Source organism: Parapedobacter brassicae (genome assembly GCF_051400755.1).
GTDB lineage: Bacteria > Bacteroidota > Bacteroidia > Sphingobacteriales > Sphingobacteriaceae > Parapedobacter.
Window position 1 is genome coordinate 1,211,100 of the sequence record NZ_JBLFFL010000001.1, and the last position, 57,671, is coordinate 1,268,770.

Consider the following 57,671-nt stretch of genomic DNA (forward strand, 5'->3'; position numbering starts at 1 on the left):
ATTAAACAGGGAGGCTCTTCGCCCGTTTCTCCCTAAAGCCCTAAGCGCGCCGAGATTTCCAACATGCGCTCAATCGGTCGTTTTGCCCTGGCAATGACGTCTGCGGGAACGACGACTTCCGGAAGATCGAATTTCATGCAGTTATACAGTTTTTCCAAGGTATTGAGTTTCATATACGGACAGTCGTTGCAAGCACACGCATTATTCGGAGGTGCGGGAATAAATGTTTTGCGAGGGCTGGCCTTTTGCATTTGGTGGATGATCCCGCTTTCCGTGGCCACAATAAATGTATCCGCTGGATGCTCTTTCGTATACTTCAGTAAACCGGAAGTGGAGCCGATGTAATCAGCCACCGCTAAGATCTCCTGTTCACACTCGGGGTGTGCGATGAATTTAGCCTGTGGATAATCGTTTCGCAGGCGTTCGATGCGTTCCTGCGAAAAAATCTCATGAACCATGCACGCACCATTCCAAAGCACCAAATCGCGGCCCGTCTTCTTCCGCACATAATCGCCCAGGTTCTTGTCCGGTCCGAAGATGATGGGCTGGTCTGCGGGCAAGCTATTCACGATCTCCACTGCATTGCTAGAGGTACATACGATATCACTCAGCGCTTTGAGTTCCGCCGTGCAATTGACGTAGGTAATCGCGATATGGTCGGGATATTGTTCCTTGAATTTAGCAAAAAGATGGGGCGGACAGCTATCGGATAGCGAGCATCCTGCTTTCAGGTCGGGCAGGAGCACCTTCTTCTCCGGTGAGAGGATCTTAGCCGTCTCCGCCATGAAATGCACGCCTGCAAACACGATAACATCCGCTTCCGTTTTCGCTGCCTGCTGCGACAGTCCCAGACTGTCCCCGACATAATCGGCGATATCCTGAATTTCTGGTTCTTGGTAATAGTGGGCGAGCAAAACAGCATTCTTTTCCTTTTTAAGCCTGTTTATTTCGTCAACCAAATCCAAGGACGGATCTATCGGTTCGTCGATATAACCCTTTGTGTCCAGTTCCGTGAGGTAGTCGTTCATGATTATACAAAGGTAATTAAAACAATTTGATTGATTTCCACGTTTCGGGCGTTGACAATAAGTAATAATACTTTTTATATATAAAATTCTTTATTGTTTATTAGGGTGTTGGTGGTGTTAGCAATAAGCATGATTTTTCCTTTGATTTAAGGCTATTCTTATTTTTTTAACATATTGCTAACAGTTATTTAATCGGTTTCTGCTGATTTACAGTTCATTTGATTTTCGTGGATAATGTTTTCCATATCGGAATGTATAGTATTTATTGGCTGGGATTTGTTAATATTGTGAGGTACTTTTGGGAAATTTAAGTAGTAAGTTGTTTGAAAATAGTCCGGTGGGGTGCGGACGGAGACTTATCAGTTTTATTCAACGTTTTGTTTACATGTTATTAACAGGTTTTGGGCCAATGCGAACTGCTTGTAAGCGGCCGTCGGGTTTATCATTATGCGTCAAGTTGATTTTTTAGTTATCGGGTCGGGCATTGCAGGATTAAGTTTTGCGTTGAAGGCCGCTAGGTACGGGCAGGTGATGATTATTACCAAGTCTAACGAAGATGAATCGAATACGAAGTATGCCCAGGGGGGTGTGGCGGTAGTTGTGGATAAGTCCGATTCGTTTGAGAAGCATATCGCTGATACACTGATCGCTGGTGATGGACTTTGCGATGAACGCATTGTGGAAAACGTGGTCAAAGAAGGCCCGCTTCGGATTCAGGAGATCATCGACTATGGTACCCATTTCGACAAGACGAGCGGAGGTGTTTATGATTTGGCAAAAGAGGGTGGGCATTCCGAGCACCGGGTATTGCATTACAAGGATGTCACCGGGTTCGAGATCGAGCGGGCATTATTAGAGAAAGTACACGAAAACCCGGCTATAGAAGTGCTGACCCATTACTTTGCGGTAGATCTGATTACGCAGCACCACTTAGGTGAGTTTGTGGATAAGAGTACACCGGATATCACCTGCTATGGTGTATACGTGTTGAATACTGTGGATAACCGGGTGGAAAAAGTGCTGAGCAAGGTTACCGTGATGGCTTCTGGAGGTGCCGGGCACATCTATTCGAGCACAACCAATCCGGTGATTGCAACGGGCGATGGAATAGCGATGGTTTATCGGGCAAAGGGCAAAGTGCGGAACATGGAATTTATCCAATTTCATCCGACGGCTCTGTATAATCCGGGTGAATATCCGGCCTTTCTGATTTCAGAGGCGGTGCGCGGTTTTGGGGGAGTACTCCGGCGGAAGAATGGAGAACCCTTCATGGAGGAGTATGATGAGCGGGCCTCCTTGGCGCCGCGGGATATTGTGGCGAGGGCGATGGACGCGGAGATGAAGAAATCGGGCGATGATTTCGTGTTTTTAGATATCACCCATCGAAGCAAAGAGGATATTCTGAAGCATTTCCCGAATATTTATGCGAAATGCCTATCGATCGGAATTGATATGGCGAGGGATTATATACCCGTGACCCCGGCCGCACATTACCTGTGTGGGGGAATTCTGGTAGACGAATATGGGCAGTCATCGATTCAGAATTTATATGCATGTGGGGAGTGTTCTTCTACGGGGCTGCACGGAGCCAACCGATTGGCTTCCAACTCCTTACTGGAGGCTACTGTTTTTGCACATCGGATTTTTGAAGATGCGGTGAAGAAGATAGGTACGGTTGAATTGCCGGAGGGGATACCCGATTGGGATGACTCGGATACGGTGCTGTCCAATGAAGATATTTTGGTGACCCATAACTTGCGGGAGACGCAAAAGGTGATGAGTGATTATGTGGGTATTGTACGTTCGGATTTCCGGTTGGACCGGGCGATGCGCCGCCTCGGATTGTTATACGATGAGACAGAACTTTTTTATAAGAATACGAAGCTTTCAGTCAAGCTATGTGAGTTGCGCAACGTGATCCAAGTGGCTTATTTGGTGATTAAGTCGGCGATGAACAGAAAAGAAAGCCGGGGACTTCATTATACGACGGATTACCCGGCACGTTCGGATGAGCGCGTGGATACCATTTTTTGATGCCGGAACGAAGTGATTAAGGACATATGTTGATAAAGTCATGCCATTGATTCTTCCCGTAAAGGGCGTTTACCCCATAATTGGGGACGATTGTTTTCTTGCGGAGAATGCCACCGTGGTCGGTGACGTGGTGGTGGGAGCGCACTGCTCCGTATGGTTTAACGCCGTGCTCCGGGGTGATGTGAATAGCATACGGATAGGGAACTATACGAATGTGCAAGATGGGGTGGTGATCCATTGCACCTATCAGACGGCGGATACGGTCATCGGAGATTACGTGAACATCGGCCATTCGGCCCTGGTGCATGGGTGTACGTTGAAGGACCGGGTGCTCATCGGGATGGGTGCCATTGTAATGGACCATGCGGTGGTTAATGAATATGTGATCATTGCCGCCGGGGCGGTGGTACTGGAGCAGATGATATGCGAAAGTGGTTTTCTTTATGCCGGTGTACCCGCCAGAAAAATAAAACCGATCACCGAGGAACAACGCAAATTGCTGGACGAGCTGCCGCATCGGTATGTCATGTATGCGGGATGGTTCGGCAAGTAAGCCTACGCTGCGTCATTTCGGTACGGTGATGATCTCTTCCTGTTCCCAGTTTGCTCGAATGATAAACGTTTTACCGATATACCAGACCCGTTCCGGCTGGCGCTTGTTGTAGACATCTCCTGTATCCCACTGCCCATTGTTATTTTCATCGTATACGATCCTAACCGTATATTTTCCACCCGGAAAGCGGCGGAACGGAATACTTGCGGAGGTTTTCAGCGGAATGTTTTGATAGATGAAATCCATCTTTTCGTTAATGAGCTGAACAAGGTATTGGTGCGTGGAATTGGGCAGTTTTACATGGAGTACGATGTCCCCGAAGTTCTCCGTTTCATCCATGGTAAAGGATTTGGCCAATTCTTTGTTTTGATCGGCGAAGAACCCGGTGAAAGCACCCTCTTCCAATGTTAATTGGTAATTCCGTTTAGGGCGCCAGTTATAACGGAGAATGTAACGGCGCTGTGCCGTGGTATCCTTCGCCAGCTGGAAATTTGTCCGCGCGACGGAGTCCTCCAGGAGGAGGATCTTGCTGCGGTCGATGGACTGCACGGGTGAACTGGCCCGGAGCTCGACATGTTTGATGCGATTGACTTTATTGCCGGTGAGGTTATCCGTAATGTCGAAATTGCGATCATACTTTTCGTTCCGGCCGCGACGAAGGGTGACGGAGTCAAGGCGTTCTCCGGCGTCAAAGAACTGCACGTTTAGCGAGTCGAAAGTGAGGTCGCTGAGCCAGACAATAGCGGTATCCCGGTTTGAAGTATATTCAACGATCTTGTCTTCGTTCAGCGGAGCAGGATGCTGGATGACAATATCGGGATCTTCCAAGGGTTTGTTGAACGCAAATAAAACCTTTCCGGTGGTTTCAATTTTGCGATCCAGTAAACGAAAGTCTTTTGGGATGCCTTTGGATATCTCAAGGCGGATGCCAGCGGTATCGCCATTGAGCACGATGGAATCACGGAGAAAGCCAATGAATTCACCGGGGGCATTGTAGACTCGGTCATTGTTTTCTTCTTTCAAAGCATAGATACGATAGGTATCTTCACGGAGGTTTGCCATCCGGAAATTTCCGGCGGTGTCCGTAACGGTAAAGATGTTAGCCTTGCGCTTGCCGAAGATGGAGTCCTGGCGCGTGGGGATGAGCATCACGGTGGTTTCCTTTTCCGGCAATTTGGTCAGGGCATTGATTACATTTCCGGAAACTGTTAGCGAATCGATGATGTCGCCGGTAGAAAAAACATAACTGTAGTTGCGTAATGGATTGCCTTCGTTGAAGTCGCCAATGGCTTTACCAAAGTTAATGGTATACGTCGTGTTTTCATCAAGCGAATCGGGCATCGTGATTTCGATGGACCGGCGACGTACCCGGGGACTGATGGGTTGGGCGAGATCGGGTGAGACACTGATCTCTTTGAACTGATCGGTTAGTTTGACATACTCATCGAAATCGATGACGATTTTTTCGGCCGTGAAGTTGCGCGTCAGATTGGGAGGGGTCTCTTCCAAGATTTTGGGCGGGATGGAATCTTTCGGACCGCCTGTGGGCTGTTGGATGCTCGCACATTGGTAAGTGAGCGAAATCAGGCCGAGAAAAAACACCAAAATTGACCAATTGGCTTTTGAGCTATTTTTTAGGCGATTAGCGCGCGTTTTTATTTTTGATGAGTCTGGCATCGGAAAAATCGAGAAAGTTGCTTATAAGCGATCTATGAAAGCCAAGAATTATTTTTGTTATTCATCTGAAAAAGAGCAAGTTAGCTCATATGTATCATCAAAACGGATATATCCGAAGGTGAAACACCGGAAATCCGGGAAGCTTGTCCCAATGTTCGGGGTTTTACCCGGATCAGTTTTTCCCGGGCTTCTTTAGACAGCGAGACTAAGTTGCTATAGTCAAATTCCGGGTTGATTTCCTGATCTTCCATGCGTCGCATCTTGTTCACGATCTCTATTTCCTTCTCGAAGTAACTTTCATATTTTACTTTAATTTCTGCCTGTTCGACCGTCTCCTTCGTATACCGGGTCAGGAGCTGAGCGAATGTGTCGTCAGCGCGTGACAGGTCGCGGATGCTGACTTGCGGACGGGCGAGGATATTGAACAGCTTTGTTTTTTGGGTAATCGGACTCGAATGCAATTCGGCTAGTATGGGATTGATGGCGTCGGCGGTAATGGATTGGTTGCGCAGGTGCTCCACAATGATGTCGGCGGCGGCAACCTTGTCCTTCACCTGATCGAGCCGTTCATCCGATACGAGTCCGAGCCCATGCGCAATTGGCGTAAGCCGGGCATCCGCATTATCCTGCCGAAGGAGGAGGCGATGCTCTGCTCTGGAGGTAAACATGCGGTAAGGTTCCTCGGTTCCCTTCGTCACCAGATCGTCGATTAAGACGCCGATATACGACTCCGATCGTTTCAAAATGAGCTCGTGGAGGTCGTTAATTCGTTGGTGCGCATTGATGCCGGCCACAAAACCCTGACTTGCGGCTTCTTCATAGCCCGTCGTACCGTTGATCTGTCCGGCGAAGAAAAGGTGTTTTACGCGATGCGTTTCTAGCGTCAGATCTAACTGCATCGGCGGGAAAAAATCGTATTCGATGGCATACCCCGGACGGAACATCTTCGCGTTTTCAAAGCCCGGTATCAGCCGTAACGCCTTTAATTGGATATCTTCGGGTAGCGAGGTCGAAAAGCCATTCACATAGATTTCAACGGTGTTCCATCCCTCCGGTTCCACAAAGATCTGGTGGCGGTCCCGTTCCGCAAAGCGGTTGATTTTATCCTCGATAGAAGGGCAATAGCGCGGTCCCAACCCCTTAATTCGGCCGGTAAACATGGGTGACCGCTCAAACCCTTCCTTGAGGGTTTCATGAACGGATTCATTGGTATAGGTAATCCAGCAGCAGCGTTGCTCCGTCGGTAACGGCACATTGGTATAGGAAAAGCGGCTGCGTTCGTCGTCGCCCCATTGCTCTTCCATTTTGCGGTAGTCCAGCGAACGGCCATCTACCCGTGGGGGCGTGCCCGTTTTCATCCTTCCGGACTCAAAACCAAGGCTAACAAGCTGTTCGGTAAGTCCGGTAGCTGCTTTTTCCCCTGTACGGCCGCCGCCAAAGCGTTTTTCACCGATGTGGATGGTACCGTTGAGAAACGTGCCATTTGTTAGTACAACGGCATCGCTTTCAATGGACAATCCGAGGGAGGTGACTACGCCACAGGCTTTGTCGTTTCGAACGATGACTTCTTTTACGGTATCCTGCCAGAAGTCAACATTCGGGAGCGCCTCCAATTGTAAGCGCCATTCTTCAGCGAATCGGGCGCGGTCATTTTGAGATCGCGGACTCCACATGGCGGGACCCTTTGACCGGTTGAGCATGCGGAATTGAATCGTGGTTTTATCCGCTATAATTCCCGAATAGCCGCCCATGGCGTCAATTTCGCGCACAATTTGCCCTTTTGCAACTCCACCCATTGCCGGATTGCAACTCATTTGGGCAATGGTGGCCATGTTCATCGTAATGAGGAGAACGGATGACCCCAAATTTGCCGCCGCCGCCGCCGCTTCGCAGCCCGCGTGCCCCCCTCCTACTACAATGATATTATATTTTTTAAACATATCGTTTCGTTGTTATTGAACCCAGCATTGTTTGATGTTCCACGTGGAACACCGGTGCCCTCGGGTTCACTAATGTTCCACGTGGAACATTATGCATACTCACTCAAGTCTAACCAACGAGCAGTCTTTTGGTCCAGCTCTTGATTTAGTCCCGCTATTTCCTCGGCGAGCGTTGTGATGGCCACGTGATCGGTGGTCTGGCTCAATGCAGCCGTTTGCTCGGAGATTCGCTGTTCGAGAAGCGGTATTTCATCATCCAGCATTTCATACTCCCGTTGCTCTTTGAAACTCAATCGTTTTTTAGCTTCGGCCTTTATGGGTTTTGATGGCGCCTTTCGTTCGTCGCTTATCTTGGTTTGACGGAGTAACGCCTCTTGTTCCGTTTTGTAGTCCGCGTAATTCCCGTTATATAGGACCACCCTCCCATTCCCCTCGAAAATGAACAACTGGTCTGTAAGCCGGTCTAATAGGTAGCGGTCGTGCGAAACCAAGAGCAAAATGCCCGGAAAGTTCAACAGGAACGCTTCCAATATATTCAGCGTGTCAATATCAAGGTCGTTAGCCGGCTCGTCAAGAATGAGGAAATTCGGGTTTTGCATCAGCACCCGCATAAGCTGTAGCCGCTTACGCTCACCACCGCTGAGCTTGTTGACGAAACCGAATTGCTTTTCTGGCGGAAACAGAAATTGGGTGAGCAACTGCGAAGCTGACAGGGTGTCGCCGTTTGCCATGGCGATATGTTCGGCCACGTTCTTGACGACATCAATCACCCGCTCGTCTTCCGATAATTCCAGTCCGCCCTGTTTGTAATATCCGAACACCGTCGTCTCCCCCGCGCTGATGCTTCCCCTATCCGGCTGCGCGGCTCCAGTAATCAGGTTAAGCAGGGTCGACTTGCCGGTGCCATTCCGACCAGCGAGACCGATCCGGTCGCCTTTCTTGAACACATAAGAGAAGTCTTGGATCAAAGGTTGCGGCCCATAGCTTTTCGAAAGCTGCTCCAGTTCGAGGATCTTGTTGCCCTGCCTGCTCACCTTTACCGTCAGCTGCAGCGCGTCGTTTTGCTTCGCCGTCTTGGTCTTCTCTTCCAACGCATAGAACGTATCGATACGCGCCTTTGACTTAGTTGCTCTTGCCTGGGGCTGTCTGCGCATCCATTCCAGCTCCCTGCGCAGCAGGTTGCGATTGCGTTCGAGCATGGTTCCTTCGGCCTCTTCCCGCTCGGCTTTCTTCTCCAAGTAATGGCTATAGTTGCCCGAGTAGACGGTCATGTTGCCGTTAGCCAGTTCCCGGATCTGCGTACACACGGCATCGAGAAAATAGCGGTCGTGCGTTACAAGCAGCACGGTCTTCTGTCCCGTGGTGAGCAGTTTTTCCAACCATTCGATGGTTTCGATGTCCAAATGATTGGTGGGCTCATCAAGGATATAAATATCCGGCTCGTCGATCAGCAGTTTGGCTAACGCGAGCCGTTTACGCTGTCCGCCGGACAAGGTACTTATCGCCTTCGAAAAATCCGTAATTTGCAGCCGGGAAAGGATGCCCTTGATCGCGTGTTCGTATTCCCAAGCATTCGCGGCACTGATCTGATCGCTCAATTCCAAGACCTCAAACGGGTCCGCATCCGGGTTCGAAACCAAGTTTTCATACTTTCCGATCAACCGCTGCTGCTGATTGTCAGCGCTATAAACAAAATCATTGATGGACTTAAAAGACTTGAAATCAGGGTCTTGTGCAAGAAACCCAATGCGCAGGCCCTTTTCTTTGACGACAATGCCCTCCGTGGGATCGAGGTGACCGGCAAGAATCCGAAGCAATGAAGATTTGCCGGCGCCGTTGGCACCAACCAAGGAAATCCGGTCTCCTCTTTGAAGACCGAAATGAAGGTTTTTAAACAACCACTTGTCGTGGTAGCGATGGCCCAACCGTTCTGTCGATAGTATACTCACACCAATTCTTTATTGTTATTACTGAATCGATGCAAAAATACGGAAAAAATCGGTATACTATCCGGTAGCCCCGAAGACGTTCACCACGTCCAGCGCATTGCACTGCGGCTCGTCGATCGGAATTTGATATCCTCCTTTTTCCTTGAAGAAAGTCAACCCCGTTAACAGGACAACCGGCAGGTCGGCCGTTTCGATATCCAGTTCAAACACTTGGTGCGGTATTCGTCCCAATGCGGGCAATACGGGGGAATGCTCGTATGCACCGGAACACGTTTCGTTTTCGGCATCCACCGAGACGGCCGCCACGGTAAACCGCACACCGGAGGCCTCTTTCGGTAGCTGTAAGACAGACGGCGCCCAATGTTCTTGGAAGACCACGCGCAGTTTCCCCGCGGTGGCATCGAAGCTGGGGTCAAAACGGGCATAATAGACGTCTTTCCATGCCGAAGCGCGATTGAAGCTGAAACCGATGAGCAAGGGTAAATTTTCCGGTATGAGGCGCCGCTCTCCTCTTCCGTTTATCCCGTCATTCTTCAGGATCTGGAGCATGCGCGCGTTCAGCCGTGTCTGCATAGTCCCTTCATGGAACAGGGGAAGCGCTTCGCGCAACGATTGCCTTATCTGTTTGGCGATTGCTGACGCCCGGCCGAATTCCGCGGTGTTCTCGCGCGACCGTTCAAGTTTCGGGTCGGTGGCGAAACGTTTGGAATCTACTCCCCCTTTCGTCCGCACGAGGTATGCCTCACCCTGTCTGTAAAAAGATAGGTCCCCGACCGATCCTTCCAATTTAATGTCGCTTTTTTGGTAGGCCATATTGCAAAGGTATGACAGCCAAAGTTAAGAAAAATTCAGTATTCAGGCAAGCATTTCCCAGGGATATCCCAGTAGTTCTCCAGTGTTTTCCCAGTAGTTCTCCAGTCTTATAAAATAAATTGAACTTGTGTTAACCTTGGATGAACTCTGTGTAACCACTACCTATACCTGATGGCGATAAGGAATGTATGCGACCAATGGAGGTGCCGTGGCGATTAAAACAAAAAATACGGGTTGGAGTCGACTAATTCAGCCGATGGGGAGCGATCAGGTCAAACTTGGGAATATTGACTTCGAATATGCTGGCGTCAAACTCGCGGAGCATTTGATAGGTTCCTTTCATCGTGCCCATGTCGCTTTTGAGGTTGCAGCCCGAAACATATTCATGGGTTTCTCCGGGCTCGATGATCGGTTGAAGCCCGACGACCCCTTCGCCCTCGACTTCGCGGTGGGTACCGTTCGAATCGAAGATATACCAATGCCTGCGCAGGAGCTGCACACGATAATCGCTTAAATTTTCAATGGTGATCCGATATGCAAACATGAAATGTTCATTTTCCGGATTGGAATACTCCGGCTGATACACGGTTTCAACTGAAACTTTGACCCCGTCTGTGATTTGCGTGACCATGTGTGTAGTGCGATTTTTGGCCAATTTAATAAATGTGATTGAATTAGTAAAGCGGAAGTGGTATTTTATCGTTCACCATTCAAGCTTCATTGACGAGGTCCCGTTGAGACCGTTAGGCGTTTTCGCTGCACATTTTCACTACCTTTGTGCATGCCATCAGGAACGCTTTATTTGATACCGGTGCCCCTGGCCGATAACGCGGCGGCGGCCTCATACACGCCTTATCTTACCCGTATCGTCAACACCATCGACGAATACATCGTGGAAAACGAGAAGACGGCGCGCAAATTTCTCAAACAGGCGGGACTGCAAAAAGCCCAAAGCGAGCTGATCTTGCACGACTATGGGAAACATATCCGGAACCAGGCGGATTCAGCCAGGTATTTCGCGGGGTTGCTGGCGGGCCGGGATGTGGGCTTGATGAGCGAGGCAGGATGCCCCGGCGTGGCCGACCCCGGGGCGGAGATCGTTGCCGAGGCCCACCGCAGGGGCATCAACGTGGTGCCGCTAGTAGGCCCAAGTTCGATCCTGTTGGCGCTGATGGCTTCCGGGTTCAGCGGACAAAGTTTTGTCTTCCACGGGTACTTGCCGATCGACAAAGGTGAGCGGACAACGAAAATCAAGGCGCTGGAACAGGCGGCCCAACGGCAAAAGCAGACGCAGCTCTTCATCGAGACGCCCTTTCGCAATAACCAGTTGCTGGCCGAGATCCTGCGGACATGCAATCCCCAGACGCGCCTTTGCGTGGCTTGCAACCTCACGGCAGTCGACGAACAGGTCATCAGCCTGCCGGTGCAACAATGGCGGGCACAGGCACACGATTTTCACAAAAAACCGGCAATTTTCTTGATCTTTTAACATTGGGGGCCGCTAATCATACAGATGTGCTTATTGTGGGTGCCGGCCCCTCGGGACTGATGATGGCGGCACAGCTGCTCCGGTTTGGTGTCCGGCCAATGATCATCGATGCGAAGCCGGGACCCGATCGGAGAACCAAGTCGATTGCCGTGCACGCCCGCTCGCTGGAGCTGCTGCGGCAAATGGGCCTGGCAGATCAGCTGTTGACCGAGGGCGTTTCTTGCTACGGGGCGCAAGTACAGGGAGGCCGTAAGCGGCTGTTGGGAACGGTCGACTTCTCCCGGATCAATCATCCCCATACCGCATTTCCGTTTATTCACTTGGTTGGCCAAGATAAAACGGAAAGACGGCTAATCGATCGGCTCACGGTGAATACCTGCCCGGTGGCCTGGGAAACACGGCTGGTGTCGCTCCGGCAGGATGATAATCAGGCCCGGGTGGAGCTGGAGCATGAGGGCGTCCTGCAACAATGGGCGTGTCGCTGGGTGATCGGAGCCGACGGCATGAACAGCCTAGTGAGGGAATCCCTTGGGGTTCGTTTTGAGGGCAACCGTTATCAGGGGCGGTTTTTCTTAGCCGACGTGCAACTCCGTGAAATCGATAACCGACTGGTGCACTTCTTTATACAGGGAAAGGGCTTTTTGGGAATATTCCCCTTAGGGCCAAACGGATACTACCGGCTGACGGGCGTGCTTCCGGAGAGGTGGATGGAGCCGGACAGGGCTGTTCAATACGCGGATATCAAGCCGGTTGTCGACGAGGCGCTCGGGTTTGAGCTTCCGGTAAGCCAATGCCACTGGATGAGCTATTTCGGTCTGCAAAGACGGATGGCGGAGCGGTTTGCGAGGCAGCGCTGCTTCCTGATCGGCGATGCGGCACACGTTCATTCTCCCGTGGGTGGGCAGGGGATGAACAGTGGATTGCAGGATGCAGCAAACCTGGCTTGGAAACTGGCTGCGGTCATAAACGGCCGGATAAAACCGCAGGTATTGCTCACGTATGAGCAGGAGCGGATGCCGGTGGCCAAGACCATCGTCCGCAGCACCGACAGGGTGTTTCGGCTGGCATTGGGTTTGCCCGCATCGCTGCGGGATTTCCTCCTGTCGAAGGTGCTGCGATACCTCGGAAAAAGGGAGCGGCTCCTTCGGCGGGTGTTCGACACCGCGGCGCAGCTCAACATCCACTACCGCACGGCTGGACTATCCGTTCACCACGCCACGGGGACCCGCATACAGGCGGGTGATCGCATCCCTTTTTTACCCGTGTTTGACGAAAAAACCAAAACCCCCACCGACCTGCACCGCTGGTGTGAAAAACCGGGATTCGTACTCTTGTTGCTGGGCACCGTCAGCCAACATTACCTGCATATTATCGGGCAATGGATGCGGCAGAAATATCCGCGGGAGATGCACCTGTATTACCTACCGTATTCACCGAAGAACAGCACCGTATTTGATACCTTTGAATTGAAGTCCGACGGGACGAAAATCGTGCTCATCCGGCCGGATATGCACATTGGGTACATCAATGATGCACTGAACATGAACCTGATCGATACCTACATGGAAGAAGTGGTGGGCTGGAAACCGTTTGGCCATTTACCAAAAAAACCTTAACTATGCATGATTCAAAAATGCAAGCACCGCAACGAACATGGGCCATAAAATCCTTTGACGACCTTTCACTTACGGAACTGTATAAAATCCTGCAGCTCCGTCAGGAGGTCTTCATCCTGGAGCAGAAATGTGTCTATAGCGACCTGGACAATAAAGACCAAAAGTCCCTCCACCTGATGTGCTGGCTTGGCGATACGCTGGCGGCCTATACGCGGCTCATCCCGTGGGGTGTTTCTTACCCGGACGCCTCCAGCATCGGACGGGTCGTGGTGGCCCAGCATTTCCGGGGCCAGCGATTGGGCGAAGAACTGATGCGGCGGAGTATCGAGGCGGTGTATGTACAATATGGCAACCAGACGATAAAAATCGGTGCGCAGCACCATTTGAAGACCTTTTACAACCACTTGGGCTTTGAGCAGACAAGCGAACCCTATATGGATGCGGGCATCCTGCATCTGGAGATGACATTGGGTTTTACGCCGAAATCCCCGTAATTTAGCGCGAATGAACATCGATTACGAAAACCTTACGCCCGAGATGATGCAGCTGATGGTGGCGGCGCTGCTGATCCGCTTGGCCGTCTGGGTATTTTATGCCAATACCATACGGAAGACGCTGCTGCTGGTGGCGCCCGAAAATCGGCTGATGACGCCCGGTCAGGCTTGGTTGCTGGTGATCCCGCTATTCAATGTCTATTGGAATTTCGCGGTGGCTTCGCGTCTGGCCGACTCGCTCACCAATGAGTTTTATGACCGCAAGATCGCGGAAGAAGAGAATCCGGGACGCGCCGCGGGGATGTGGTACGCTTGGCTATTCCTGCTATCCAACATTCCCTTCCCGCCGTTTATCCTGATTACCGTTTTCCTGTTGAGCATCACGTATTTTGTTATTTATTGGATCAAGGCAAGTAATTTCAGAAATGTGCTGGTGGAGCACGAAAAATTCAGGAAAAAACAACAAGAATAGAGGCTTATGCTTATCCGTGAACTGACCGCTTACCTAGAGTCGCTGGCACCGCTGGACTACCAGGAATCGTATGACAATTCGGGCCTGATCGTGGGTGATCCCAACGGGGAGGTCAAGCAAGCCCTGATCGCGCTGGATTGCACGGAAGCGGTGGTCGATGAGGCCATTGACCTGGGGTGTGAGCTGATCATCTCCCACCACCCCATCGTATTCAAAGGGCTTAAACGCTTTAATGGGAGCACGTATGTCGAGCGGGCGGTGATGAAGGCCATTAAACAGGACATCGCCCTGTATGCCATCCATACCAACCTGGATAATGTGATGGGCGGCGTGAACAGTAAAATAGCAGAGCGGCTGGGACTACGGCATACGGCGATCCTGAGCCCCAAAAGCGGAATACTCCGGAAACTGGCCGTATTTGTGCCGTTGAGCCACGTCGAGCGGGTTCGGGCGGCGTTGTTCGCGGCAGGTGCGGGGCACGTGGGCCATTACGACGAATGCAGCTTCAATGTGGCGGGCTACGGCACGTTTCGCGGAGGCAAGGGTACGGATCCTTTTGTGGGCATACCGGGTGAGCAGCACCGCGAGGAGGAGGTCCGTGTTGAGGTAATCTTTCCAGCCAATAGGGAACGGGCGGTGTTGCTCGGCCTCTTTGAGGCACACCCTTACGAAGAGGTCGCCTATGATGTGTACCGGATGGAAAACAACCATCAACAGGTGGGCAGCGGCATGATCGGGCAGCTGGAGGTGCCGCTGTCGGAGACGGACTTTCTCGGACTGTTGAAAGATCGCCTGAATGCACGTGTGATCCGGCATACGGTCCTGCGGGGCAAACCGGTGGGGCGTGTGGCGGTGTGCGGTGGCGCCGGGGGCTTCCTCCTGGGCCAAGCCATCCGCTCCGGGGCCGATGCGTTTGTGACGGCGGATTACAAATACCACGAGTTTTTCGATGCCGAAGGAAAAATTGTAATTGCGGATGTGGGACATTTTGAAAGCGAACAATTTACGCAGCAATTATTGTTGGAAATTATTCAGAAAAAATTTCCTAACTTTGCAGTCCGTTTGACGGGAACAGACACAAACCCGATAAAATACTACAGTTAAATGGAACAGACCATAGAACAAAAGCTGAAAGCCCTTTGGCTGCTGCAGAACATACACACCAAGATCGACAGGATTCGGCAGGTACGTGGCGAATTACCGATGGAAGTGAGTGATTTGGAAGACGACATCGCCGGTTTGGAAACCCGTATCGAAAAGATCCGGGGCGAGCTGGATGAACTGGAGGATTCCATCGTGAAACGCCGCAACATGATTAAGGACTCACAGGCGGCCATCAAGAAATACGAAACACAGCTCAACGAAGTAAAGAATAACCGGGAGTATGATGCCATCACCAAGGAAATCGAAATCCAGGGGTTGGATATCCAGGTGAGCGAGAAGAAGATCCGGGAGTTTGAGTTTGACATCAAGAACAAAACGGAAGTCTACGACAGTACGCTGGAAGCAATGGAGACCGCCAAGAAAGACCTGGATGTCAAGCGGGGTGAGCTGGACACCATCACGGCCGAAACGCAAAAGGAAGAAGACGAGCTGTTGAGGCAGGCCGAAGCGGCGGATAAGGACATTGAAGAGCGTCTGATCAGGGTATACCGCAGGCTCCGGAGCACCTACAAAAACGGATTGGCGGTGGTTTCCATCGACCGCGATAGCTGCTCAGGCTGCCACAATAAGATCCCGCCTCAAATGCAGTTGGAGATCCGCCAACGCAAAAAGATCATCGTATGCGAACATTGTGGACGTGTCTTGGTTGATGAAGCCTTGGTGCAGGAAGTAGAATCTTCGTTGGTAGCGTAATCAGCAATCGAACAACAGTATCAAGCGCCCGGTAAAAACTACCGGGCGTTTTTTTGTCGAATATTTTTAGTATTTTTGCTTATTGACTAGGGTTAAATGACTGAACATACGACGCCCGATCTGGGCGAGCAAAATGAAATACAAGTTTTTGGCGCGCGCGAACACAACCTGAGGGATATCGATGTCAGTTTTCCGCGAAATGAGCTGGTGGTGGTGACGGGCCTGAGCGGCAGCGGCAAGTCGTCGCTGGCATTTGATACCATTTATGCCGAAGGACAGCGCCGGTATATGGAAACATTCAGCGCTTACAGCCGCCAATTCCTCGGCGGCATGGAACGCCCGGATGTCGACAAGATCTCCGGACTCAGTCCGGTGATTTCCATTGAGCAGAAAACGACCAGCAAAAACCCCCGCTCCACGGTGGGCACCATTACGGAGGTATATGATTTCATGCGCCTGCTCTTCGCGCGGGCGGGCGAGGCATTTTCGTATGTCACAGGCAAAAAGATGGAACGCATGTCGGAAGAGCAGGTGGTCGACCGTATCATCCAGCAATTTGACGGGCAGGCCATCAATGTGCTCGCTCCGGTGGTTAAAGGTCGTAAGGGTCATTATCGGGAGCTGTTTGAGCAAATACGGAAGCAGGGCTATGTAAAGGTGCGTGTGGATGGGGAGCTGCTGGACATCGCGCCAAAAATGCAGGTAGACCGATACAAGATCCACGACATCGAGATGGTCGTCGACCGGCTTATGGTGTCTGAGAAAGACCGCAAGCGACTCTATACATCGGTGATGCAGGCCATGAAAACGGCCAAAGGTGTCATCAAGATCAGCGACAAAGACAACCAGGAGTATTTTTACAGCCGCTACCTGATGGATGCGGAATCGGGCATTTCGTATGATGAGCCGCAGCCCAATACGTTTTCGTTCAACTCGCCCTATGGGGCATGCGAGCAATGTGATGGGCTGGGCTATGTTTATGAAATAGACCGCGGATCCGTCATACCCGATCCGAAGCTCAGCATCATGAAGGGCGGGTTAGCGCCGCTCGGCGAATACCGGGATGTATGGAATTTCCAGGTGTTGAAAGCCGTGGCCAAAAAGTTCGACTTTTCGTTGACCACGCCGATCGAAAAGCTTACCGAGGAGCAGCTGACCATCCTGCTGTATGGCACAGAGGAGGCGATCACGGTACCGGTATCATACAGTAGCTGGAATACCAAGGAATACAAGATTTCGTTCGAAGGCCTGTTCAAGATGCTGGAGGAGCAGAGCGAGCGGCTGGAGCAGCAGGGACAAAACCTGGATGAATACCGCGCGCAAAAGGTTTGCCCGGCATGTCATGGGGCACGCCTCAAGAAGGAGTCGCTCCATTTCAAGATCGCCGGCCAGAACATCCATGAGTTGGCCGTGATGGATATTACCTCGCTTGCCGCTTGGTTTGAGGGTGTCGAACAGCGTCTGGACGAGCGGCAGAACATCATCGCGGCTGAGATCCTGAAGGAAATACGTGCGCGGCTGGGCTTTTTGCTCGATGTGGGCCTCAATTACCTCACGCTGGACCGCACCGCCAAAACACTGTCTGGCGGCGAGGCACAGCGCATCCGCCTGGCCACGCAGATCGGTTCGCAGCTGGTCAACGTATTATATATCCTTGATGAGCCCAGCATTGGGCTGCATCAGCGTGATAACGAGCGGCTCATCAAGGCGCTCAAAAACCTCCGGGATATCGGAAACTCCGTGTTGGTGGTGGAGCACGATAAAGACATGATCCTCAATGCGGACTACGTGATCGACATGGGGCCGGCTGCCGGTGCGCATGGCGGCTTGGTGGTCGCCCAGGGAAAGCCGGAGGACATCAAAGCGGCCGATACCTTGACCGCCGCCTACCTCAACGGCACGAAGGGCATCCGGGTGCCGGCCGAGCGCCGGCCGGGCAACGGCCACACCCTGCGCCTTTCGGGCGCCAAGGGCCACAATCTCCAAAACGTAACGGCTACCATTCCCCTGGGTAAGCTGGTGCTCGTGACGGGGGTATCGGGAAGCGGCAAGTCAAGCCTGATCACCGAGACGCTGTACCCGATATTGAACCATCATTTTTTCCGGGCGAAGAAGACTCCCCTATCGTATAAAAAAGTCGAGGGCCTGGAGCACATCGATAAGGTCATCGAAATCGATCAGAGCCCTATCGGCCGCACACCGCGGTCCAATCCGTCTACCTATACGGGCGTCTTTTCGGATATCCGGGCACTATTTGTGCAGCTACCGGAGTCCAAGATCAGGGGCTACAAGCCCGGGCGCTTTTCCTTCAACGTAAAAGGCGGGCGATGCGAGACGTGCCAGGGCGCCGGCATGAAGGTCATCGAGATGAATTTCCTTCCCGATGTACAGGTGCCCTGCGAAACCTGTAACGGCAAACGATACAACCGCGAGACGTTGGAGGTGCGTTATCGGGGCAAGTCGATCAGCGATGTGCTCGACATGCGCATCGACGAGGCGGTCGCTTTTTTTGAAAACATCCCCTCCATCTACCGCAAGATCAAAACCCTGCAAGATGTCGGGTTGGGTTACTTGACCCTCGGGCAATCGTCGGTGACCCTGTCTGGCGGCGAGGCCCAACGGGTGAAACTGGCTACCGAGCTCTCCAAAAAAGACACGGGCAAAACCTTCTATATCCTGGATGAACCCACCACGGGACTGCATTTCGAGGATGTACATGTCTTGCTGGGGGTGCTCAACCGCTTAGTAGACCGCGGGAATACTGTATTGGTCATCGAGCATAACCTGGATGTCGTCAAAGTGGCGGACTGGGTGATCGATCTCGGTCCCGAAGGCGGGGCTGGCGGCGGCGAGATCCTTTTCAGTGGGACACCGGAGGCGCTGATTGCGTGCGAAAGAAGCCAAACGGCACGTTTCCTTGCCATGGAAATGCCGGGTGTGGGGATGATTTCGTAACTTCGCACCCATATGCCAGCTATTATCCAACTGTTGCCCGATGCGGTGGCCAACCAGATTGCCGCCGGAGAAGTGGTGCAACGCCCGGCATCGGCGGTGAAGGAATTGATGGAGAACGCCATAGATGCCGGGGCCGACCGGATCAGATTGATGGTGAAGGGCGGCGGGAAGTCGCTCATACAGGTAATCGATAATGGCTGCGGGATGAACGTGACCGATGCGCGGCTTTGTTTCGAACGACACGCCACATCGAAAATACGAAAGGCCGAGGACCTGTTTGCCATCCGCACAAAGGGCTTTCGAGGGGAGGCGCTGGCCTCCATCGCGGCCATTGCACATGTCGAGCTCCGGACGCGGCGCATAGAAGACGAGCTGGGCACGCTGGTGGAAATAGAGGGGTCTGCTGTGGTGCGGCAGGAGCCCGTGGCTACACCGGCCGGTACGAGCATCAGTGTTAAAAACCTGTTTTATAACATTCCCGCGCGCCGCAATTTCCTGAAGAGCAATCCCGTAGAAATGCGCCATATCGTGGATGAATTCCAACGGTTGGCGCTGGCCCATCCGCGGGTATTCTTCAGCCTGCATAACGACGACCAGGAAATATTCCACTTGCCGGCGGAAAGCCTCAAACAGCGTATCGTCCATGTATTTGGCAGCAGCTACAACCAACGGCTGGTACCGGTGGAAGAGGAAACGACCATCATCAACCTTACTGGGTTTATCGGCAAACCCGAATATGCCAAAAAAACCCGCGGCGAGCAGTTTTTTTTCGTCAACAACCGTTTTGTGAGGGATCCGTATCTTAACCACGCGGTGCTCAAGGCCTATGAGGGGCTACTGCCGTCCGATAGTTTTCCGTTGTATGTGTTGTTCATCGAGATTGACCCGGGGAAGATCGACATCAATGTGCATCCGACCAAGACGGAAATCAAGTATGAAGACGAACGGGCGATCTACGCGATCCTGCAATCGGCGGTCAAGCGCTCCCTGGGTCGGTACAACATTACACCTACGCTTGATTTCAACCAGGAGACCGGGTTCAGCCAGATGATCAGCCCCAAGCCGCTGGAGGAGATCACCCCGCCATCGGTGACTTTCAACCCCCATTTCAACCCGTTTGATAATGGGAAATCCGGCGACGGCAAACGGCCGGCGGCGATCCCTCAAAATTGGGAAACGCTGTATGAGATCACACAGAAAGCCCCCGACACCCAGCTGGATCTCCACGGAGAAGCGGTCTACCCGTCCGCCGATCAGCCAAAGCCGCCGAACAAACAGCCCTTCCAGCTGCATGGGCGCTACATCGTTTCGCAGATCCATTCCGGATTTATCCTGATCGACCAACAGGCCGCGCACGAGCGTATCCTGTTCGAGCAGTTTTGCCAACAGCTGGAAAACCGGCAGGGAGCTAGCCAGCAAAGCTTGTTTCCCCAGACGGTGACGCTCAATGCCGCGGATTTCCAGCTGATCACGGACCTGCTGCCGGATATACAGGCGCTGGGCTTCCAGATCAGGGAATTTGGAAGGCATACCTTTGTGGTAGAGGGCATCCCTGCCGAGCTGACCTCCGGCGTGAGCGAACGGCAGGTGCTGGAGCAGCTTCTGGAAGATTATAAGAACAACCAGGCGGAATTGAAGCTGCCTAAGCGGGAGAAGCTGGCCAGGAGCTTGGCCCGGCATGCAGCGATCAAGCCCGGCACGGTCCTGTCTGCTGACGACATGGCCGAATTGATTGACCGCCTATTTGCCTGCGAAATGCCGAATGCATCGTTGAATGGCAAGCCGGTAATCCTTACTTTTACATTGCAAGAACTGGCAGAACGGTTTGAGCGTTAACTATTGAAGAAGAATATTATGTTTAACAACACTGCATCACCCTTTTCCGGAATACCGCCCGTTGTCAAGAATCTGCTGATCGTCAACATTGTCTGTTTTATCGGTAGCGCCCTTATTTTTCCGGGAGCAAACCATTTATTTGGCGTATACTACCCAGACTCTCCGGGCTTTCACATCTGGCAAGTCATCACGTACATGTTTATGCATGGCGGATTTACACATATCTTTTTCAACATGTTTGCCTTATTTATGTTCGGACCGGTGTTGGAGCAAGTATTGGGATCGAAGCGTTTTCTGAACTATTACCTAATTACGGGGTTGGGGGCGCTGGTCTTGCAGTTTGGCGTGCAGGCGCTAGAGGTTTATTCGATCGCGGACTCGGTTTCGGCCAGGCAGTTGATGTCGGAGATCAACGTGGTTCAACAGAGCGGAAGAATAGACGCCAGTCTGACGGAGGAAGAGAGGCAAACGCTTCTTTCGGTTTATACCACCCCCATGGTAGGCGCGTCGGGCGCGATATATGGTTTGCTGATCGCATTTGGATACCTCTTCCCCAACACACCGCTGATGCTGATGTTTCTTCCGGTGCCGATAAAGGCGAAATATTTTATTCCGGTGATGATTGTCATCGAGCTGGTATTGGGGGTCTCCCGGACGGGAACCTCGGTGGCGCATTTCGCGCATATCGGCGGTGCATTGTTTGGGATTTTGCTGATCAAGCTGTGGGGGATCAAGCGGCCGAATTATTGGTAAGAAGAACGCGCGGTTTCGCCGTCAGCAGTGTTTAAAAAAAAATTCCTATATTAGCCTCTGTTATCAGGAATAAACAGGAAGCAAAGCAATGAAAAGATCGTTGGTCGGTGATTTGTGGCACAAGGCTTTCCAATCGGGAAACCCGCTTTATCTGTTCATCGCCATCAACATCCTGGTCTTCCTAGGGATCAACGTCCTTTCGCTGGTGACGGTATTGCAGTTTACGGATGCGCCGCTATCCGATTACCTGCTGTCATGGCTGCAACTCCCGGCCTCCCTATCATCCTGGCTATATAAACCTTGGACCATCCTGACCTATATGGTCACGCAACAGGGGTTGTTTCACCTCTTGTTCAACATGCTGTGGCTGTTTTGGCTGGGGATCATTTTCCTTGATTTTCTCAAAAAAAGGCAGTTTACGTTTGTCTACCTTGCAGGAGGGATTGTCGGCGGACTGTTGTATCTGCTGGCCTACAATGCGATACCCGTGTTCCGGGCAGAGGCGTTCCGCACGATGATGATCGGCTCGTCGGCCAGTGTGAGCGCGATCGTGTTTGCAACGGCGACGCTGCTACCCGATTATACCATCCGAATGCTCTTTTTCGGCAATGTAAAGCTGAAATACCTGGCGTTGGCATTCCTGATCATCGATGTGCTGGCGGTCGCCGGGCTCAATGCGGGCGGCAGCATTGCCCATATCGGCGGCGCGTTGTTCGGATTCGTTTATATCAAACGCCTGCAAAATGGCCAAGACTGGAGCAGCCTGCTGGAGCGCAAGCCGAAAAGACGCAAACTCCGGGTGGTGCACAATGAGAAAGAGACCCCGATGTATGAAGAGCCGTTGGTACCCAATCAGGAGGTAATAGACGGTATCTTGGATAAGATTTCTCAATCCGGCTACGAAAGCCTTACCAAAGCCGAAAAGGAAGCCCTGTTCAAAGCCAGCAAGCAAGGTCAAAACGAATACTGATCGATGGCAACGAAATCTCGGCATGTAAAACAACTGGGCTTTTTCGGTAAGTCCGTCTTGTTGGTCAACCTGATAGCAGTAGCGGGGCTGCTGTTGAGTTATCTGGCGCCAGTCATCAACCCACAGACCTTTTGGCCCATTGCTTTTTTTGGTATTGCTTATCTCCCGTTATTGGTAATCAACGGTCTATTTATCATCTATTGGTTGATGCGGCGAATGCTATACGCGGGAATTTCCCTATTGGCCGTGCTGCTGGGATGGGGGACATTGACCAAGCATATCGGATTCAGCGGCACCGTGCCCGAATCAGTGGTTGCGTCACCCGATACGGCCCATATCCGGCTGTTGACCTACAATGTGCATTTTTTCAGGGCTTTTGAGCAGAAAGATACAGAACTCACGATCCGGGAGGACGCCATGCGGCTCATGGACAGTATTTCGCCAGACGTGGTGTGCATCCAAGAATATTATACCCGCCAAAAGGGGCGGTATAATATGGCGAAGGAATTTGAAAGGAAGATAGGCACGTCCTACCGCTATATTTCGCCTACGGCGGAAAACGACTATGAAGCCTATGGCTTGGCGATTTTTTCCCGGTATCCGATCGTTGAAACCGGGCACCTTGCGGACCATGAGTATGGCGTGAATCGGATCATTTATGCTGATATTGATAAGAACGGAAAAGTATTCAGGGTGTATAATGTCCATTTGCGCTCGTTCGGATTCCAGCAGGAAGACTACGACTTTATTAACCGGCCTTCGAAGACCATCGAAAAAGATGCGGCGTCTACAAAACGTATCGGGTCCCGGTTGAAGCATGCCTTTAGCGCCCGGAGTGCGCAGGCTGCGGCGCTCCGGGCGCACAGTGATTCATGCAGCACTCCCTATATCGTTGCGGGGGACTTCAATGACACGCCGTTGTCCTATGCCGTGAATAAGGTCTCTGCGGGCCTGAAAAATGCGTTTCTTGAGAAAGGACGGGGTTGGGGAGTAACCTATAACGGCGATTTTCCCAATTTCCAAATCGACTATATTCTGGCGAGCAAGGAATTCGAGGTGCGGCACTACCAGATCATCAAGGCGAAGCTGTCCGATCATTATCCGGTGTGGGCAGATTTGCAGCTTTGATTTGCGGTGAGCGCAGGGCATAAAAAAACGGAGAACCGCCTCTTTCGATTTGAATCCTCCGTTTTTAACCTTAATTACAACCGTGGTTGTAATCCAGGCATCAAGTCGAATATCTCTTTGCTGGCATCCGTTCACACGTGCCTATGAAAGGCATTGTACCTCGGTATGCATTTGCCGTTATTACCGCGAACCTCCGTAGAGATCACTGCAACGTACAAACCCCTTACGCAATGCTTTGATTGGGCCATTCCTTTTTACGGGAGCTTGGCGAACCGCTGTCCGGCATAATGCCTTTCAGCGCCAATCCATTGCTAGCAGCCATCCCGGAAGGGAACACCTTTCGGCGTTGTTCCGTTTGTAGATACTTGCTTGGGCAATTCAAAGAACTTCGTATTTGATATTGACTAAGGTAGTAACAATAAGCTTACGTGTCAAGAAAAAAATGTTTTATTTATTAACATGTTTTCCACGTGAAATTCATCGTTTATTAACACCCGATAATGGCTGTTGCATCCCGTACCGTGGTGATCAGGCCATATTATTCACATCCTAAGGGTTGAAAGTTATCAACAGTATGCAAAAACGTGCCCTTTCGTCAAGCAGCCATTTCCGCTTAGCCCATGATTTTAAGGGGCGGCATCGTAAAAAATTATTAATTTTATGCGCACCCACTTGATAAAAAAGAGACACGGTCATGGCGGCACCCCATAAGATTTTCGTTTTAGATACATCCGTAATATTATATGATCACAACGCGCTGAACAATTTTCAGGAGCATGATGTAGCGATACCCATACAGGTGTTGGAGGAACTCGACAATCTAAAGGGAGGCAATGAAACCCGTAATTTCGAAGCGCGTAGTTTTATCCGGTTGATCGATGGGCTATCGAAGAAACGGCTGATTAACCAGTGGGTGCACATCAGCGGGCAGCACAAAGGGAGGTTTAAGGTGATTCTTTCTGGACAACCACAACGGACCGATGCGCAGAAGATCTTTGGCAACGAAAAGTACGACCACCAGATTATCAATGCCGCACTCGTCCTGATGGAGGAGCATCCAGACAAAAAAATTGTGCTGGTCTCCAAAGACATCTGCCTTCGCCTCAAGGCAAAGGCACTGAACCTGCCGGCGGAAGATTATGAGACCGGGAAGATCAAGAATGTGGCGGAACTGTATACCGGAAAAACGGTGCGGCGTGATTTTCCCGATCATGTGATTGCTGCACTGCAGAGCAAAACGCCGGTAAGCCTGGAAAATATGGCCTTGGCGCACAGCGGCGCCAACCACTTCTATATCGTCAAGCATAGCCGGAAAACGTTTCATGCGTTTTACGAAAAAAGCACCCACTCCCTGGCCCCCGTATTCCTGGCTCCGGTCTTCCAGATCAAGCCCCGGAATCCGGAACAGGCGTTTGCATTCCATGCCCTGCTCGATCCTGCCATCCGGTTGGTCAGCATACAGGGAAATGCAGGCACGGGAAAAACCCTGCTGGCGCTGGCCAGCGCGCTGGAGCAGCGCAAGAACTACCGGCAGATCTACATCACCCGGCCGGTAATCCCGCTGAGTAACCGGGAAATCGGCTTCTTGCCCGGCGATGCCAAATCAAAAACAGACCCTTTTCTGGCGCCCATCTGGGATAATATCCGTTTCATCAAGGAGCAATATGCAGATGGCGGAAAGATGGGGGAAAAGATCGATGAGCTGATCGCTACCGAAAAAATAGCCATTGCCCCATTGGCCTTTATCCGCGGACGGACGCTCACGAAGATTTTCTTTATTGTCGACGAAGCCCAAAACCTCACGCCGCACGAGATCAAGACCATCATCTCCCGGGCGGGCGAACACACGAAGATCGTCTTTACGGGCGATATTTACCAAATTGACACGCCATATCTTGATGCCGAGAGCAACGGGCTGTCGTATCTCATTGAAAACGTGAAAGACAATCCGCTATATGCCCATATCACCCTGCAAAAAGGTGAGCGGAGCGCGCTGGCCAATTTGGCTAACGACCTGCTTTAAAGCACGGCAATCCGCCATTCTTTGGGGTAGTAATTGTTGATTCGGTTAGGCAGCAGCTTCATCCAGCCCAGCGGAACGCGATTATAGGTGGCCAGTGCCCAGCCATGCAGCCCATGTCTGTTGAGCGCAGGAGAAATGTTGCCTTTGCGCAGGTATTCCAGCGCTTGCTCTTCATCCAGCGCGACCTTCGGGAGATCGGGGTGCTGGGCGGTACTCAACGCCAGGTCGTGCGCGGGGATGAGGTCGCCGTTGACCACCCGGCCTACGCGTGTGCCCGCGTTCCGGAGGTAGAGCATGTCCTGGAGGATGCGCAGATCGGCCTCCCGCCCTTGGGGCAGGAGGTGGATTTCGTCACCCACAGTAAACGTAAAGAATCCATCTTCCTTAGCCACCCAATGCTTCAGTTCCTTAGGCAAGACAGCTCGCTCAGATTTCTGCTTGCGGCGGTCGAAGGAAGGTTGCGCACTTATCTTACGAAATGCCGCGAGGAAGAAGCCCTCGCCCCGCAACTTATGCGGATAAAAGCGGTAGCCGGGGCAGGCATGGATGTCGGATAGCGACTCCTGGATTCCCCAGCCCTCATCAATCGGAATATATAGGGGCTCCATGCCTTGGGTCTCACACAGCCAATCGGCAATCTGTTCATTTTCTTCTGCTGAATAGGAACAGGTGGAATACAGCAGGATGCCTCCCTCCCTGAGCGATGGCAGGCTATCGGCGAGGATGCGCTGCTGCCGTTCGCTGCACAGCTGTACCGTGGCTTCTGACCATTCGGCGATGGCGCCGTGGTCTTTGCGGAACATGCCCGAACCGGAGCATGGCGCATCCACCAGCATGAAGTCGATATAGCCCGGCAGGTGGCGGAATGCCGAAGGGTCGTTGTTGGTGACAACGGTGTTGGCATGCCCCCAACGGACGAGATTATCCGTCAACACAGTGACCCGGGTCTTGATGAGCTCATTGGCAATAAGCAGGCTTTGCGGATGGAGGTAGGTATCCAACAGGGTGCTCTTTCCCCCCGGAGCAGCACAAAGGTCCAGTGCGACCAACGGCTGACGGTCCAGCTCCAAGGCCTTGACCGCATGGGCAATGAACATGGATGACGCCTCCTGCACGTAATAGCATCCGGCGTGGAAAAGCGGATCCAGGGTAAACACCGGGCGTTCGGGAAGATAAAAGCCCGTATCGCACCAAGGCACCTCCCCTAGGGTCGCGGTGTCCAGGCCATGGGGCTTAGCCGGATTGATCCGGATGGAGGTGATGCCCCCCTCCTGCTCATGCGCGGCTTCAAAAGCCGCCGAATCGAATCCGGCGAAGGTACCCAACCGGCGTACCAGTGCGGGGGGAATGATGTTGCTCATGTAGAGGCAAAGTTAAGGAATAAATTGCAGCGCGCTTGCGTATGTGCACCAAAAGGAATAATTTCGAAACATGGAACCACCCCTCACCGAAGAACCGATCTATCAGGTGCCCGCCCGTTTCCGTTTTTCGGAAAACCTACACATTGTCTTTTGGCTGATCAAAGATATCAGCTGGGCGATGCTCTGGCGACCGCTGGGCATGGTCATGATCATCCCCACATTGATTTGGGCGGTGAAGATCACCATCCAGACGCGGTACATCAAAAGCGAGCTATACCACAACCTGGCGGTACTGTGCTGGATAAGCGCGAATTGCACGTGGATGACCTTCGAATTTTTCTGGCCGGAATACGATTTCCTGCGCTATTATACGGCAATCCCATTCAGCCTCGGTATCGGTTTCATCGCCTATTATTATGCCGTGCTGCGGCCTTCCGGATGGAAACAGACAGGAATAGCCAAAAAATAGACGCCACTCTCTGAAGCCGCCACGGGATGAGCTAAAGGAGAACGGTTTGCTGACGCAAAACGAGGAGATTAATCAAAAAGGAAGAAGGGAGATGACTATCTTAGCCGTCTCTTGAATAGGTTATCTAAGACGACGAAATGAAAAAGTTTGCCATGTTATGGTCCTTCGTGCTTGCGGGGACGATGTGTTTTGCCCAAAACGAGTTTCGCATTACCCACGGCCCGTACCTCCAAGCGCTGCATGACACCGGCGTCACGATCGTATGGACCACCGATAAAGACGCCATTGGATGGGTGGAGCTTGCTCCGGATGACAGCACCCATTTTTACCTGCAGGAACGCCCCAAGCATTTTGCCAGCAGCCATGGCTTCAAGGATGTGTCCAACGTGCATAAAGTGACGTTGAGAGGCTTGAAGCCCGGTGTTTCATACCGGTATCGGGTATATGCGCAGGAAGTGACCAGCCACGAAGGTACCGACGTGCAATATGGCCGAGTAGCGGCTACTCAGGTGTACAGGAGAGCCCCACTGGCGTTTACGACGAGTCAACCCGGCCAAGCGACGCTGTCGTTTGCGGTGATCAACGACATCCACGGCCGCAATGACGTGATGAAAGGTCTACTCGACCAGCTGGATTGGGGGCAGACGGATTTAGTGTTTTTCAATGGGGATATGGCCAATGACCTCCGTAGCGAAGAGCAGCTATTTGCGCACTATATGGATACGGCCACGGCGCTCTTCGCCGGTGAAATACCGATGTATTACGCGCGCGGCAACCATGAAACGCGGGGCAATTTCGCAAGCGAATTCCCCGACTATTTCCCGACGTTGTCCGGCCACCTTTACTATTTATTCAGAAGAGGGCCTGTTTGTTTTGTGGTACTTGACTGCGGAGAAGATAAGCCTGATAGCGATATGGAATACAGCGGCATCGTCAATATGGATGAGTACCGCACGCAACAGGCGGAATGGCTCAAGGAGGCCTTGCAGCGCCCCGAGTATCGCGATGCGCCCTACAAAGTGGTCATCTGCCACATGCCTCCTTTTGGCGGTTGGCATGGCGAGCAGGAGATTGCTGAGAAATTTGTGCCGTTGCTTAATGCGGCCGGTGCCCAGATCATGCTGAGCGGACACCTGCATCGGCATATTAAGCAAGAGCCGCAACCGGAAGGGCATCAGTTTCCTGTTTTGGTTAACTCGAACAACAATATGCTCAAAGTCACGGCAGATGGGGAACGGCTCCATATCGATGTGGTGGACCAAACGGGAAAAACGGTTGATTCAATTACGCTTAAACCGGATGAAAAATAAACCATCGTTGGACGTATCTTTGTAGGATAAATCCAAAAGCGATGATTAGCAAAACAAATCTTAAGCATCTCAATATTACAGTAGAGGGCAAGGTACAGGGGGTGTTTTTCCGGCTTACGACCAAAGCCGTGGCTGATCAGCTCGGCGTGAAGGGTACGGCGCAGAACATGCCCGACGGCTCGGTATACCTGGAAGCGGAGGGCGACCCGTTTGCGCTGGAATCGTTTTTGGAGTGGTGCCATGAAGGGCCTGAAAAGGCGGTGGTCGAAAAAGTGGATTACGGTGAAGGCGAAATGAAAAACTATCGTAACTTTGAGGTCATCAAGAAGTCGCGTGGTTGACCTTAATGTTTTAACACTTGTCTGTACTTCGAAAATTTGCCGGACAAACTGCTGTCTATGGACTGAGCACCATCATTGCCAGGCTTATTAATTTTGTGCTGACGCCGATTTTCGTCCGGCAATTTCCTACGGCTTTGTACGGAATTTTTACGTACCTGTACAGCTGGGCCGCCATGATACAAGCTGTCCTTGCCTTCGGTATGGAAACCACCTTTTTCCGCTTCCTGCAAAAGCATGAAGATAAAGCCCGCGTATTAAACAACAGCTTCTTCGTGGTGTTGGTCATTTCAGCATTTTTCTTAAGTACAGTCTTTCTCTGGTCAACGGATATCGCTGTCTGGCTGAATAATGGTATCTACGACCGCGACTATGTGCTGTATGTCCGCCTTTTTACTTTGTTTCTGGTTGCAGATGCACTTGCGGTCATTCCCTTTGCACAACTTCGCGCCCAAGGGCGGGCGCTACGTTTTTCATGCCTTAAACTGGTCAATGTATTTACCCTGATTGCCCTCAACTTGTTTTTCATTGTCTGCATCCCATGGCTTTTAGTCCACATGCGTTCTGTAGCACCCTATATCGAAGGATGGTACCGGCCGGGTTGGCTGGGTTATGTATTTATCGCCAACCTCGCCGCCAGCCTGTTGGTGTTGTTGCTCCTGCTGCCGGAATTAACGAGGGTCCGCTTGCGACCCGATGGCGCATTGCTGCGTGAAATGTTTGCATACAGTTTTCCCATACTTGTCGCCAACATTTCGTTCATCATCAACGAATACCTTGACAAGCTCATGATTCCAAAACTTATTCCCGGTGAGCGGGGTATTTCTGACAATGGGATTTATGGTGCGGTTTCTAAGATTGCTGTATTTTTGAGCATTGCTGTCCAGGCCTTCCGCTTGGGGGCCGAACCCTTCTTTTTCAGCTATGCCAAAAACGAAAATGCCCGCAAAGTCTACGCGGTTATCATGGATTATTTCGTCATCGCCACCGTATTGACTATGGTAGGTATCTCGGCGAACATCGAATGGCTCAAATACTTTATCGAAGGCAAAGACGCTGAGCAGCAGGCGCTGTACTGGTCTGGACTGCACATTGTGCCCGTCCTACTGCTTGGTTATGTGTTGCTGGGAATTTACATGAACCTGTCGGTATGGTACAAACTGACTGACCAAACCCGTTTTGGCTTATATATCTCCGGCATCGGAGCCGTCGTAACGATTGTGCTTAATCTGATCCTCATCCCCCGATACAGTTACGAGGGTGCGGTGTGGGTCACCGTCCTCGCCTATGGAAGCATGGTGATCCTGTCTTATGTTTGGGGGCAGCGCCACTATCCTATCCCCTATCGGATGGGCAAAAATGTTGCTTATATCCTTGCCGGAGTGGTCCTATGTTGGCTGACATTTGATGTGTTCGATCGGCATGTCATTATCGGGAATCTGCTGTTTATAGTGTTTGCCGGGACTACGTTCTTCATGGAGCGCAAGGCTTTGTTTGCCTTGCTAAAAAGGTAAGCCTAGGCCACCTCCAGCTCAAACTGCTCGCTGATCTCGTCAAGCACGGCATGGATGTCGGCGATGTCGATGAGCGACACCAGCCGCATGCGGTACTCCTTGAAATGGGGGATGCCCTTGAAGTAGTTGGCATAGTGCCGGCGCATTTCGAAGATGCCGGTCTTCTCCCCCTTCCATTCAACCGATTTCTGCAGGTGTGTGCGGCACACGTCTACCCGCTCGACGATGGTGGGGCCGGGCAGGTATTCGCCCGTGCGGAAAAAGTGCTTGATTTCGCGGAAAACCCAGGGATAGCCGATGGAAGCACGGCCGATCATAATGCCATCTACTTCATACTCCATGCGCCAAGCGGCGGCCTTCTCCACGCTGTCGACATCGCCATTGCCGAAGATGGGGATGCGGATGCGCGGATTATGTTTCACTTCGCGGATCAGCCGCCAATCGGCCTGGCCTTTGTACATTTGCGAGCGGGTTCGCCCGTGGATGCTCAGCGCCTGAATACCTACGTCTTGCAGGCGTTCGGCCACGTCGTATACATTTTTAGTGTTGTCATCCCAGCCGAGGCGGGTCTTGACCGTCACGGGCAGGTGGGTAGCCTCTACCACGGCTTTGGTCATGGCCGTCATCTTCGTGATATCTTGCAGGAGGCTTGCCCCTGCCCCCCGGCAGGCCACGTTTTTGACGGGACAGCCATAATTGATATCAATCAGGTCGGGATTGGCCCGTGTGGCGATTTCAGTGGCTTCGCGCATGGTGTCGATGTCGCTGCCGAAAATCTGGATGCCGATGGGGCGCTCGTATTCAAAGATATCCAGCTTCTGGCGGCTCTTGGCCGCATCGCGGATAAGGCCTTCGGAAGAGATAAACTCGGTGTACATCATATCCACTCCGTTTTGCTTACACACAAAGCGGAACGGGGGATCGCTCACGTCCTCCATCGGTGCGAGGAGCAACGGAAAATCACCCAAATCGATAGAACCTATTTTGACACCCATGTTGAATCTTTCGATATCCGGCGCAAAAATACGGAAATTTTATAAAGCTTCCACAAACTGCCTGATTGCCTGTGTCGGATCGGCGGTCTTCATGAAATTCTCGCCGATGAGGAAGGCCTGGAAACCGGCATCGCGCAGCGATGTGATGGTCGCGGGATCGCTGATGCCGCTTTCTGAAACCTTGATAAACCGGTCGGGAATCACCTCAACCAATTCCAGCGAATGGTCCAAGGATACGGTGAAATCCTTCAGGTTGCGGTTATTGACGCCGATGGCATCCACGCTGTCCATCAGGCTGCGATCCAGTTCTTCCCGGTCATGTACTTCCAGGAGGACATTCATGCCGAGTGATTGGGCGCATTCGGACAGGGCTTGCAGGTCGGCAGGATCGAGTACCGCCGCGATGAGTAGGATAACGTCTGCCCCATGGGCTTTCGCTTCCACGATTTGGTATTCATCGACAATAAATTCTTTGCGGAGCAGCGGGATCTGCAAGGCGGCGCGAGCGGCAAGCAGATCATCGAGGCTTCCCTTAAAAAAATCAGGGTCGGTGAGTACGGACACGGCTGATACCCGGGCTTCCTGGTAGCCGGCAACGACTTCGGCCACAGGAGAATGGTTATTGATGATCCCCTTCGAGGGCGATGCGCGTTTGTACTCGGCAATGATGCCGTTTTTTCCCTTGTCAAGGACGGAGTCACGCAGGGAGTAGCAACTGCGTGAATATAGCGGGGTTTTTTCCAAATCGGCTATCGTGACGGTCGCCTTGGCTTGTGTGATCTCAAGGTGTTTTCTGGCGATAATGGTGTCTAAGATGGTCATTTTTGCTGTGGTTGGTGATCGGTGGCCAGTGATTGGTGATCGGCGGTTGCCGACAGCCAGTTGGCGATCATTTCCTTCCCGTATTGGGTGAGTACCGACTCGGGGTGGAATTGCAGTCCCTTTACATCCAGTGTTTGGTGCGATAGGCCCATGATGACGCCTTTTTCATCTACGGCGGTGATGTGGAGGACGTCCGGAAGCCCCTCGTGCGACACCGCCCAGGAATGGTACCGCCCCACGGGAAATGAGGACGGCAGTCCGCTGAAAATGGGTTCATCCCGCGCGGTGATCAGCAATGGCGTGGCAGTACCATGCACCGGCTTGGTCAGGTTGTACAGAGAGCCGCCATACACCTCAGCGATGGCCTGTAGGCCCAGGCAGATGCCGAGTATACTCTTGGTCGCACCATAGTTGCGGATGACATCCAGCAGCAGTCCGGCTTCTTCAGGGATGCCCGGCCCGGGGGACAATAAAATCTTGTCAAATGCGTCCACGTCTTCCAATGCGAACTTGTCATTGCGCCATACCGTAGCCTCATGCCCGCATTCATGCAAGAGGTGCACCAAGTTGAAGGTAAACGAGTCGTAGTTGTCTATCACCAAAACTTGGGGTGATGATTGTTGCAAGCTGCTCATGTTCTGTGTCTAAATATCTTGCGCCAACTCCAGCGCTTTGCGCAGGGCGGCAATTTTGTTGTTCACTTCCTGTAGTTCGTTTTCGGGATCAGAATCCGCGACAATACCTGCTCCAGCCTGATAATGGAGGGTGTTGTTTTTGCTCAGGAATGAGCGGATCATGATGGCGTGGTTGAAGTCGCCGTTGAATCCCATATATCCGATGGCTCCGCTATAAAAACTCCGTTGCTGGTTTTCGTAGCGATCGATCAGCTGCATGGCCATGTGTTTGGGGGCACCGCTGAGGGTACCCGCCGGAAAGGTATCACCCACCACGTCAAAGGAATTGACGCCGGATTTCAGGGTACCGCATACTTTGGATACCAAATGAATGATGTGTGAATAGTATTGGGCCTCTTTATAGGATTTGACATGCACCTGCTCGCAATGGCGGCTCAGGTCATTGCGAGCGAGGTCAACCAGCATGACATGCTCAGCGCTTTCCTTAGGGTCTTCCTTCAGCGCTTCAGCGATTTTTTCATCCTGTTCCATGTTGCCGCTGCGTTTGAACGTGCCTGCAATGGGATAGATAGTCGCCTCCCGGTCCCGGATGGTTAGCTGAGCTTCAGGCGAAGAGCCGAAAAGCTTGAAATCGCCGTAGTCAAAATAAAACAGGTAGGGCGAAGGGTTGATGGAACGCAACGAGCGGTATACGTTGAATTCATCCCCCAAAAAAGGCCGCGAGAAGCTTCTGGACGGCACGATCTGGAAGACATCCCCGCGGTAAATGTGCGTTTTCATCTGTCCAACGAGGGTCCTGAACGCGTCATCCGTCATGTTTGAAGTTTCTTCCCCATTGGTGGAGAAGGTATATTCGGGAAAGTTCTTGTTTTGGATGAGGTACTGAACCTTCTCCAGTCCGGAGGGGCTTTCGTCATTTTCAAGCCGGTGTTCGAAAATATATAGCTGATTGCGAAAATGGTCGATAGCGATCACGTACCGGTAGACGTGATATTGCAGGTAAGGGATGTCGCGGCTGGGGTCAGCGGGGCTTTGCAGTTCAATGTCCTCAAAGTGGGTCACGGCGTCAAAGGTGAAGAACCCAAAAAGCCCGTTGGAGATAAAGCGAAATTCGGATTCTTCATTTTCGCTGAATGCTGCCCGGAAGCGGGACACTTCCTCGCGCAGGTCGATACCCGAGGCCGGTTTTCTTTCGGGGGCGCTTCCGGGATACCGGATCTCCAGGAAATCCCGGTCGAGTGTAATGCCGGCGATGGGTTGGCAACAGATATAGCTCATGTTGTTTTCGCGGCTATGGTATTCGGAGCTTTCCAACAATAAACTATTTGGAAAGACATCGCGAAGCCGGAGGTATGTGCTTACCGGCGTAGTGGTATCGGCCAACAGCTGCTTGTAGGTGGTTTTAAATCGATATGCCATATTTTATTTCCTTAACAAAATCACAAAAAAAGCCCGACGGATTTTTCAAAACGTCGGGCCCAATATTCGAAAGCCTTGGTTGATTAGGAATATTTAATTGCTCCAACCGACCCGACGTTATTTTTGCCGAGCCACCACCATGATACGATGTGGAATCTATTCATCAACATTTGGGAGCAAAAATATAAAAAAATTTAACTAAACAAATTTTTACCGGAAAAAACACGAAAAAAAGTCATTCTTCCAGCAAATCGGGACGGCGGGCCCTGGTGCGGGCCATGGCCTGCTCATCGCGCCATTCGTTGATGGCCGCCTCGTTGCCGCTGAGCAGCACATCGGGCACCTTATGCCCGCGCCAATCGGCCGGACGGGTATATACCGGGGCATCCAGCAGGCCGCCCTGAAACGAATCGGACAGGGCCGATGTTTCGTCAGACAGTACGCCGGGGATGAGCCGCACCACCGCGTCGACCAGTACCGCGGCGGGCAATTCCCCCCCGGAGAGGACGTAGTCGCCGATGGACAGCTCGCGGGTGACGTAGATGTCGCGTATGCGTTGATCTATGCCCTTGTAATGTCCGCAAAGGAGGATGAGGTTGCCTTTGGTAGAAAGGTGATTGGCGATGCTTTGGTTGAGTGTTTCGCCATCGGGCGTCATGAAGATCACCTCGTCATATTCTCGCTCGGCTTGGAGTTTCTCCATGCAGGCGGCAAAGGGTTCGACCTGCATGACCATACCACTGCCCCCGCCGTAGGGATAGTCATCCACGCTTTTATGCTTGTTATGGGCGTAGTCGCGCAGGCTATGCACGATGATTTCGCACAGCCCCTTTTTCTGCGCCCGTTGGAGGATAGAATGGGCAAAAGGGCTTTCCAGCAACCCCGGAAGCACTGTGATAATGTCGAACCGCATGGGGACAAAGATAGGGTTTTTTTGGTGGTTGGTGATTGGGGAAGGCGTTCATTAAAAAACCCGGCTGCCATCGGCAGCCGGGTTCAGCGAACGTTATCGCATAACGCTTTTAAACCGCTTCGGCTACACCGCGGAGTGTCTTGGCGGCGTCGACCATGGCTTCCAGTGCGGCCTTGGTTTCTGGCCAAGCGCGGGTTTTGAGACCGCAGTCCGGGTTGACCCAAAGCTGCTCGGCCGGGATAACGGCCTTGGCCTTTTCCAATAGTTTCACCATCTCCTCTTTGCTCGGGACACGCGGTGAGTGGATGTCGTAGACACCGGGACCGATATCATTCGGGTAGTTGAAATCGGCAAAGGCATCGAGCAGCTCCATCTGCGAACGGGAAGTCTCGATGGTGATGACGTCTGCATCCATCGCGGCGATGTGCTCGATGATGTCGTTGAATTCGGAATAGCACATGTGCGTATGGATCTGCGTATCGTCCGCTACGTTTGACGAAGAAACGCGGAAGGCGCGCACGGCCCAATCAAGGTAGGCCTTATGATCGGCCTTGCGCAGGGGCAGCCCCTCGCGGATTGCGGGCTCATCGATCTGGATGATTTTGATGCCGGCTTTTTCCAGCGCCTGCACTTCGTCAAGGATAGCCAGCGCAATCTGATAGGTCGTCTCGGAGCGCGGCTGGTCGTTGCGCACGAATGACCATTGCAGGATCGTGACCGGTCCGGTGAGCATTCCTTTTACCGGACGGTCGGTGAGCGACTGGGCATAGGCAGACCAGCGTACCGTCATGTCGGCGGGGCGGCTCACATCGCCATAGATGACAGGCGGCTTCACGCAGCGTGAGCCATAAGATTGTACCCATCCGTTTTTGGTGAAGGCATAGCCCGACAATTGCTCGCCGAAATATTCCACCATGTCATTGCGCTCAAACTCGCCATGCACCAATACGTCAATGCCCAGGTCTTCTTGCAGGCGGATGGTCCGTTCGGTCTCTTCCGCGATGAGCTTGTCATATTCGGCTTGTGTGATAGCGCCCTTTTTGAGGTCGGCGCGCCACTTGCGTACGTCCTTGGTCTGCGGGAACGAGCCAATGGTCGTGGTGGCAAATGCCGGCAGGTTAAATTTCGATTGCTGCTTGGCCTTGCGCTCCGGAAATACGCTGGTGCGTTTAGCGTCATCGTCGGTGATGCTTTTCACGCGGTCCTTCACCGCTTGGCGGTGAATCAACGAAGACGTACGGCGGCTTTGTTGCGCCGCCTTATTGGCTTCGAACCGGGCCAAGGTGGCCGCGTCTGCATTACCGCTGGCCAATACGGCCAGGTCTTTTACTTCCGCAAGCTTCTGCTTGGCAAAGGCGAGCCAGTTTTTGACCTCCGCAGGCAGTGACTGCTTGTTGTCTTCCAGATCCAGGTCGAACGGCACGTGCAGCAGGGAGCTTGATGGGGCTATCCACACGCGGTCGGCGCCCAAGGTATCCACAGCTTGCGTGATCTTTTGGAGTGATGCTTCGTAATCGTTCTTCCAGATGTTGCGGCCATCGACCACCCCGAGGGAAAGGATCAGATTGGCGGGTATGGCAGGCAACAGGTCAGCCAGTTGGTTTTCGCCACGAACGAGGTCAACATGCAGCGCCTGTACCGGCAGACTCAGCGCTGTCGGCGCGTTTTCGCGCAGGGCTTCGAAATACGTGGCTACGATGAGCTTGATGCCCTTGGCGGCAGCGGAGAGACGGCTGTATACGGTTTGATAAAGGGTGCGTGCCTTATCGTCGATATCCAGCGCGAGGAATGGCTCGTCAAATTGCACCCACTCGGCGCCGGCTGCGGCTAACTTGCCTAAAATCTCTTCGTAAACGGGCAGCAAGCGGTCGATCAAATCCAAGCGGTCAAAACCAGCCTCTTTTTCCTTGCCCAAGAGCAGGTAGGTAACCGGGCCGAGCAACACCGGTTTGGTGTTGATGCCCAACTGTTTAGCTTCGTTGAATTCGTTGACAGCCTTTTCTGAGGTAAGGCGGAACTGCTGGTCTTTGACAAATTCGGGAACGATATAGTGGTAATTGGTATCAAACCATTTGGTCATTTCCATGGCCGTCACATCATGACCGTCTTGTTGAAAGCCGCGGGCCATGGCGAAATATAAGTCGAGATTGTACGAGGAGGCACCTTCTACGGAAAACCCTTGGTAACGCGCCGGGATAGCCCCTACCGTAAGGGTAAGGTCAAGCACCTGATCATAGAACGAAAAATCGTTGGAAGGAATGAGGTCAATACCCGCTTCCTGTTGGGTTTTCCAGTTGCTTTCGCGGATGGTCTGTGCGGCTTGCAGCAGTTCTTGCTGACCGATCTTCTTTGCCCAATAGGCTTCATTGGCCTTTTTCAGCTCGCGGAGGGCACCGATACGCGGGTAACCCAAGTTGTTGGTTTTTAACATGATACTATATGAATAATAATTTAATATACCAGCAATATACGCAGTTCCTTCACGCAGAAACGGCGGTTTCATTCGTTATCTGATTGCTTTGGGGGAGAGGGCACAAGGGTAAGTTGTGTCGGCTTATTTTTCCCCGATGATTCGGGGTAGAATTTAGCACCTTGTCTGCTGACAGGTTGCTAAGGCTTCACAGGGTCCATTCCCTCTGCCTTTCTCCATAAGCGGGCGCTAATATCGGGATTAAAATTGAGATACACAAAAATAATTCACCTCATCAACTAACCAGCAGCTTATAGCCTTTTCCGTGCACATTGACAATTTCGACCTTAGGGTCGTCACGCAGGTATTTACGGAGTTTGCTCAGGAAGACATCCATGCTTCGGCCGTTGAAGTAATTATCATCATGCCAAATTTTGAGCAGGGCCTCCTCACGGGTGAGGACATCGTTTTTCTTGAGGCACAGCAGGCGCAGCAACTCGGCCTCCTTGGTAGACAGTTTTTGCGGCTGGCCATAATGGCTGATCTGCTGGGCGACATAGTCGAATGTATAATCGCCGATCTGAAACTTGTCGGGAAATTCTTCTTCCTGTTGCTTTTCGCGCGAGGTGCGCTTGAGCAGGGCATTGATGCGCAGCAAGAGTTCCTCTACGCGAAAAGGCTTGGTGATGTAATCGTCGCCGCCGAGGCTGAACGCTTCGGTTTTATCCTCCATCATGCCCTTGGCCGTGGCAAAAATAATGGGAATATCTGCATCTGTCTTCCGGATTTCTTTACCCAGCGTAAACCCATCCTTGCGGGGCATCATCACATCGAATATACAGAGGTCGAATTTTTCCTTGTTGAACTGACGGAGCGCCTCATCCCCATCTTTGCAGAGGGTGACATCGAATTTGCCTTTCAGCTCCAAATAATCTTTTAAGATGTCGCCCAAATTGGGATCGTCTTCTGCTAATAGAATTTTCATCTGCATAAATTGTTCTTTAACGGCGATGAAGCATGCATGAGCTACTTGTCTTTCGGGTGCTCATGCAGGTTTTTGCATAGTGTCTCCTATCCTTTGAGCGGCAGCATGATTTCAAACATCGTTCCTTTGTCGCGCTCGCTTTTGACCAGTATTTTTCCGCCAACCCGTTTCACAATATCGCTGACATAGCTTAGTCCGAGGCCAAAACCTTTGACGTCATGCCGGTTGCCTGTCGGGATGCGGTAAAACTGATCGAAAATCTTAGCCAATTGATCGCGGCTCATGCCTATGCCTTTATCGGCCACCGTAATGTGGATGTGTTTGCTGGTATTTTTGGTTTTAATGGTGATGTCCGGATTGTCCTGACTATATTTAATGGCATTGTCTACCAAATTGAACAAGACGTTGGAGAGGTGCAGTTCGTCGCCGACCACCACGGCATCGGTGGCGTCGAGGTGCATTTGTACCTTCGCACCATGTTTGATTAACTGCAGCTCCATGCTGTCCACCACGGCCTGTGCCAAGTCATTGATGTCTACGTCCCGATGTTCCAGCTTCAGGTTGTCTTTCTCCAGACGGGCGATGTTGAGTACCCGTTCGATGTGGTTGCCCAGCCTCACGTTTTCATCATAGATGATGTTTGCTAAGCGTGCGGCGCGACTTTGATCGGAAGCGATCTCCGGATCCTTCAGCGATTCGCTGGCGATCATGATGGTCGCCACTGGCGTCTTGAACTCATGGGTCATGTTATTGATGAAATCGGTTTTCATCTCGGAGATTTTCTTTTGGCGAAGCATGGTGAAGATGGTGTAGGCAAAGCAGCCGATCAAAACCAGCAAAAGCGAGACCGATGAAAACAGCATGACGGTCACGTTGCCCAAGAGGATATGCTCTTTGTTGGGAAAATATACCGACAGCCTGCCCGACGAACGTTCATTGTCCGATCGGAACAGCTCGGTCGTATAGAGGCTGCGGGGAGAAGGGGTTTCCGCTTGTGAGAAGGCAGCAAAGGCGTACAGCGTGGAGTTTTTGTCCTTTATTTCCAGGTTGAACACGGAGTTGATGTCTCGGTTTACCAGCTCCTTTTGCAGCTCTTCCTTGATGTACGCGATATCAATGCGTTCGCTCAACGGGCGTTTGTACAACTCTCGCTCGGCGGCGAAATCCTCGACCAATTGGGGGTTCTTGCCGCTGAGGATCGCGATGGAATCCATCAGCGTACTGGCTTGTAGCAATTGCAGTTGACGCTCCTTACGGGTGATCTCGCGGCTCAACTTGAGATCCTGTCTCGGGGGGAGCGCTTCGATCGCGAAGTTCAACTTGGTGGCACCATAGGTGATTGGCCCGGGGATGAAGTAGCGCACGCTATCGTCCTTGGGCTTGAGCAGCGGCACCTGGCGGATAGCGTAAAGGCCAATAGAGTTATCGTTCCGCTGGAAACCGCCTTCGACGGTGGCGTTCGACTGGAAGTCTACCCGTATGAGGTCTTGATGCGGGGAATTGTTGAGGTAGGTTTCGTAAAACGCGTTGCTTTCGATGGGGAGTACGACCGGATAACGGGCGATAATTTCTTCTTCCTGTCGTTTGAACGCGATGAACAGCTCGGACTGTTTTTGCCGAAGCCGTTCGATTTCATTCTTCAATTGAAGCTGTTGTTCCAGTTTGCGCTGTTCATGCTCCAGTTTCTCCTTATTTTTGCGCTGTGCATCGGCAAGTTGCATGACTTCCCGTTTCTCGGCTTTGGCGGCCACCACATTAAGCGCGGCGCGCACCGATTCGTCAAACAGTTGCGCTTTGAGGATATACGATTGCCGGATAAAAAAATACTGCATGGCTACCACGCCCAAAAGGGCCACCGTCATCAACCCGATAATCAATCCAATGCTTTTATGCTTCATTCCTCACAAAAATACATAAGCTTGGAAGCAAAGCGCAGCATTTAACATATTTTAACACTAAAAAAATCAGTGCTTTAGGGGCTATAACGCGGCTTTGGTGATGTGTAGCTTCTTCCCTTTGGTAGTGAAGACGTACCCGTTTTTATCGCCGAAGTACTCGTCTACGGCATCGCGGCATCCTGACCATTCGTAGTAGTCATCCAGCACAATCTTACCGCCTGGTGACAGGTTAGGTTCGATTTGCAGCAGGCAGGTCATCACGGAAGCGTACCAATCGCAGTCGATGTGCGCAAAGGCTACGGGCTCGGTAATATAAAGGGTATCTTCGAAATAGCCTTCGATGAGTTTGATGTTGTTTTCTTGGATCGGCACCCCGTGGTTGGCCAGATTGGTAGCCACGACGTCCCGGAGGTTTTCGATGTAGCCATAGTAGTCGTTGTCACCGAGTCCCTTGGATGCGCCGCTTTTAATCTCTTCATAGCGGGCATGCACGGCGGCATCGTCCTTTTCCGATGGTGGCGGAATCATCCCGAACGCGTCATAAACCCGGAATTCGCGCGGTTTTCTTTTGGCCTTGCCAAGCGCGATGGCCGATCCGCCCAGCGCACAACCGGCCTCAAGGAATAGTCCCGGGATATTGGCCTGTTCAACCTCTTGAGCAGCATGGTAAAGGTTGAACAGGTCTTTAGTAGGCAAGTAGGTCAAGTGGTCGGTCCTGATCCGCATAATACCGGCCTTTTCCTTGTCGGTAACGGTGTACCACCACGACAAGGTTTTGGTAATCAATCGGTCGGCGACCTTCGGCATGACCATCGTTATTCTACCTCCGTTACTTTAATGGTATTGGTTTTTCCTTTTTGGTGCAAGGGGGTGGAAGCCGTATTGATGACAATTTGTCCCGGCTGAACCAGGTTCTTTGCTTTCAACAACGAATTGACATCGTGGATGCTGCCGTCGGTACTTTCGAATTTATCGTAGTAGAACGTTTTAACACCCCATAGGAGGGTCAGCGTGTTGAGCAGGGTGGGATTGCCGGTGAAGATGTAAATATCGGCGTTGGGACGGTAGCTGGATATTTCGAATGCGGTATAGCCCGAATAGGTCATGGCCACGATAGCAGATGCGTTGGTTTTTTCGGCCAAATATACCGAGGAGCCGCAGATGGCATCAGGAATCATGGAATCGGTGCCGTGTTCGGACTTTTTCGAGTTATAATATGGATAAGACGTCTGCTCAACGTGGACGATGATCTTGCTCATGGTTTCGATGACAATCTCGGGAAACTCGCCTACCGATGTTTCGCCGCTAAGCATGACGGCATCTGCGCCGTCGAGCACGGAGTTGGCCACGTCGTTTACTTCGGCACGTGTGGGGCGCGGTGTCGTGATCATGCTCTCCAGCATCTGGGTGGCGATGATGACCGGCTTCGCGGCATTGCGGCACTTCTTTACGATCATTTTCTGAAGCACGGGCACGTCTTCCATGGGCATTTCCACACCGAGGTCGCCCCGGGCGACCATGATGCCGTCGGTAACCGCGATAATGGAGTCGATGTTATCAATGGCTTCGGGTTTTTCGATCTTGGCAATAACACGGGCCGTTTTGCCTTTTGAAGCAATGATTTCCTTGAGTTTGACGATGTCTTCAGCTGTTCGCACAAATGACATCCCAATCCAGTCTACATCGTGCTCGAGCACGAAGTGGAGGTTATCCAAATCTTCTTCGGTAAGGCTGGGAATGGAGACCTTGGTGTTGGGCAGGTTTACCCCTTTGCGCGACGTGAGTACGCCCCCGTGCACGACCTCGCACCAAACGGTGTCTGCAAAGTTGGAACGCAGTACCCGCAACTGTATCTTGCCATCGTCTAAAAGGATGATCTCGCCTTCTTTTACGTCGTTAGGGAACGTATCATACGTGATGTAAATCCGGTTTTCGTCACCGATAAGCTTTTGGGTCGTGATCTCGACCTGCGCCCCGTTAAGTAGCACGGCGCCCCCTTCCTTCATTTTGCCGATACGGATCTTGGGCCCCTGTAGGTCGGCCAATATGCTGATGTTGGTATGGTGCTCTTGATTGATTTCGCGTATGGTCTTGATTATATCGAGGTGGTCTTCCTGACTGCCATGTGAAAAATTAAGCCGGCATACATCCACCCCTTTGGCGATCATGCTGGTTAATACCTCTTTCTTGGCGGATGCTGGCCCCAAGGTGGCTACGATTTTAGTTCGCTTTTGAACCTTTTCCATTTATTAATGCTGTTTTATTGTTGTATTGCTCCGCTTCCGCGACGATGAAATTAATCTGTTTGCTGTCCTGTTATATGTGGTGTGATAAATACACTCGGTAAATATGGCGCTAAAATATTAGATTTTCTTTGGATTTCAATTTTTGTGGGGAGATTTCGCTGGCCACGACCACTTCATCGATCGCCGAAACGCGGTCCAATAGGGCAGCGAGGTCTTCGTCGTCAATAAAGTTTTTGATCATCAAAAAGTAGTCGGAATGGCGCATCTCGGGAACCAAAACTGCCCCTTCGACGCCCTTGTTTGCCAATAAATAGTATTCGGTATCTGCCGTTGCTGCGCACGCTACATATCGACTGAAATAAGTATATCCTATCGGGGCCGGCATCCGAATCTCGTAATCGTCAATCTTGGCCAACTTCAATCCCGTAACTTTGTTAATAAAATAACATAAGCGGTAGTCTTTGAGCGGAGACGTGACGGCTATGAGAATGAAATCAAGGTCTAATTCATATTTCAGTGTGACTTTATTCAAGGTATTTTCTTATATTCAACGCAAACTTAGATAAATTTGCTGTATTGTACATACAACAAATGTATCGGTTTCTTCGCTGCCATAGCAGAAAAGCGATTGGGCAGCGAAAAATTACAAAAACAAAAAGGCGGGTATCGCAATTATATAAGATAAATGAGGAGGGGGTGTCATTAAAAGCCATTGTATAACGGGCCAATTGAACAGACAAAAAAAACGGACGTTAAATCCTTGATATAAAAACAGTAAATGTGTATTGCCAAACAAGCCTGAATAATCTCTAAAAAACAAAAACGTTTTACTATTTGCCGAAATTTATTTTTCTTTGCACAGATTTATTAAACAATTAAACTATAAAATCATGTCTGATATCGCATCAAGAGTTAAAGCAATTATCGTTGAAAAACTGGGTGTTGACGAAAACGAAGTGACCCCCGAGGCTTCATTTACCAATGATTTGGGCGCGGATTCACTCGACACCGTTGAGTTGATTATGGAATTTGAAAAGGAGTTCAACGTAGCTATTCCCGATGACCAAGCTGAAACCATCAGCACCGTAGGACAAGCGATCGCTTATTTAGAAAAAAACGTTAACTAACCAAATTCATTAGGCCAATCGTAATAAATGGAGCTTAAAAGAGTAGTAGTAACAGGGTTAGGTGCGCTTACTCCTATTGGGAATACTGTCCCGGTTTTTTGGGACAACCTCATTAAAGGGGTAAGCGGCGCTGCTCCTATCACCAAGTTTGATGCTTCGAAGTTCAAAACTCGTTTTGCTTGTGAGGTGAAAGGATTCAACGCCGAGGATTTCATGGAGCGCAAGGAAGCCCGAAAGGTAGATCCATTTGTACATTACGCATTGGCCGCTACGGATGAAGCGATTGCGGACGCATCGCTTGAATTCGATAAACTAAACACGAACCGTATCGGTGTGATATGGGGCTCGGGTATCGGCGGTTTGAAGACCTTTTTGGATGAAGTGATCAATTTTGCCGGAGGTGATGGAACGCCCCGTTTCAATCCATTTTTCATCCCAAAGATGATTTTGGATATCGCTCCGGGACACATTTCCATGCGGTATGGACTGCGGGGCCCTAACTTTTCTACGGTCTCTGCCTGTGCATCATCTACGAATGCGTTAATAGACTCACTGAATTATATCCGCACCGGACAAGCAGACATCATCATCAGCGGCGGTTCTGAAGCAATTATCAACGAAGCCGGCATTGGTGGGTTCAATGCGATGCATGCATTATCCACACGCAATGACGATCCGAAGACAGCCTCCAGACCGTTTGATAAAGACCGGGATGGATTCGTTGCGGGGGAAGGTGCGGGGGCCATCGTCTTAGAAAGCCTCGAACATGCCAAAGCGCGCGGGGCCAAGATTTACGCTGAGCTAGTGGGGGGAGGGATGAGTGCAGATGCCTACCACATTACCGCCTCGCATCCGGACGGTCTGGGCGCACGGCTTGCCATGACTAACGCGATAGCCGATGCGAGACTGGTCAACGAGGATATCGATTACATTAATGTACATGGCACATCTACGCCGGTGGGCGACCCCAGTGAGATTATGGCCATCCTTGAGTTGTTCGGGAAGCATGCCTATGCGCTCAACATCAGCTCTACCAAGTCCATGACCGGGCACTTATTGGGTGCCGCGGGAGCAGTAGAATCCATCGCCTCCATCTTAGCGGTGCAAAACGATATTGTTCCCCCGACGATTAATCATTTCACAGACGATCCAAACCTTGATCAGCAACTAAACTTCACTTTTAATAAAGCACAAAAACGGGAAGTCAATGCTGCCATGAGCAATACCTTTGGTTTTGGCGGGCATAATGCCACCGTCATTTTCAAGAAGTTCGAAGAGTAGTTTGAAGGCATTGCAGCAAAGGGGTATTATGCCCCTTTGCATGCTTATATTCAGTTCATCATTTGATGCCTATTTCAACGATTTACAAACTGCATTTTTCATCCGATCGTCGGTACGTAAAGGCGCTGAAGAATATGTTGGGTTTTGTGCCCGGAAACCTGCATCTGTATCAATTGGCTTTTCGCCATAAGTCGGTTGCCGTGCCCGTAAAAGATGGTATCAAGAACAGCAACGAACGGTTGGAGTTTTTAGGAGATGCCGTATTGGGGTCGGTGGTGGCCGAACTGCTTTTCAAAAAATACCCCTATAAAGGCGAAGGGTTTCTCACGGAGATGCGCTCAAAAATCGTCAGCAGGGCACACCTCAATCAGCTTTCAAAAAAATTGGGGCTCAACGAACTGATCCAATATGATGTGCGGATGATCAACTATCCAAACAAACAAGGTTCGCTGCTCGGCGATGCGTTTGAAGCGTTGATCGGCGCGATTTACCTGGATAAAGGCTATGTGTTTACCCGAAATTTCCTGATCAGCCGCATTATCAAGCCGCATGTGGATATCCAGCTATTGGAGCAAACGGAAACCAACTTCAAAAGCAGGCTAATCGAGTGGTGCCAACAAGCCGGTAAAGAAGTGAGCTTTGTGCAAACGGAAAATGCTGAAGGGGATAGCATCAAGATTTTTACGATTGATGCGGTGGTGGACGGCACAGTGTGCGGCACCGGTCGCGATTACAACAAGAAAAGCGCCGAGAAGATTGCCGCCGAAAAGGCCTGCGAGCTGCTCAATGTCTTGTGAGTACACACGACGGTCGTAAATCGTAAACCGTCAACCAAAAATCGTCAATCAATCCTTACCTTTGCGCCATGGCAGTAATCAAACCTTCGTTGGCAAAAGGCACGCGTGATTTTTCTCCCGCGGAGATGGAAAAGCGCAACTATATTTTTGAAACGATCAAAGCCGTATTTACAAAATATGGCTACCGTGAGATACAGACCCCCTCTTTTGAAAACCTGCAAACCCTCACGGGCAAATATGGTGACGAAGGGGACAAGCTGATCTTCAAGGTGCTCAACTCGGGTGATTACTTGGCTAAAGCACCGGTATCGCTGCTGGAAGAAAAGGCTTCTGCACCGTTGGTATCGCATATTGCCGAAAAGGCGTTGCGATATGACCTCACCGTACCGTTTGCCCGGTATGTGGTGATGCACCAGCATGAGATCACCATGCCATTCAAGCGGTTCCAAATACAGCCGGTGTGGCGCGCGGATAGGCCGCAGCGCGGGCGCTACCGGGAGTTTTATCAGTGTGATGTGGATGTGGTCGGTTCAGACAGCCTGTTGAATGAAGCCGAGTTTGTGCTTATATATTACGAAGCGCTGATCAACCTGGGACTGACCGACTTTACCATCAAGCTCAATAACCGCAAGATATTGACGGGCATTGCCGAAGTAGTGGGCAAACCCGAGCTCATCGTGGACATGACGGTGGCGATCGATAAGTTGGATAAGATCGGCTTGGATGGGGTGCTCACCGAATTGCTTGACAGGGGTTTTTCAGCGGACGACTTGAAAAAACTGCAACCCATCATCGAGCTGACAGGGAGCAAAACGGATAAACTTGATCGACTGAAAGAGGTGTTGGCGTCTTCGACCATCGGATTGCGGGGTATCGATGAGGTGGAAACGGTGCTCGGCTACGTAGAGAAGCTCACGGAAGATAAACGGATATTGAACGGTTTCGTCGATTTGGACATTACGCTGGCGCGGGGACTGAATTATTATACGGGCTGTATCTTCGAGGTAAAAACGAATGAGGTGGCCATGGGCAGCATCGGTGGTGGCGGGCGGTACGACGACCTTACGGGGATGTTTGGACTGAAGGGCCTTACGGGCGCGGGCATATCGTTCGGAGCGGACCGGATATACGACGTGTTGGAAGAGCTGGGCCTGTTCCCCGAAAGCTCGGCGCAGTCGACCAAGGTGCTGATCAGCAACTTCGACAAGCTGGCGGAGTTGTATGCCTTGCCCGTGTTGCAGCGATTGCGCCAAGCGGGAGTGGCGGCGGAACTCTATCCTGCTGCGGCGAAATTGAAAAAGCAACTGGCGTATGCCGATGCCAAAAAAATCCCGTATGTGATCCTCATCGGTGAGGAGGAGATACAAAGCGGGCAGTTATCCCTGAAAGACATGCAAACGGGAGACCAGCGGAAACTGGCGGAAACGGAACTATTCAACTTTTTAACCGCATAGGCGATGAACTTCATCGGTAACCTCATCTGGATTATTTTTGGCGGGTTTTTCATTTTTTTGGAATATCTGATCGGCGGGTTGGTGCTGTGCCTCACGATTGTCGGCATCCCTTTTGGGATACAGCTGTTCAAACTGGCCGTAGCTTCGTTGGTGCCTTTCGGTACGGTGGTCACCAATACGCCCGCCAGTACCGGATGCCTGTACACGCTGATGAATATCCTCTGGATTGTTTTCGGAGGGATATGGGTAGCACTTACGCACCTGGTTTTTGGGTTGCTGCTGTGCATCACGATTATTGGCATCCCCTTCGGTACGCAGCACTTTAAGCTTATGGGATTGGCATTTACACCATTCGGTAAGCGGATAGGATAGCCTCTACCCGAACACGGCCTGAAACACCTCTTCTACCCGAGCGACCGGTTTGACGGCTATCTGGTATTTACCGGCCTCCAAGCCTTTGGTGTTATACTTGGAAATGTAAATCGTCTCGAAACCCAGTTTTTCCGCTTCGGCGATGCGTTGCTCAATGCGGTTGACCGCCCGTATCTCTCCCGATAGCCCGACCTCCCCCGCAAACGCAATGGAGGCAGCAACGGACATGTCCTGCTGGGAGGAGATGATGGCGACGATGACCGCCAGGTCGATGGCCGGATCCTCTACACGTAAGCCCCCGGCGATGTTTAGGAAAACATCCTGTGTACTTAGGCGAAACCCGAAGCGTTTTTCGAGTATGGCCAACAGCATGTTCATCCGGCGGGTATCGAATCCGGTGGATGAACGCTGGGGAGTACCATACGCTGAATTGCCTACCAGGGCTTGGACTTCGATCAGCATGGGGCGTATTCCTTCCAAAAGGACCGCTATTGCAACGCCACTCATGCCGTCTTCCCGCTGCGAAAGCAGGATTTCGGAGGGGTTGCTCACTTCGCGCAGGCCGGTACCCTGCATCTCATAAATGCCCAGTTCAGCGGCAGAGCCGAATCGGTTTTTCGTGGCGCGCAAGATCCGATATGCGTGGTGGCGATCGCCCTCAAACTGCAACACCGTATCTACCATATGCTCGAGCACCTTCGGACCCGCAATGGCGCCATCTTTGGTGATGTGGCCGACAATGAAGACCGGGATGGCCGTTTCCTTGGCAAAGCGCAGGAGTTCTGCGGTACATTCGCGCACCTGGGATACGCTGCCGGGCGCTGAGTCGATCTGCGACGAGTGCAATGTTTGTATGGAATCGATGATGACCAACCGCGGGGCGACGGCCTCAATCTCTTTGAAAATATGTTGCGTGGATGTTTCCGTGAGAATAAGGCATTCGGCTTTGGAAGACTGAACCAATCGCTCTGCACGCATCTTAAGCTGCTGCTCGCTTTCCTCGCCAGAAACATACAGCGTTTTGGTGCCCGGCAGGTTGAGCGCCAGTTGAAGCATGAGGGTCGACTTGCCGATGCCCGGCTCGCCACCGATGAGCACCAGCGAGCCCGGTACGATACCTCCGCCCAATACACGGTTCAGTTCGCCATCGGGGGTGACGTAACGGGTTTGTGCTGTGTGCAGGATCTCCTGTATGGGTGACGCTTTGCTTGTCCGTTTGGACGCCCCCGCGTCCGTTCGCCAGCTTGGCGCACGGGTACTGGCGGGCGCTACCAGCTCCTCGACGAAGGTGTTCCACTCGTTGCACGAGGGGCATTTGCCGAGCCATTTGGCCGATTCATATCCGCAGTTCTGGCAGAAATAAGTGGTTTTCGTCTTGGCCATCGTATTATTGCTCCTGTGCCGCCATTACCCGCAATACATTTTGCCCCAAAATTTTCCGGATATCGGCTTCTGAATATCCGCGCTGCAAGAGGCCTTCCGTAATCTTGGGGAAGTCGCGGCAATCATTCAATCCCTTTGGCGTAGAGGTGATGCCATCAAAGTCGCTCCCAATGCCCACATGGTCTATCCCCGCGAGTTTGACCATGTAGTCGATGTGGTCAAAGAGCAGCGACACCGGCGGACGCAGCTCTTCCTTTGCGGCCGCGGGCAATCGGCTGTATTTACCATCGCTTGACCGCTTGACCGAGTCCTTAGCCGAAACATATTTTTCGTATAGTCGGTTGATTTTGGTGTAGTGCATCGGATCGAGAAAGCCCGAATAGAAGTTGAGGCAGATCACCCCCCCGTTTTCGGCGACGGCCCTGATCTGATCATCCTGAAGATTACGGGGATGTGCCATTAGGGCGTATGCGTTGCTATGCGAAACGATTACAGGCTTGGTGGTGGTTTCCATCACGTCGAAGAAAGTTTGGCGGCCCACATGAGAAAGATCGACCATCATCCCCAGCTCGTTCATCCGGCGCACCACCTGCCGCCCGAAATCGTTCAGTCCCTTATTATGCTTCAGCGTTGAGGGGTTTCTTGTTTCATCCGTGGCGGATGTCGCCCAATCGACACTGTTGTTCCAGGTGAGGGTCAGGTAACGCGCGCCGCGCGCGTACAGGCTGTCGAGGTACTCCATACGGCCTTCGATCATGTGCCCGCCTTCCACCCCGATGACGGCGGCGATCTTGCCTTGGTCTACGAGCCGTTGCAGGCTTTCGGAGTCGGTAGCCAGCCCAATATCGTCCGGATAACCTTCGATGACTTTCATCAACCCATTGAGCTGCTTATTAGCATGGGCAAAGGCAGTACCTTTGCCGTATTTTTCGTTGCACCACACCGCGAAGACCTGTACGTCGATACCGCCTTCCTTGATCCGGGGCAAATCGGTATGGCCCGTACGGATCCGGGTGCCGATATCTTTTCCGCGCATGACGGACTGATGGAGCACATCGTTGTGCGCATCGACAACCACGGCTTCCTGATGGATGCGCAAGGCGTCTTGCGCCAAGAGCGGCGAGGCGTTGCACAGCGCCGCGGCGCACAGCATAAGCTGTTTGATGCAGGTGGCTATCATATTATTCCGTTCCTGGTTCATTTTGCCGCATTAATGGCCTCATAGATGGCATCCTGTACCCTACTCCTGATGTTGAGGTTGATCAGCTTAGTACTCACCGCGGGGTGCACTCGATTGGAGAGGAAAATATACACCAATTGCGCTTTGGGATCAATCCAGATGCAGGTGCCCGTGTATCCCGTATGCCCAAAGGTGGCATCCGATGCTAATGTTGAAGGGTAATGCTTCGTGGTGTCTGGGTCCCAACGATCAAATCCGAGGCCCCTCCTGCTGGTGGTCGACTGATTGGAAGCGAAGAGGTCGATGGTTTCGGCCTTGAAATACTGTTCGCCGCCATAGGTTCCCCGATTGAGCAGCAGTTGCCCATAAATCGCCAGATCATTTGCGGTGGCAAATAAGCCCGCATGACCCGCGATGCCACCGGCCATGGCCGCACCCTGGTCATGTACATACCCCTGCAATAACGTTTTCCGGAATGTTTTGTCATTTTCTGTAGGGATGATGCGGTCCTTTGCAAAACGTTGCCGCGGAAGGAACCCGGCGGTTTGCATGCCCAAAGGCCGATAGAATTCCTGCTGCACATAGTCTTGAATCGGAATGCCCGTTTGATGTTCGGCTACTTCCTTCATGACATACATGCTGATATCGCTGTAAACATAGGACCCGGGGGCATTCATCTTGGATTGGAGCATAGTGGGCCACATTACCTCTTCATAGTATCCTGTGCGGATATAACATCCATCGGCTACTTTTACCGCGTATGCGGCGGATGAATCGGTACGGAGATCATCGGGTTGGAGGTCTCGGTAAAACGGGATGAACGGAATAAAACCCGCCTCATGCAACATCACATCCCGCAGCTTGGTGCCGTTTTTATTGGAAGTCTGGGCCTGCAGCAGGTAATGGCCCATGGTGCTGTCGAGGTTTACGACCCCGCGCTCGGTAAGGCGCATGATCGTGGGTGTCGTTGCGGTAATCTTGGTCACGGAAGCCATGTCAAAAATATCGGACACCTCCGTGGGTGCCTGCCCATCGTATGTATGATGACCATATGCCTTTTCGAAAATCACCTTGCCGTTTTTGACCGCCATCAGTACTGCTCCAGGGGTCGCCTGCTCACGGATGGCCTCAGCTACAATGTCGTCAATACGGGCTTCCAAACGCTGTTGATCGATGCCCAATGCTGCTGCATCGGCATATTCCAGGCGTGTCTGTTCGGTAGCGTACCCTGCACCCGTTGCATACCTCGGCGAGAATGATCGCGGTAAACGGGCCGTACAGGCAATCCCTCCAAACGCCGACATTGCCACATCTCGTGCCGCTGCTTCGGTAATTTCGGGGTTCCACAAGATCGGGAAGTGAACAAAATCCAATTCCCGGAGGTTTGTGCCGTCGCCGAATACCGATAAGATGACCTGTTTGCCTGCCGCCTGCGTGTTGATGAATTGCAGGAGGCGCTTATCGCGTAAGTTTGCGGCATCCAGCGCCAGAACGATCGTGTTATAGAATTTTAGGCCCTCATCAAGATCGTGGTAGTCTCCTGCGTCCACGGGTATCGAAAAATCATCTGCCGGTGCATACCGTCTTAACAGGTCGCCAAATGTCGAAGAGATCGGCGAATTGGGACGGGTAACACAGGCGATCTTCCGTTCTTGAAGGGTGCGCAGCGGCACAATATGCATCGGATTATTCAGCAATACCGTTTGATTGGTTTCTGGTACGGCAGGTTGAGCGGAGACGGTACGAGTGGCATCATCACAAATCAGGAAAAAGCACAATAACGTATAGATTTTTCTCATATCGAACGAATATCGGTATTTTGCATAAAAAAGCGCTACCTATTGAAAATTTTGTGATGTTTGTACTTCATTTACCTGTTTCCTATGTTTAATGTCAACAGTGTTTTCTACAAATTCATGACCGCCTTGCAGCACAAGCTTGACGCAGCGTTTGACCTGAAAGCACTTTCCGAAAACGCCTGTTTATTGTATGCGGATACCGTATCCGTCAACATCGTCTATTACTTGTGTGGCGCGGAGAAACGTATTTCGATAGAAAGCGATGTGCGATGCATACATGTAGACGAAGATCTTTGGATCACGCATCCGGATCTCCTGCTCAACCGGATCGCCGCCCTGGCCGGGCACGCGCAGCGGATTCATGCGAGGGATACGGTAGCCGCCCGTGTCACTAAGGCCGTCGCGATGGCGTTTCAGGAGGAGCATCACCTGCAGGTAGCGCTGCCGGGCAAATACCGCTATGGATTGTTCCTAGAAGGAGCGCTGGTAGCGGTGGCCGTATTCAGCGGTGGCCGGAAGATGGCAGATAAACCGGAAGACTATCGCTCCTATGAATTGCTCCGGTTTTGCCATAAACAGGGTATGCAGGTCGTGGGTGGTTTCAGCAAACTGCTGGACGCGTTCGAACAGGCGTTCAAACCGGGAGACATCATGACCTATGCAGACAAGGACTGGTCGGATGGGAGCAGCTACCGCAAACTGGGCTTTGTCATCGTCGGAGAAACTAAGCCCCAGTTGTTCTGGGTGGATACCCATACCATGAAGAGGTATTATGAAAGTACATTGCCTGTGGAAATTGCAGCAGCATCAATCGACGAGCGAAAGGAACGGGGCTATATGCCGGTATATAATAGCGGCAGCATGAAGCTGGTGAAAGCGTGACCAAACTAATCGTCATCCTCGGTCCCACAGCGTCTGGCAAGACCAAATTGGCCGTAGCGGTGGCTAAGCGCATCGATGGCGCCATCATCAGCGCGGATTCGAGGCAAGTATACCGAGGCATGGATATCGGCACCGGAAAAGACCTCTCCGTGTACGAGCACATCCCTTACTTTCTGATCGATATCCGCCAGGCGGGCGACCGCTATGATGTGGCCCAGTATGTGGATGACTTCAACCGGACCTTAGACACTATACGGAAGCAGGGTAAACGGCCGATTTTATGCGGAGGCACGGGGCTATATATCCAAGCAGCGTTGCAGGGGCTTAGCTATACCACCGTGCCGGCAGACCCTAACTTGCGGATGATGCTTGAGCGACTGCCCCTTGACACCCTGCGGGAAAGATTGCATCATTTGCCCCTTCCGCAGGATTACACACCTGATCTTAGTACGCGCAAGCGGCTTATCCGAGCGATCGAAATAGCCGAATGGTGCCGGCATAATCCCCTGCCGAAGTCGGCACACCCGCCGGTCGAGGCCAGCGTCTTCGGGTTGGACCCTCCAGTAGACGTCCGCCGGACACAGATCACGAACCGGCTGCAGGAGCGGTTGGATGATGGCCTGTTGGAAGAGGTACGGGGCCTGCTCCAGCAAGGGATCTCGCCCGAGCAGTTGCTATATTATGGTCTCGAATACAAGTACGCCACCCTACACCTAACCGGGAAGTTAGACTATAATACGTTCTTCGCCCGTCTCAACACCGAAATCCACCGCTACGCGAAGCGGCAAATGACCTATTTCCGGAAGCTGGAAAAAGATGGGATTAAAATTCGTTGGTTGAAAAGTGGCGAAATGGATGAGATGACCGAAGAAGTGGTTGAAAACAGCAGTCATTAAAAAAAGGGGAGCATAACTCCCCTTCTTGTACTATAACTTGATCTCTACATCCTTACCGTTGAAGAAATGGAATTCGGTCAGGTAATAGGAAGAGACGGATTTGACCTTGATCCATCGGCCGAACTTGAAATACCATTTTATGCGCCGGGAGATCAAGCCGGATTTGATGAAGGCGTAGATGTACGGATGCACACACAGCGTGATGTCCTTTTCATTCTGTTCTTGGAGGATGAACCCAAGGTTGTTTTCGATGTCGTCCATCAGCACGATGCTTGACCGTATTTCGCCTGTGCCGTCGCAAGCGGGGCATTTTTCGTTGGTCACGATGCTCATCTCCGGCCTGACGCGCTGCCGGGTGATCTGCACCAAGCCAAACTTGCTGGGCGGCAATATGGTGTGGCGTGCGCGGTCGGCTGCCATGCATTGCTTGAGGTAAGCGTGCAATTCCTTCCGGTTGTTGGGCTTGTGCATATCGATGAAGTCGATGACCACGATGCCTCCCATATCGCGCAGGCGCAGCTGCCGCGCGATTTCCTTGGCAGCTTCCATATTGACCTGCAAGGCATTCTCTTCTTGGTTTTCCTTGTTGGCTGTACGATTGCCGCTATTGACATCGATGACATGCAATGCTTCGGTATGTTCGATCACGAGATATGCTCCGCCATGCAGGTTTACGGTCTTACCGAAAGCTGCCTTGATCTGCCGTTCAATGCCGAAGTGCTCAAAGATGGGCTCCTTGTGCTTATACTGCTTGACGATTTTCTCTAGATCGGGCGATATCTCCTGTACGTAAGAGCGGGTTTCCTCATAGATCGCCTGATCATTTACATAGATGTGCGAAAATTCATCGGTGAGGATGTCGCGCAGGATGGTCGATGCGCGGTCCATCTCGCCAAGCACTTTATGCGTTGGCTCAGCCAGCCGTAGACGATTGGTGAAGACCTCCCATTTCGAGATGAGATCCAGCAGATCCTTTTGCAGCTCGGATACGCCCTTACCTTCGGATACGGTCCGGATAATGACACCAAAATTGGGGGGCTTGATGCTTTCGACAATCTTTTTAAGTCGGTTGCGCTCCGCATTGCCTTTGATGCGCTTGGATATGGATACAGCGCTTGAAAACGGCACCAATACCACATACCGTCCTGCAATGGACAGATCGGAACTTAAGCGCGGCCCTTTAGTAGAAATGGGTTCCTTGGCGATCTGAACGGGCAACAACATGTTGCGGGTCAATACCTCGGAGATCTTGCCGGCTTTGTTGATGTCCTTTTCTAGTTTTAAACTATCGAGCAGCTTCTCTTTGTAACTGCCGTTCTTTACCAGTTTTGTAAGCTTGATGAGCGATTGCACCTGAGGACCTAAGTCCAAGTAGTGCAAAAAGGCGTCTTTTGAATACCCGACGTCGACAAATGCGGCATTGAGACCAGGCATGATTTTTTTTATCCTGCCTAAATAAATGTCCCCTACTGCATAGTTGTTGTTTGCCGGTTCCTTATTGAGCTCAACAAGCTGCTTGTCTTGAAGTAAAGCGATAGTGACTCCCTTTTCGGGAGTTGAATCGATGATTAACTCCTTTACCAACAGCTAGTCCTTTAGCAAAGCAGGCGATACTTGCTGGAAACAGCATTGCTGCTGCCCGAAGCCGTATTAATAGGCGTATAGCGGACGCCTGCCTTAAATGAAACATAAAACACGTTTAATTAATAGTCCCTGTTTCCGGTAATTTTGAGGCAGAGTTCGATGGTGAAATCACGCTCATTTATATACCCCACTCCCGAAACGGGCCTGCATCAGGCAACGTTATTTTTTCTTGTGCCTGTTCTTTCTTAAACGTTTCTTACGTTTGTGGGTAGCCATTTTGTGTCTTTTTCTTTTCTTTCCGCTTGGCATAGCTAAAATTTTTTTAATGAGTGAATTAATTAATTATTTGCTCAATTCATCGATCTTGCGATTGATAAACTGAGTGAGGGTTGGGTCTGCGGCGAGGTCCCTGCTTTTTTCGAAAGCAGCTATCGCTTCACTTTTCAACCCAATGTTTTCATAACTTGTCGCCAGGTAAAAATAGGATTCGGCATCCGGTTGTATCGATACGACCGTCTTAAAACGGTCTATCGCACGGTCAAACTGCCGCGATTGCATCGAAAACAATCCCAAACTTCTATTTGCTTCAACATGAGAGGGGTCGGCTTTGACCACTTCCTGAAGCAGCGCGATACCGGCCATGGGGTTGTTCGTTCCGCTTACGTAGGCACTACCTAGCCCGGTTTTTGCGTTTAGATCCTGCGGGTTCAATTCCAAGGCCTTTTCATAGGCGCGGATGGCCTGCCCATTGAGCGCGCGCGCTGTGAGTGTGTCCTGCAAATTGGTGTAGGCTGTGCGATACGCATCGCCAGCGCTCAGCCAATGTTCAAAGGTGTTATCCAGTTTGGCCAATTCTTCATATACGAAACCCAGGGGCGCCGGTCTATTCACATCATCCCATTTGGTGGCAAGCTGCTCCAGCAGGTCGATTTTTTCAGCATCGGAGGCATCCGGTAATTGCGCTTCAAGATCCGATATTTCTTTGATAAGGTTGGCATTGAGCCCCTGCTTGGCTCCTTGTGAGACCATTTCCAGCGTCACTTGGGAAGAAGCGCCTGCATCGGCCGCAGCGGCACTTTTATCTTCATTGATCAGACCTTTGATCGGTTGCACCAACAGAAACGCCATCAAAATGACGACGGCTGAAATGGTGACTACCTGTTTGGTCCTTTGCTGCATGATGGATACATTACGTTGCCGGATATTGGCCAACGATTATTTATTTCCCTTGTTCCCGGACTTTACTTTTTCGACAAATGTCTTCGCCGGCTTGAAGGTAGGCACATAATGTGCGGGAATAATGATGGCGGTATTCTTGGAGATATTGCGTGCGGTTTTTTCTGCTCTTTGTTTTACTACAAAACTACCGAAACCTCTTACGTAAACGTTCTCCCCCCCAATCATTGCATTTTTTACGACTTTGAAAAAAGCTTCAACAGTTTCTTGAACGTCTACCTTCTCTAATCCCGTTTTGTTAGAGATTTCTGCGATAATTTCTGCCTTAGTCATATCTATATTTTTTGTAATTAATTATTTTTCAACACGTAAGCCCTCCAAATGTTGGGGATGCAAAAGTATCGCTTTAAAACGATATCTTAAAATAAAATTGTTAAATTTTTGTAAATGAATGGTTTTCCGGCGATTGCTTCCAAAACATGGGTGCTACAACGTTTTCGTAGATATTTCTCCAAAAAGGTTAGTGGGTTCAGCCCATTTTTAACTAATATTGGGGGTTTAAATACAATATAGACCTTATTAAACAGTGTTATGGATGGAATACAACAGTTTTCTTTGGCAGGCAAAGTAGTGGTAATTACCGGAGCCACGGGCGTGCTGGGCGAGTCGTTTGCCCTGGGCACGGCTGCCGCAGGAGCTAAGGTGGTGATATTGGGGCGCAATAAGGAACGCGCAGAGGCCAGGGTAGACGCGATAAAATCCAACGGGGGGGAAGCCATCGCCGTGATAACCGATGTGTTGGACGAGCAGGCGGTGCTTGAAGCGAAAAAAGAAATAT

The 57,671-nt window shown here is 51.5% G+C and carries 50 protein-coding genes and 1 riboswitch (1 of these 51 only partly in view); of the genes, 26 read left to right on the forward strand and 24 right to left on the reverse strand.

Annotated features, from left to right (window positions below; genetic code table 11):
* Positions 1-32: 32 nt before the first annotated feature.
* On the reverse strand, positions 33-1,028 hold the full coding sequence (gene nadA / locus ACMGDE_RS04855; protein WP_436831633.1) for a quinolinate synthase NadA: 996 nt from the start codon (positions 1,026-1,028) through the stop codon (positions 33-35).
* Between the two features lie 447 nt (positions 1,029-1,475).
* Between nadA and nadB the strand changes: the two genes are divergently transcribed.
* Both nadB and ACMGDE_RS04865 read left to right on the forward strand, forming a co-directional pair.
* Positions 1,476-3,062 (forward strand): L-aspartate oxidase, encoded by a 1,587-nt coding sequence (gene nadB / locus ACMGDE_RS04860; RefSeq protein WP_436831634.1) that lies wholly within the window; start codon positions 1,476-1,478, stop codon positions 3,060-3,062.
* Between the two features lie 40 nt (positions 3,063-3,102).
* Complete coding sequence (locus ACMGDE_RS04865) at positions 3,103-3,615, forward strand: gamma carbonic anhydrase family protein (RefSeq protein ID WP_436831635.1); 513 nt, start codon at positions 3,103-3,105, stop codon at positions 3,613-3,615.
* Positions 3,616-3,627: 12 nt separating this feature from the next.
* On the opposite strand, the gene ACMGDE_RS04870 is transcribed toward ACMGDE_RS04865, so the two are convergent.
* The 5 genes from ACMGDE_RS04870 to apaG form a co-directional block, all read right to left on the reverse strand.
* Positions 3,628-5,217: an Ig-like domain-containing domain gene (locus ACMGDE_RS04870; protein ID WP_436831780.1), complete on the reverse strand. Its 1,590-nt coding sequence runs from the start codon at positions 5,215-5,217 to the stop codon at positions 3,628-3,630.
* A 155-nt stretch (positions 5,218-5,372) separates the two neighbouring features.
* Positions 5,373-7,232, reverse strand: coding sequence for a tRNA uridine-5-carboxymethylaminomethyl(34) synthesis enzyme MnmG (gene mnmG / locus ACMGDE_RS04875; protein WP_436831636.1), 1,860 nt, complete (start codon positions 7,230-7,232; stop codon positions 5,373-5,375).
* 89 nt (positions 7,233-7,321) lie between these two features.
* Positions 7,322-9,181, reverse strand: a complete 1,860-nt coding sequence (locus ACMGDE_RS04880; RefSeq protein ID WP_436831637.1) for an ABC-F family ATP-binding cassette domain-containing protein — start codon at positions 9,179-9,181, stop codon at positions 7,322-7,324.
* 57 nt (positions 9,182-9,238) lie between these two features.
* Positions 9,239-9,994: a hypothetical protein gene (locus ACMGDE_RS04885; protein WP_436831638.1), complete on the reverse strand. Its 756-nt coding sequence runs from the start codon at positions 9,992-9,994 to the stop codon at positions 9,239-9,241.
* Between the two features lie 244 nt (positions 9,995-10,238).
* Entirely contained in the window at positions 10,239-10,625 is a 387-nt protein-coding gene (gene apaG, locus ACMGDE_RS04890) for a Co2+/Mg2+ efflux facilitator ApaG/CorD (RefSeq protein ID WP_436831639.1), read from the reverse strand.
* 150 nt (positions 10,626-10,775) lie between these two features.
* Here apaG and ACMGDE_RS04895 point away from each other — a divergent pair, with 150 nt between their 5' ends.
* The 12 genes from ACMGDE_RS04895 to ACMGDE_RS04950 all read left to right on the forward strand — a co-directional run bounded on the left by ACMGDE_RS04895 (position 10,776) and on the right by ACMGDE_RS04950 (position 25,587).
* A complete protein-coding gene (locus tag ACMGDE_RS04895; RefSeq protein WP_436831640.1) occupies positions 10,776-11,483 on the forward strand; it encodes an SAM-dependent methyltransferase in 708 nt (235 codons plus the stop codon).
* Positions 11,484-11,509: 26 nt separating this feature from the next.
* Entirely contained in the window at positions 11,510-13,099 is a 1,590-nt protein-coding gene (locus tag ACMGDE_RS04900; protein WP_436831641.1) for an FAD-dependent monooxygenase, read from the forward strand.
* Between the two features lie 2 nt (positions 13,100-13,101).
* A complete protein-coding gene (locus tag ACMGDE_RS04905) occupies positions 13,102-13,593 on the forward strand; it encodes a GNAT family N-acetyltransferase (RefSeq protein ID WP_436831642.1) in 492 nt (163 codons plus the stop codon).
* A gap of 10 nt (positions 13,594-13,603) precedes the next feature.
* A complete protein-coding gene (locus ACMGDE_RS04910; protein WP_436831643.1) occupies positions 13,604-14,065 on the forward strand; it encodes a hypothetical protein in 462 nt (153 codons plus the stop codon).
* 6 nt (positions 14,066-14,071) lie between these two features.
* Positions 14,072-15,169, forward strand: a complete 1,098-nt coding sequence (locus ACMGDE_RS04915; protein WP_436831644.1) for a Nif3-like dinuclear metal center hexameric protein — start codon at positions 14,072-14,074, stop codon at positions 15,167-15,169.
* Positions 15,170-15,922 (forward strand): zinc ribbon domain-containing protein, encoded by a 753-nt coding sequence (locus tag ACMGDE_RS04920; RefSeq protein ID WP_436831645.1) that lies wholly within the window; start codon positions 15,170-15,172, stop codon positions 15,920-15,922.
* Positions 15,923-16,018: 96 nt separating this feature from the next.
* Complete coding sequence (uvrA, locus tag ACMGDE_RS04925) at positions 16,019-18,877, forward strand: excinuclease ABC subunit UvrA (RefSeq protein ID WP_436831646.1); 2,859 nt, start codon at positions 16,019-16,021, stop codon at positions 18,875-18,877.
* Between the two features lie 12 nt (positions 18,878-18,889).
* Positions 18,890-20,713, forward strand: coding sequence for a DNA mismatch repair endonuclease MutL (gene mutL / locus ACMGDE_RS04930; protein ID WP_436831647.1), 1,824 nt, complete (start codon positions 18,890-18,892; stop codon positions 20,711-20,713).
* A gap of 18 nt (positions 20,714-20,731) precedes the next feature.
* Positions 20,732-21,466 carry a rhomboid family intramembrane serine protease gene (locus tag ACMGDE_RS04935; RefSeq protein WP_436831648.1) on the forward strand — a complete coding sequence of 245 codons (735 nt, stop codon included), beginning with the start codon at positions 20,732-20,734 and terminating at the stop codon, positions 21,464-21,466.
* 88 nt (positions 21,467-21,554) lie between these two features.
* The gene (locus ACMGDE_RS04940; RefSeq protein ID WP_436831649.1) at positions 21,555-22,436 is read left to right on the forward strand and encodes a rhomboid family intramembrane serine protease; all 882 of its coding nucleotides are present in this window, start codon (positions 21,555-21,557) and stop codon (positions 22,434-22,436) included.
* A 3-nt stretch (positions 22,437-22,439) separates the two neighbouring features.
* Positions 22,440-23,564: an endonuclease/exonuclease/phosphatase family protein gene (locus tag ACMGDE_RS04945; protein ID WP_436831650.1), complete on the forward strand. Its 1,125-nt coding sequence runs from the start codon at positions 22,440-22,442 to the stop codon at positions 23,562-23,564.
* 694 nt (positions 23,565-24,258) lie between these two features.
* Positions 24,259-25,587, forward strand: coding sequence for a PhoH family protein (locus tag ACMGDE_RS04950; RefSeq protein WP_436831651.1), 1,329 nt, complete (start codon positions 24,259-24,261; stop codon positions 25,585-25,587).
* Here ACMGDE_RS04950 and ACMGDE_RS04955 read toward each other — a convergent pair.
* Positions 25,584-26,948, reverse strand: a complete 1,365-nt coding sequence (locus ACMGDE_RS04955) for a methyltransferase RsmF C-terminal domain-like protein (protein WP_436831652.1) — start codon at positions 26,946-26,948, stop codon at positions 25,584-25,586. The two genes, ACMGDE_RS04950 and ACMGDE_RS04955, sit on opposite strands and share 4 nt — an antisense overlap.
* Positions 26,949-27,018: 70 nt before the next feature.
* Here ACMGDE_RS04955 and ACMGDE_RS04960 point away from each other — a divergent pair, with 70 nt between their 5' ends.
* The 4 genes from ACMGDE_RS04960 to ACMGDE_RS04975 all read left to right on the forward strand — a co-directional run bounded on the left by ACMGDE_RS04960 (position 27,019) and on the right by ACMGDE_RS04975 (position 30,579).
* Positions 27,019-27,417, forward strand: a complete 399-nt coding sequence (locus tag ACMGDE_RS04960; protein ID WP_436831653.1) for a hypothetical protein — start codon at positions 27,019-27,021, stop codon at positions 27,415-27,417.
* 137 nt (positions 27,418-27,554) lie between these two features.
* Positions 27,555-28,727 (forward strand): purple acid phosphatase family protein, encoded by a 1,173-nt coding sequence (locus tag ACMGDE_RS04965; RefSeq protein ID WP_436831654.1) that lies wholly within the window; start codon positions 27,555-27,557, stop codon positions 28,725-28,727.
* 41 nt (positions 28,728-28,768) lie between these two features.
* Positions 28,769-29,068 carry an acylphosphatase gene (locus ACMGDE_RS04970; protein ID WP_436831655.1) on the forward strand — a complete coding sequence of 100 codons (300 nt, stop codon included), beginning with the start codon at positions 28,769-28,771 and terminating at the stop codon, positions 29,066-29,068.
* A gap of 17 nt (positions 29,069-29,085) precedes the next feature.
* Positions 29,086-30,579 (forward strand): lipopolysaccharide biosynthesis protein, encoded by a 1,494-nt coding sequence (locus ACMGDE_RS04975; protein ID WP_436831656.1) that lies wholly within the window; start codon positions 29,086-29,088, stop codon positions 30,577-30,579.
* Positions 30,580-30,581: 2 nt separating this feature from the next.
* On the opposite strand, the gene dusB is transcribed toward ACMGDE_RS04975, so the two are convergent.
* From dusB to ACMGDE_RS05030, 11 genes are all read right to left on the reverse strand, one after another.
* Positions 30,582-31,574, reverse strand: coding sequence for a tRNA dihydrouridine synthase DusB (gene dusB, locus ACMGDE_RS04980; RefSeq protein WP_436831657.1), 993 nt, complete (start codon positions 31,572-31,574; stop codon positions 30,582-30,584).
* A 39-nt stretch (positions 31,575-31,613) separates the two neighbouring features.
* Entirely contained in the window at positions 31,614-32,396 is a 783-nt protein-coding gene (trpC, locus tag ACMGDE_RS04985; RefSeq protein WP_436831658.1) for an indole-3-glycerol phosphate synthase TrpC, read from the reverse strand.
* A complete protein-coding gene (locus tag ACMGDE_RS04990) occupies positions 32,393-33,031 on the reverse strand; it encodes an anthranilate synthase component II (RefSeq protein ID WP_436831659.1) in 639 nt (212 codons plus the stop codon). Before ACMGDE_RS04990 ends, trpC begins: the two co-directional genes overlap by 4 nt.
* 9 nt (positions 33,032-33,040) lie before the next feature.
* Entirely contained in the window at positions 33,041-34,450 is a 1,410-nt protein-coding gene (locus ACMGDE_RS04995) for an anthranilate synthase component I family protein (protein WP_436831660.1), read from the reverse strand.
* Between the two features lie 235 nt (positions 34,451-34,685).
* Positions 34,686-35,363, reverse strand: a complete 678-nt coding sequence (gene trmD / locus ACMGDE_RS05000; protein ID WP_436831661.1) for a tRNA (guanosine(37)-N1)-methyltransferase TrmD — start codon at positions 35,361-35,363, stop codon at positions 34,686-34,688.
* Between the two features lie 109 nt (positions 35,364-35,472).
* Positions 35,473-37,794, reverse strand: coding sequence for a 5-methyltetrahydropteroyltriglutamate--homocysteine S-methyltransferase (metE, locus tag ACMGDE_RS05005; protein WP_436831662.1), 2,322 nt, complete (start codon positions 37,792-37,794; stop codon positions 35,473-35,475).
* A 120-nt stretch (positions 37,795-37,914) separates the two neighbouring features.
* A riboswitch (SAM riboswitch) is annotated at positions 37,915-38,018 on the reverse strand.
* A 50-nt stretch (positions 38,019-38,068) separates the two neighbouring features.
* The gene (locus tag ACMGDE_RS05010) at positions 38,069-38,758 is read right to left on the reverse strand and encodes a response regulator transcription factor (protein ID WP_436831663.1); all 690 of its coding nucleotides are present in this window, start codon (positions 38,756-38,758) and stop codon (positions 38,069-38,071) included.
* Between the two features lie 86 nt (positions 38,759-38,844).
* Positions 38,845-40,656 (reverse strand): sensor histidine kinase, encoded by a 1,812-nt coding sequence (locus tag ACMGDE_RS05015; protein ID WP_436831664.1) that lies wholly within the window; start codon positions 40,654-40,656, stop codon positions 38,845-38,847.
* A gap of 81 nt (positions 40,657-40,737) precedes the next feature.
* On the reverse strand, positions 40,738-41,469 hold the full coding sequence (locus tag ACMGDE_RS05020) for a TylF/MycF/NovP-related O-methyltransferase (protein ID WP_436831665.1): 732 nt from the start codon (positions 41,467-41,469) through the stop codon (positions 40,738-40,740).
* A gap of 2 nt (positions 41,470-41,471) precedes the next feature.
* Positions 41,472-42,902 carry a pyruvate kinase gene (gene pyk, locus ACMGDE_RS05025; RefSeq protein ID WP_436831666.1) on the reverse strand — a complete coding sequence of 477 codons (1,431 nt, stop codon included), beginning with the start codon at positions 42,900-42,902 and terminating at the stop codon, positions 41,472-41,474.
* A gap of 109 nt (positions 42,903-43,011) precedes the next feature.
* A complete protein-coding gene (locus ACMGDE_RS05030; RefSeq protein ID WP_436831667.1) occupies positions 43,012-43,434 on the reverse strand; it encodes an IPExxxVDY family protein in 423 nt (140 codons plus the stop codon).
* A 358-nt stretch (positions 43,435-43,792) separates the two neighbouring features.
* On the opposite strand from ACMGDE_RS05030, the gene ACMGDE_RS05035 reads away from it, so the two are divergent.
* The 5 genes from ACMGDE_RS05035 to ACMGDE_RS05055 all read left to right on the forward strand — a co-directional run bounded on the left by ACMGDE_RS05035 (position 43,793) and on the right by ACMGDE_RS05055 (position 47,933).
* Positions 43,793-44,029, forward strand: a complete 237-nt coding sequence (locus ACMGDE_RS05035; RefSeq protein ID WP_079717265.1) for an acyl carrier protein — start codon at positions 43,793-43,795, stop codon at positions 44,027-44,029.
* A 27-nt stretch (positions 44,030-44,056) separates the two neighbouring features.
* Positions 44,057-45,310: a beta-ketoacyl-ACP synthase II gene (gene fabF / locus ACMGDE_RS05040; protein ID WP_436831668.1), complete on the forward strand. Its 1,254-nt coding sequence runs from the start codon at positions 44,057-44,059 to the stop codon at positions 45,308-45,310.
* Between the two features lie 65 nt (positions 45,311-45,375).
* Positions 45,376-46,107, forward strand: coding sequence for a ribonuclease III (rnc, locus tag ACMGDE_RS05045; protein WP_436831669.1), 732 nt, complete (start codon positions 45,376-45,378; stop codon positions 46,105-46,107).
* Positions 46,108-46,175: 68 nt separating this feature from the next.
* A complete protein-coding gene (hisS, locus tag ACMGDE_RS05050; protein ID WP_436831670.1) occupies positions 46,176-47,561 on the forward strand; it encodes a histidine--tRNA ligase in 1,386 nt (461 codons plus the stop codon).
* 3 nt (positions 47,562-47,564) lie between these two features.
* Complete coding sequence (locus ACMGDE_RS05055; protein WP_436831671.1) at positions 47,565-47,933, forward strand: YccF domain-containing protein; 369 nt, start codon at positions 47,565-47,567, stop codon at positions 47,931-47,933.
* Between the two features lie 3 nt (positions 47,934-47,936).
* On the opposite strand, the gene radA is transcribed toward ACMGDE_RS05055, so the two are convergent.
* The 3 genes from radA to ACMGDE_RS05070 are packed head-to-tail and all read right to left on the reverse strand — an operon-like array spanning position 47,937 to position 52,295.
* A complete protein-coding gene (gene radA, locus ACMGDE_RS05060) occupies positions 47,937-49,316 on the reverse strand; it encodes a DNA repair protein RadA (RefSeq protein WP_436831672.1) in 1,380 nt (459 codons plus the stop codon).
* Between the two features lie 4 nt (positions 49,317-49,320).
* A complete protein-coding gene (locus ACMGDE_RS05065) occupies positions 49,321-50,496 on the reverse strand; it encodes a dipeptidase (protein WP_436831673.1) in 1,176 nt (391 codons plus the stop codon).
* A gap of 17 nt (positions 50,497-50,513) precedes the next feature.
* Positions 50,514-52,295: a serine hydrolase domain-containing protein gene (locus ACMGDE_RS05070; protein ID WP_436831674.1), complete on the reverse strand. Its 1,782-nt coding sequence runs from the start codon at positions 52,293-52,295 to the stop codon at positions 50,514-50,516.
* Positions 52,296-52,379: 84 nt separating this feature from the next.
* Between ACMGDE_RS05070 and ACMGDE_RS05075 the strand changes: the two genes are divergently transcribed.
* Entirely contained in the window at positions 52,380-53,177 is a 798-nt protein-coding gene (locus tag ACMGDE_RS05075; protein ID WP_436831675.1) for a hypothetical protein, read from the forward strand.
* Positions 53,174-54,073, forward strand: a complete 900-nt coding sequence (gene miaA, locus ACMGDE_RS05080) for a tRNA (adenosine(37)-N6)-dimethylallyltransferase MiaA (protein WP_436831676.1) — start codon at positions 53,174-53,176, stop codon at positions 54,071-54,073. The genes ACMGDE_RS05075 and miaA overlap by 4 nt, the downstream gene beginning before the upstream one ends.
* 30 nt (positions 54,074-54,103) lie before the next feature.
* On the opposite strand, the gene ACMGDE_RS05085 is transcribed toward miaA, so the two are convergent.
* From ACMGDE_RS05085 to ACMGDE_RS05095, 3 genes are all read right to left on the reverse strand, one after another.
* Complete coding sequence (locus tag ACMGDE_RS05085; RefSeq protein ID WP_436831677.1) at positions 54,104-55,657, reverse strand: Rne/Rng family ribonuclease; 1,554 nt, start codon at positions 55,655-55,657, stop codon at positions 54,104-54,106.
* A gap of 342 nt (positions 55,658-55,999) precedes the next feature.
* Positions 56,000-56,836 carry a tetratricopeptide repeat protein gene (locus tag ACMGDE_RS05090; protein ID WP_436831678.1) on the reverse strand — a complete coding sequence of 279 codons (837 nt, stop codon included), beginning with the start codon at positions 56,834-56,836 and terminating at the stop codon, positions 56,000-56,002.
* Positions 56,837-56,872: 36 nt separating this feature from the next.
* Positions 56,873-57,166 carry an HU family DNA-binding protein gene (locus ACMGDE_RS05095; protein WP_436831679.1) on the reverse strand — a complete coding sequence of 98 codons (294 nt, stop codon included), beginning with the start codon at positions 57,164-57,166 and terminating at the stop codon, positions 56,873-56,875.
* 258 nt (positions 57,167-57,424) lie between these two features.
* Here ACMGDE_RS05095 and ACMGDE_RS05100 point away from each other — a divergent pair, with 258 nt between their 5' ends.
* Positions 57,425-57,671: the 5' end (the start) of an SDR family oxidoreductase gene (locus ACMGDE_RS05100; protein WP_436831680.1), read on the forward strand. It continues 575 nt past the right edge of the window; 247 of the gene's 822 nt are visible here — the first part of the coding sequence; its start codon is at positions 57,425-57,427; the stop codon falls past the right edge of the window.

Bases quoted from the DNA above. Each gene is read 5' to 3' on its own strand.
- ACMGDE_RS05075 (WP_436831675.1), top strand. From the start codon at position 52,380: ATGTTTAATGTCAACAGTGTTTTCTACAAATTCATGACCGCCTTGCAG.
- mutL (WP_436831647.1), top strand. From the start codon at position 18,890: ATGCCAGCTATTATCCAACTGTTGCCCGATGCGGTGGCCAACCAGATT.
- ACMGDE_RS04940 (WP_436831649.1), top strand. From the start codon at position 21,555: ATGAAAAGATCGTTGGTCGGTGATTTGTGGCACAAGGCTTTCCAATCG.
- trmD (WP_436831661.1), bottom strand. From the start codon at position 35,363: ATGCGGTTCGACATTATCACAGTGCTTCCGGGGTTGCTGGAAAGCCCT.
- ACMGDE_RS04995 (WP_436831660.1), bottom strand. From the start codon at position 34,450: ATGGCATATCGATTTAAAACCACCTACAAGCAGCTGTTGGCCGATACC.
- ACMGDE_RS05095 (WP_436831679.1), bottom strand. From the start codon at position 57,166: ATGACTAAGGCAGAAATTATCGCAGAAATCTCTAACAAAACGGGATTA.
- ACMGDE_RS04965 (WP_436831654.1), top strand. From the start codon at position 27,555: ATGAAAAAGTTTGCCATGTTATGGTCCTTCGTGCTTGCGGGGACGATG.
- ACMGDE_RS04895 (WP_436831640.1), top strand. From the start codon at position 10,776: ATGCCATCAGGAACGCTTTATTTGATACCGGTGCCCCTGGCCGATAAC.
- ACMGDE_RS04865 (WP_436831635.1), top strand. From the start codon at position 3,103: ATGCCATTGATTCTTCCCGTAAAGGGCGTTTACCCCATAATTGGGGAC.
- dusB (WP_436831657.1), bottom strand. From the start codon at position 31,574: ATGGGTGTCAAAATAGGTTCTATCGATTTGGGTGATTTTCCGTTGCTC.
- mnmG (WP_436831636.1), bottom strand. From the start codon at position 7,232: ATGTTTAAAAAATATAATATCATTGTAGTAGGAGGGGGGCACGCGGGC.
- rnc (WP_436831669.1), top strand. From the start codon at position 45,376: ATGCCTATTTCAACGATTTACAAACTGCATTTTTCATCCGATCGTCGG.
- hisS (WP_436831670.1), top strand. From the start codon at position 46,176: ATGGCAGTAATCAAACCTTCGTTGGCAAAAGGCACGCGTGATTTTTCT.
- nadA (WP_436831633.1), bottom strand. From the start codon at position 1,028: ATGAACGACTACCTCACGGAACTGGACACAAAGGGTTATATCGACGAA.
- pyk (WP_436831666.1), bottom strand. From the start codon at position 42,902: ATGGAAAAGGTTCAAAAGCGAACTAAAATCGTAGCCACCTTGGGGCCA.
- fabF (WP_436831668.1), top strand. From the start codon at position 44,057: ATGGAGCTTAAAAGAGTAGTAGTAACAGGGTTAGGTGCGCTTACTCCT.
- ACMGDE_RS04935 (WP_436831648.1), top strand. From the start codon at position 20,732: ATGTTTAACAACACTGCATCACCCTTTTCCGGAATACCGCCCGTTGTC.
- apaG (WP_436831639.1), bottom strand. From the start codon at position 10,625: ATGGTCACGCAAATCACAGACGGGGTCAAAGTTTCAGTTGAAACCGTG.
- ACMGDE_RS04950 (WP_436831651.1), top strand. From the start codon at position 24,259: ATGGCGGCACCCCATAAGATTTTCGTTTTAGATACATCCGTAATATTA.
- ACMGDE_RS04970 (WP_436831655.1), top strand. From the start codon at position 28,769: ATGATTAGCAAAACAAATCTTAAGCATCTCAATATTACAGTAGAGGGC.
- ACMGDE_RS05070 (WP_436831674.1), bottom strand. From the start codon at position 52,295: ATGAGAAAAATCTATACGTTATTGTGCTTTTTCCTGATTTGTGATGAT.
- ACMGDE_RS04945 (WP_436831650.1), top strand. From the start codon at position 22,440: ATGGCAACGAAATCTCGGCATGTAAAACAACTGGGCTTTTTCGGTAAG.
- uvrA (WP_436831646.1), top strand. From the start codon at position 16,019: ATGACTGAACATACGACGCCCGATCTGGGCGAGCAAAATGAAATACAA.
- ACMGDE_RS04885 (WP_436831638.1), bottom strand. From the start codon at position 9,994: ATGGCCTACCAAAAAAGCGACATTAAATTGGAAGGATCGGTCGGGGAC.
- ACMGDE_RS05010 (WP_436831663.1), bottom strand. From the start codon at position 38,758: ATGAAAATTCTATTAGCAGAAGACGATCCCAATTTGGGCGACATCTTA.
- ACMGDE_RS04915 (WP_436831644.1), top strand. From the start codon at position 14,072: ATGCTTATCCGTGAACTGACCGCTTACCTAGAGTCGCTGGCACCGCTG.
- radA (WP_436831672.1), bottom strand. From the start codon at position 49,316: ATGGCCAAGACGAAAACCACTTATTTCTGCCAGAACTGCGGATATGAA.
- ACMGDE_RS05090 (WP_436831678.1), bottom strand. From the start codon at position 56,836: ATGCAGCAAAGGACCAAACAGGTAGTCACCATTTCAGCCGTCGTCATT.
- ACMGDE_RS04905 (WP_436831642.1), top strand. From the start codon at position 13,102: ATGCATGATTCAAAAATGCAAGCACCGCAACGAACATGGGCCATAAAA.
- ACMGDE_RS04960 (WP_436831653.1), top strand. From the start codon at position 27,019: ATGGAACCACCCCTCACCGAAGAACCGATCTATCAGGTGCCCGCCCGT.
- ACMGDE_RS05035 (WP_079717265.1), top strand. From the start codon at position 43,793: ATGTCTGATATCGCATCAAGAGTTAAAGCAATTATCGTTGAAAAACTG.
- ACMGDE_RS04920 (WP_436831645.1), top strand. From the start codon at position 15,170: ATGGAACAGACCATAGAACAAAAGCTGAAAGCCCTTTGGCTGCTGCAG.
- ACMGDE_RS04910 (WP_436831643.1), top strand. From the start codon at position 13,604: ATGAACATCGATTACGAAAACCTTACGCCCGAGATGATGCAGCTGATG.
- metE (WP_436831662.1), bottom strand. From the start codon at position 37,794: ATGTTAAAAACCAACAACTTGGGTTACCCGCGTATCGGTGCCCTCCGC.
- ACMGDE_RS05020 (WP_436831665.1), bottom strand. From the start codon at position 41,469: ATGGTCATGCCGAAGGTCGCCGACCGATTGATTACCAAAACCTTGTCG.
- ACMGDE_RS04955 (WP_436831652.1), bottom strand. From the start codon at position 26,948: ATGAGCAACATCATTCCCCCCGCACTGGTACGCCGGTTGGGTACCTTC.
- ACMGDE_RS05055 (WP_436831671.1), top strand. From the start codon at position 47,565: ATGAACTTCATCGGTAACCTCATCTGGATTATTTTTGGCGGGTTTTTC.
- ACMGDE_RS05065 (WP_436831673.1), bottom strand. From the start codon at position 50,496: ATGATAGCCACCTGCATCAAACAGCTTATGCTGTGCGCCGCGGCGCTG.
- ACMGDE_RS05015 (WP_436831664.1), bottom strand. From the start codon at position 40,656: ATGAAGCATAAAAGCATTGGATTGATTATCGGGTTGATGACGGTGGCC.
- ACMGDE_RS04990 (WP_436831659.1), bottom strand. From the start codon at position 33,031: ATGAGCAGCTTGCAACAATCATCACCCCAAGTTTTGGTGATAGACAAC.
- nadB (WP_436831634.1), top strand. From the start codon at position 1,476: ATGCGTCAAGTTGATTTTTTAGTTATCGGGTCGGGCATTGCAGGATTA.
- trpC (WP_436831658.1), bottom strand. From the start codon at position 32,396: ATGACCATCTTAGACACCATTATCGCCAGAAAACACCTTGAGATCACA.